Here is a 57671-nt window from a genome sequence, read left to right on the forward strand (position 1 = left end):
GCAAGCTGTAAAACTTTTGATTTCCCTTGGTCTAATAAAAGAAACTGATATTTCCGTGGCTTAGACTAAAGCTTCATTTTTGTAGGGCCTAAAAGACCTTTATTAAGTATGCCCTTTTTTACTTTGAGCTACTTTATTTTTCACGCTACTTCCTCCAATCCATTATTTTACGATGATAGCGCTTCGAATTATAATAATTTGGCAAATAAAAAGCCGCGAAGGCTATACAATGCACCATTAAAGTGATGCGTATAGCCTTCGTGGCTAATTTACGAGTTATTATATTAAATTTACCTTAATGAGACGATCTTGATAAAATTACCTTGATGAGAGCATAAATATCTTAGCCTTCATGGCCGTTATATACTAAGATAATACTAGATTAAAAGACGGTAGTCAACCGTGATTTTTTTTGAAAATAACATTTGGGATTTAGCCTATAAAGGGCATTGCTTGAGAATAATTCACAAATTTCTAATTGAATCAAAAATATTTGTCCAAAAATGATATATTTATACGGATACATGGTTAGAGCGTCAAAATTCAATAGTTGAGCAACCCTCCCCCATATGATGTTGTTTACGGCAAGTACGCAATACAGCATATGGGAGAGGGGGGGGTGCGAAACTTGATTTTGACACTCGAACGATCATAGACACAACACAAAGTGAGAGGTAAGAGATGAATGACGAAAGCATATATAAGCGTCTGCTGAGGCGTGATCAGCAAGCACTTGCAGATATACTTAATCAATACGGTGGATTGCTCAAATACATCATCGACAATACTGTGCACCTGACAACAGAAGAAATGGAAGAGTGTGTGAGTGATGTCCTCTTTTTAATTTGGCAAAGAATTGAAAAATTTGATGCCACTAAATCTTCATTAAAATCATGGATTATTCTCATAACAAGAAGTGCGGCAATTGATTATTATAGAAAAGTTAAGAAACATAGAAAAACAGTTTCTATTGAGGCAGTCTCGGCCACCCTAGATTTTCAAGAGACATTTGAAGTTTTAAGTATTGAAGAGATCATCGAATTGCTTCAACAGTTACCGCCACCAGATAACGCAATCTTCTATGATCGATTTATATTAGGTGAAGACATGGAATGTATTGCAGACAAATATGAAATTTCAAAGGACAATGCTTATAAACGCATTGCCAGAGGCCGTCTAAAACTGAAAGCAATTTTTGCAAAGGAGGAAATGTGATGGCGGATAAAAAATATTTTGATGTCTACTCAGAGCACCTTAGCGCTAAAATTGAGAAAAATCCAATAGATGCTGATGTTCAAGAAAAAATTCTAGAAAGAACGCTTCATAAAATTGAGACGCGTACAAAGGATCAGAAATACCAGAGTCACGAGAAGCAAGAAAGCTACGAAAACCGTGAGAACCAACTGAGATATCAAAGACAGTCCCCTAAGTGGATTAAATCCAAGAGAAAATCTCTTGTGGCAGCTTGTTTTATACTGCTTTTCTTATCGGGATTCGTTAACGCTACCCCGGTAAATGCACTGTATCGAAGTATTTTTCAGTTTATACCAGGTGTTGGCATTGTTAAAAGCGAAGAGAATATGGGCATTAGTAGAGCAACGTCACATGCCTATCGCGTAACCTCTAACGCTCAATTTATTGAAATTAAATATGCCTATGTTCAAAATAAAACTTTGGTTTTTTCAGCATTGACTAATATTGATCACAGTGCGCCAAAGGTGACGATGGACAGTAGTGGCAAGAAAACCGTCATATCAGGCAAATCAAAATTAGGGGTTTATCTGTGGTCGGAGGATCAAAAAATATATTTAACGGATTATACAGTGGCATCATCTAATGGAACAGACGTGAAAAAAATTGAAGGGACCTTTTATTTAGAGAAAGTATTAGAAGATTCAAAAGTGACATTGGGGATTGATGATTTTGATGCATCCATTGAACTTGAATTGGAGGAGATTAAAGCAGATGACGCACCTGATAAGCTGGGAAATAGTCTCTTTATAGGAGATTTGCTCATCTTTGCAGATTTAGAAAGAGATGGCGATGTGGCGACGCTTAATATGAGCTCTGTTTTACCTAGTGAATATCAAAATCTTAGATTCTACCTATTTGACGATGAGCAAAAAATCTATAATTCAAGTATTCAAATCATGGATGGTGATGGCAATCGGTATTATCCTGATGAAAAGAAGCGTGAAGCTAATAATGCCGATATCGATACTTTCTATTTTAATATTCCTGAGCACATAACGGGATTGAAGGTGATCGTGCCTCAAATGATTTTTGATACAAAAGTCATGGGAGAAATTAAAGTAAAAAGCCCTAAATGGGGTGAATATATTAAAGTCGATCAGCACTACAATATGGGTGAAATAGATCTTGAATTTAAAGGACTCACCTTAGTATCTAAAGAAAATGATGTAACTCTTAAAGCCATTGGCGAAGATGCCTTGCGCTTTGATTTTACGGCTGCTTACAAGGCGGGTTCCAAACAAAGCATATTCCAAGTACATCCAGATATTCAAGTCAAAAGAGGTTTCAAGTATGTGCGTACAAGTTCAATGGGCATTGCCCCCTACTGGATGCCAGAACAAACTGAAGGTCACTATTATTGCGTCTTGGATGAGCAGGAGGATGTCGCAAAACTGTCCGTGGAGATCAGGAGTTCGAATGTGCTCAAGGGACCTTATGAAATAAGAATTGAAAATAAAAAAATGGAACCATAAAAAATAGACCATAAAAAAAATAAACTACTAATTTTGGACACATAGCTCTATTTGTGCATTGTAATCCGCTTTTCAAAGGCGTAAACTAATAGTTGGAAAATAAGTAAAAAAGTAAAGTCTAAAGCGATTTTGTTGAAAGGTGGTTTTACAATGGAAAACATGTTTAATTTAGCTGGAAAAGTGGCTGTAGTAACAGGCGCCAGTTCTGGAATCGGAGCAGATACAGCATTTGCTTATGCGCAGTATGGAGCAGATGTGGCGCTATTGGCAAGACGTGCAGAGAAATTAAATGAAGTGAAGGCGAAAATTGAGGCAATTGGTCGAAGAGCCATTGCAGTGCAGTGTGATGTCACTGACGAGACAAGCGTCAAAGAAGCCATCCAGACGGTATTAGACACTTTTGGTCATATAGACATTTTACTCAATAATGCCGGTGTGGCTGTACGTGGTGGTGTGGACAGTATGTCTGTTGAGGATTGGGACAAGTCGTTTGATACAAATGTAAAAGGCATTTTTTTGGTGAGCAAGTATGTTGTCCCTCAAATGCAAGAACGAGGCTATGGTAAAATCGTCAACGTGGCATCTGTAAATGCAGTGGTGGCGGATAAATTTGATGTCTTTATCAGACATTCATACAATTCATCTAAAGCCGCAGTGGTGGGTTTGACCAAAGGAATGGCAGCTTCCTATGCAAAATACGGCATCACAGTGAATGCTATTGGCCCTGGGCTCTTTGAAAGCGAAATGACTAGTGAAACGTTGTTTAAATCAGAAGAATTCTTAGCAAAATACAATACATTGAACCCAGCAGAGCGGCCAGGTAGAAGAGGTGAACTCAGCGGCACCGTGATCTATCTCTCTTGCGATGCTTCCAGCTATGTTCAAGGACAGCTTATTATCGTAGATGGTGGTGGCTCCATCGTATAGGATGAATTTGGATTAGATGAATAGATTATATATAAATAAAATGATGTATAAATGCCTTGTTTTCCTTTGGTGGAAGATGAGGCATTTTGTGTTTGAGGTACAATTTATATTTTTTTACATAGGATCAGGGGATTTTTTTGTTTCATGCAACTAATCGTATGAAGTGACTTAACGGGTCTATGTTTTGAATAGTTAATGAAAAATGATAGGAGATTTATATGGATAGGGGTAAAATGAGTAAGAAAGCAACAATTATATTCTTGGTGATTACAATTATAGCGGCACTAGGTTTGGGATTTCTGCTGATAAATAAAGGGGATGGCCCTATTGCCGGCATGGTATTGGCAGATAGGGAGATCGATAGTATAGAAAACTATGTTGATGCCACTAAAGCACAAGGCAAGGGGATTTACAGTGTGGTGTCAAATGCTTTTAATAAATTTGAGGAAGATTATCATGTTGATATTCCAGAAGGGAAGGATCTTTATGTGATCATTCACTTTGTTGAGTGCCCTAAAGGGTCGAAATACACAGGAAAATGGATAAAGGATGGGGAGGAAATTCTAAAGTCTAATGGTATATTGTCTACGGGACCAGAGGGTGTCATCTCATATAAACTCGAAGGAAAAAGTGTTACTAAAGGGCAATACCTGTTCGAGTTATATGATGGCAACAGCAAGCTCATTGAAAAGGCATTTTCTTTAGAATAAATACTTGTATGTGGTCAAAAAAGGATAATAAGAAAACCTACTTTACTGAAATATACACTCAAAACTTTGAGTATATTTATGGTTATATATTTGCTAGGACAGCAGGTAATAGAGAGCTGACAGAGGAAATCGTACAAGAAACATTTGCGGCGGCATGGTCAGCCATTGATAGATTCAATGGGAAAAGTACTTATGCTACTTGGCTTTGCTCAATTGCAAAAAACAAACTTCGTGAAAGCTATAGAAAGACGATATATCGTGAAAAGCTTGAGTTATCAGATCGCGATAAGCTAGAAGAATATGCAGATCACTTTGATCTTGAAAAGATGGTGATCGATAATGAAACGCGGCTATATGTATTGGAAGTTTTAGAAAGCATGAATCCTTTGTACAGATATGCACTTATTATGAAATATATAGATGGTATGAGTGTAAAAGAAATATCAAAGGTATTGGGAAAGACTTCAAAGGCCATAGACGGTGTGCTTCAAAGGGCTAAAATCACTTTTGCAAAAGGCTATTTGAGTTTGGAGATGAAAAGAAATGATGAAAATAATGAGTGAGAGGGCATTGGAAGGCCTAATAAAAACAATAGAATCTGAAGTGAGGATACCAGAAGGTATAGAAGAGAAGATCCTCGTAAGAGTATTTGCCTCTGAATCAGAGCATGACCCATATTTGATGCCTTTTGAACGGTTTGTATATGAGAAGCCGTTAAGGATTGCAGCCTGCATTTCTGTCGCGATTTCTGGAATGCTCTGGTCTGTCATGGGGGGGAGCTTTGCAAACTGGTTAATTGGATTTATCAGATAGGGGGATTAAATGTATCTATTAAAGGTTTTATATAAATCAATTATTGCACCACTTGAAGTTTTCAGAAAGGATCATATTGAGGGCAGGCTTAGTGCTTCAATTGCCATAATTTTAATCACAGCGCTTCTGGGATCGATTATTGCTCCTGTAGTCCGTTTTTATATGAATAAAGGTCAGTATGAAATCCACTTACATTTAGACCGCATGTTTATTGCTTTTTTTGTGACCATTGGGACTTGGCTTATTGTGTGCATCTCGTTTTGGTTGTGGTCAAAAGCTTTTAACAAAGACCTTGAATTCAGGCAAGTTATCTCAATATGGGGGCTAAGCTATATGCCGAATTTAATATGTGTTATCTTATACAATCTACTCTCTATAGCGCCTGAGCTTGGTAGAGAAAGCAATATTTTAGCCTTTATATTGAGCTCATTATTCATCATGTTACTTGTTTGGAAGGCAATATACTACTTTGTGTTCATGAGATTTGTGATTAATACAACTCTGTTTGAGATTTCATTGATCACAATGGCGTCAACGGTGTTGTTTGTCATCTTAATGATGGTAGGCTTTAACGTAGGCATACAAGTACCAATGCTGTGAAAATATAAGTGCAATATAAATGCCTTGTTTTCCTTGAACCGCCCCCAAAAAGTTAGATTTTTGGTCTAACTTTTTGGGGGCGGTTCACCTATACTGGAAATGGAGGCATTTTTTTATGTTATGCTATAAAAAGCTTTAGAAAAAACTTTAACAAATTACATAAATAGATGAACCATACGCGATGTTGTTACCATATATAGATGAAGGGCAAAACCACATGTGGAGGAAATCGATTTGGAAATTAAGGACATAACGCAGCTCATTAATGATCATGGAAAAGATATATATAATTTCTGTAGACACTTGACAAAGGACAAGGAAGAAGCAGATGAACTCTATCAGGACACCTTTTTAAAGGCATTAGAACTCTGTGACAAAATAGATCAAGAAAATAATCCCAAAAGTTATCTTTTATCCATTGCAGCAAAACTGTGGCGTAATCGACGACGTAAGTTTGCTTGGCGCAAAAGAATTGTAAACATGGAGCATTATAGAGATGATGTGGATTTTGAGCCTAGTCTATCCGACTTAGTTTTAACACCGGAAGATCATTTAATGGAAAAAGAAAATTTAAAAATGGTGATTAGAGCAGTTAATCATTTAAAGGAAGAATATAGAGTGCCAATGTATCTTTGTTATGCTGCTGAAATACCGTTGAAAGAAATTAGCCGAATTTTAAAACTGCCTGAGGGAACTGTAAAGAGCAGACTTTATAAAGGTAGGCATGAGGTAAAGCAATATTTGGAGGTTAACGGATATGGAAGATAAAAATTTGGATCGATTACTAAAAAGTGCCCTTTCAAGCAATTATGAACCAGAATCTGAACTCAATACAAAAATAATTCAAAAAGTGAGGGCAAATAAAATGAGAAATGTTAAAAAAAATAAAATGTCTGTAATTCTAGTGGCTTGTTGTATTTTATTGTGTTTTTCAATCGTATCATTTGCAGCATGGCAGTATTTGACCCCAAAAGAAATTGCAGTTGGTCTAGGTAATGAAATGTTGGCATCTGCCTTTGAGAGCGATGATGCCATTTTTATGAATGAATCTCAGTCTTATGGCGACTATACAGTGACGCTATTAGGCGCAATATCTGGGCGCAATCTAACAGATTTTTGTGCAAATGGAGAAGTGGTTTCTGAACGTACTTATGCGGTTGTGGGCATCTCTAGAACGGATGGCGCACCAATGCCAAAGACTTCTGATGATAATTATGGAAAAGTACCCTTCTTTGTATCACCGCTTATACAAGGGCTTAATCCTTGGCAGTACAATATCGTGACTATGAATGGAGGCTATTCTGAAATCGTTACGGATGGCATTATGTATCGAATTATCGAATGTGATAATATAGAATTATTTGCAGATCGTGAACTCTACTTATGTGTCAGCAATACCGCTTTTTATGATCGTGCGGCGTATCTATATGACGAAAGAACGGGCATAATTTCCGTGAATGGCAGTTACGAAGGTATGAATTTATTGTTCCAATTGCCATTAGATGAGGGGAAATCTGATAAAGTCAAGGCAGATGAATACTTGAAGTCTTTTGAAGAATTGAATTTTCCAGAATCATATGACGAAGACCAAGACAAAATGAATTCAGAGACTAATCGTCAAGATTTTACTGAGCAGGATGGATCGACGAATGGACTCTTAGAGGGTACATCTGATATCAGTATGGGTGAGATTATTAAGGATTGGACATTGATTTCTGAGGAAAAAGTAGAATTGAATACAGCAGGAGAAATTCAATATCATTATGAAACTGTAATGGGTCCAGGGATTGCTACTATTGCAGAAGAGACGTTGTTTGAATTAGGAGAAGTGGGTTATTCAAAAGTTGTGCGTGTTTATGAAAAAAATGCCTCACTCTTTTATAGAGATGAAAAGGGTGTGATCACTGTCTTTGGTTATGAACGGACTGAGTAATGTCCACCCTCAAGCAACGTCAGCGAAAATCGTTTTGGGACATCGGAGATGACACAAATGTTGTTTAATTTCAAATTATATTTAAGTAAGGGGACAGACCAGAAGGGGCTGTCCCTTTGTTTAATTCAACAAAGTTTTGCTGAACAATATAATACTAAATAGATATCCTAATCATTGTAATTCATGGTAGAGTATACTATAATTTTAGTAGGTATGTATGGATAGGGATACTTTAAAGTGGACGACTAAAGGAGTTGCAAAACAATGTATAGTGTTTTTTTAGTTGAAGATGAGTTTGTTATAAGAGAAGGTATTAAGCAACTGGTGGATTGGGAAAGACATGGATTCGAGCTGGTGGGCGAAGCCGCTGACGGAGAATTGGCTTGGCCTGTGATTCAGAAAAAGAGACCTGATATTGTCATTACAGATATTAAAATGCCCTTTATCGATGGTCTCGAGTTGAGTCAAATGATTAGAAGGGAGTTGCCTGATACGAGTATTATTATACTGAGTGGCTATGATGACTTTGAATATGCGCGAGAAGCCATTAAAATAGGGGTTAATCGATACTTGCTAAAACCGCTGCCCAAGGATCAGTTCATCGATGTACTCAGGCAAGTCAAGAAACAAAAGGATGAGGAAGAAGCGACGAATCGATATAATAGCCAGTTTAGTGATGAAGTCCAAGAGTATTTATCATCTTCTCGAAGAGGGCTATTCGAAGCGATTACATCAGGTAAGACATCGACTTCTCAAATTCTAGAACGTGCCGGTAATTTAGGCATTGATTTAGTTGCTGAGCAATATAATGTCGTCTTGTTTTTCTTAGAAGAAAACATCGAAAGAGTGCAAAATACTTTTGATATTGCGGAAATTCAAGAGCGCATAAATAAAGAGTGCACCACTGACCCTCACAGACTTCTTTTCAGCATCGGATTAGAAGTTTTTATTATACTTATTAAAGCGGATCGTACAGAAATTGATATGGAATCTCATAAGTGCACAGAAGCATTGAAAAGACAATTTCAAACTCTGGGCAATAAAATACGATGGGTTATTTTGGTGGGGCAACCTGTCTCAAGGCTCAGTGGCATAGCAGATTGTTATCGAGAGGCTAGGCGTACTTTTTTCAGAAAAAAACACATGGTAGCGAATCAAATCTATTGGATTGAATCTGTTTCCAATGAAGAACCACTGGAGACCTCTCATATTATAGACTTTAATCTAAATGACCTTGATCCTGGAAAAGTAGATCAACGCATTATTTTAAAATTTTTAAACAATGGGATCCAAGAAGATGTCAGGGACTTTGTAGAAAGCTACTTTGAGGATATCGGAAGAGCGGGGATGAGTTCCACTTCATTTTGTCAGTACATGGTTTTGAGCATTCAATTTACAGTAAATGCTTTTCTTGAAAGAATTGGCTATGAGAGACCTGGTGACTTTTTAGGGGGAGAAATTAAGCTTGAAGAGGCAATTGCATCCAAAGCGGCTGTGAAAGCCTATATCATACAATTACTTTCTAAAGCCATTATGTTGCGTGATAAACTTGTGAAAAACCGACATTCTGAGATGTTGGAAAAGGCTTTAAAATATATGAAAGAAAATTTTCAGGACAGCACAATGGGCCTAAATACTGTGGCACAAATTGTCAATGTGAGCCCAACTTATTTTAGTTCAGTTTTTAGTCAGCAGACTGGGAAAACTTTTGTGGAGTCTTTAACTGAACTTCGCATGGAGAAGGCGCGAGAATTGCTGAGATGTACAAATGAAACGGGCAGTGAGATTGCTTCAAAAGTAGGATACAACGATTCACACTATTTTAGTTTTCTTTTCAAAAAAATCAACGGCTGTTCACCAAGAAACTACCGAAATGGAAAGAGGGAAAAAATTGATTCTAAAAAAGAGGAAAAGTAATCTCAACAAAAGTGTCACTTTGACACAGCAAATTCAAAAATTACTATTTACAGTAATTGTGCCCTTTGTGGTGGTCATCATTATATTATTTTATCTCATGATGAGCTTTAATCAAAAATACGCTGCATCTTTGCAAAACGCCAATACGGTTACCGAACTCAATTATGAATTTAAAAATAACATTGATCAAGATACCTATCAATTTATCATTCGTGCTAAACCCATAGAAGAATTACCTATGGAGGAAATTGATCGTGCAAAGCAAATTATTGAACGATTAGAGGTTTCCACGACTCATGGGGAAAATCAATGGCGTGTGGAAGTCATGTTGAATCTCATAGAAAAATTACGTCAAGCGATTATCGATATTGGCAATACATCAGGGTACGATGCTCGAATTGAAATGCTCAATGGCAATGTGCATTCCATTACCACTTTAATTCAATCTTATATGAACGATTATACTTATAGCGAAATGAAAGAACTTGCCGCCATACAAAAGCAAATTATAAATCGTGTCTCCATTATGATTTGGATTACAATTATTATTTCAGCGCCCTTCCTGATATCCATTCTGTTGTATTCATGGCGCTTGTCTTCAAGGCTTACAAAACCAATTCTTGAACTTTGTGAAAAGGCATCTGTACTTGGAAGCGGTAATTTTGATGTAAAACCCATCCAGAGTTACAGTTCAGAAATTCAAACATTGGACCATCAATTCAATGAAATGGCCAATCGCATTGACGAACTTTTGGCTTGTGTCAAGGCAGATCAAAATGCGCTTCATAAAGCCGAACTCGAATTGTTACAGTCACAAATTAATCCTCACTTTCTATACAATACCTTTGATTCTGTGATTTGGCTTGCAGAGGCAAAGCAAAATGATAAGGTAATTCGGATGGTAACGAGTTTGTCGTCTTTTTTTAGAAATTCACTGAGTAAAGGACAAGATTTCATCACCCTTGAAGTAGAAATTCACCAAGTGACCAGCTATCTTGAGATTCAGCAAATTAGATATTTTGATATATTGGAGTATGAGATTGATATTCCAAAACACCTTAAAACGACCTCTATTCCCAAGTTGACACTTCAACCGATTGTGGAAAACGCCATTTATCATGGCATAAAAAACAAGCGGCAAAAGGGGAAAATAAAAATTTCTGCAAGTGAATTGGAAAATGATTTGATGATTCAGATTCAAGATAATGGTGCAGGTATGCATCCCGAGAGGCTTCAAGCACTTAAAAAAGGATTGAATCAACATCAGCATATGGGGTTAGGGCTAGAAAATGTTTGTAAAAGACTTAATCTCTATTTTGGTCCGCCTTACGGACTTGATTTTGAAAGTGTCTATGGTGAAGGCATGACCGTTACAATTCGCATTCCAAAGTAGGATATATGAAAATCGTAAAAAAACACACTTTTCTCAAAAAAAAATAAAAATATGTAAAATAAAAGTAAAATTTACGTAAAATATTCTATGGATAAAGTGATAAATGAAAGCTAAACTTGAAATAGGTAATACGGAGTGAGTTCAGAATAATGGGAGGAAAAAAATGAAGAAGTTTTTAACGTTCTTACTTTTGGCAGTGCTTACACTGAGCTTAGCGGCTTGTGGACAAACTGCCCCAAAGGATTCTAACAACAACACAGCTGCCGGGGGAGGCAGTGAAAACAAATTGATTGTAGTAGGATTTTCGCAAGTGGGCGCAGAGTCAGACTGGCGTACTGCGAATTCGCAATCCATGAAGGATACCTTCACTGAGGCAAATGGATACAAACTCATATTTGATGATGCTCAAGGTAAGCAAGACAATCAAATTACAGCAATTCGTAATTTTATACAACAAGAGGTAGACTATATTGTGGTGGCACCTATTGGTGAAACCGGATGGGATACAGTATTACAAGAAGCTAAAGATGCTGGCATTCCAGTGATTATCGTTGACCGTATGATCGATGTTGCAAAAGATGATTTATTCTACTGCTGGGTAGGTTCAGATTTCAGAAAAGAGGGCGATGTTGCCGTTGCATGGATGGATAAAGAACTTGCTGGCAAAGATGAAGTCAAAATCGTTCACTTACAAGGAACGATTGGATCGTCTGCTCAAATAGGAAGAACTGAGGGCCTAGAAGCTGGCGAGAAAGCACATTCAAATTGGGAGATTGTAGCTCAACAAACTGGGGAATTTACCCAAGCAAAAGGTCAAGAAGTTATGGAAAGTATTCTAAAACAAACCACAGACATTGATGTCGTTTATTGTGAAAATGACAATATGGCATTTGGTGCAATTGATGCAATTGAAGCAGCTGGTATGAAAGCTGGTGTGGGTGGTGATATCGTCGTGGTTTCATTTGATGCGACAAATGCAGGATTGACCATGACACTTGATCAAAAAATCAACTACAACGTCGAATGTAATCCATTACATGGACCACGCGTTGCAAAATTGATTGAACAAATCGAAGCAGGTCAAATACCTGAAAAACTTGCATATGTTGAAGAAAAAGCATTTGATGCCAGAGAGATGACAAAAGAAATCTTAGATGCACGCTCATATTAATGGAATCCAATAAGTAAACTGTACAAGCAATTTTGCGTGGTGCGGAGAACCCAGATATGTCTCTGGGTCTGTACCACGCTATTTTTATCTCGATTTTTCAAACGATTTTAAGGTGGTGAAGTAAGTGTCGGAAAAGGTTATATTAAAAATGAGAGGCATCGAAAAAATGTTTCCAGGTGTTGTCGCTTTAGATCATGTTGATTTTACACTGCGTCAAGGAGAGATACACGCACTTATGGGTGAAAATGGTGCTGGTAAATCAACTTTGATCAAAGTGTTAACCGGTGTATATGAACTGGATGGTGGTGAAATTTTTATAGGAGACCATGCCAAACCCGTGGTGATGGATTCGCCTCAAAGAGCGAAAGCAATGGGCATTAGCGCAGTTTATCAAGAAATTAGTTTATGCCCGAATTTGACGGTTGCGGAAAATCTGTTTATCGGTAGAGAACCCAGAAAACATGGGTTTATTGATTGGAAAGCCATTCACGAGCGATCACAGGTTATTTTAAAAGCATTGGATATTCCAGTTGATTATTCAAAGCCGTTGGATGAGTGTTCCATAGCGATTCAACAGATGGTAGCAATTGCAAGAGCAGTGGATATGAAATGTCAAGTTTTAATATTGGATGAACCCACATCTTCTCTGGATGACAGTGAAGTTGAAAAATTGTTTGAGTTGATGACACAACTTAAGAATCAAGGCGTTGGTATCGTCTTTGTCACTCATTTTTTGGAACAGGTTTATGCAATATGTGATAAGATTACAGTTCTTAGAAATGGTGAGCTGGTGGGCGAATACGCTGTGGATGCACTGCCAAGAATTCAGCTTGTTGCCAAAATGATGGGCAAGGACTTTGACGATTTGAAAAAAATAAAAAATGATGCAGATCGTAGAGTCAATTACCAACAGATGGAGCCGTTAATTGAAGCCGAAGGCCTTGGGAGGAAAAATCACATAAAACCTTTTGATTTAAGTGTGTATAGCGGTGAAGTCGTGGGATTTACAGGCCTTTTGGGATCGGGTAGAAGTGAGTTGGTTCGAAGTCTTTATGGTGCAGATAAACCGGATTGTGGCAAACTTAAAATGCATAATCAAGAAATTAGATTTAGAACGCCAAAAGATGCCATCAACAAAGGACTTGCCTACTTGCCAGAGGATCGCAAAAGGGATGGTATCATCGACGATTTGTCCGTCAGAGAAAATATCATCATTGCATTACAAGCAAAGCGCGGTCTTTTTAAGCCCATGGGGCGAAAAGAAATGGAGGAATTTGCAGATCAATATATCGAATTGCTTCAAATTAAAACAGCCAGTCGAGAAACCCCCATCAAAAACTTATCAGGTGGAAATCAACAAAAGGTCATTATAGGGCGTTGGCTTTTGACCAATCCTGAATATTTAATTTTGGATGAACCCACACGAGGCATTGATATAGGGACTAAAACTGAGATTCAAAAGTTGATTTTAAAACTGGCAAAAGAGGGCATGGGGATTGCCTTCATATCCTCAGAAATTGATGAAATGCTCAGAACTTGTTCAAGAATGATTGTCATGCGTGATCATGAGAAAGTAGGGGAACTCAATGGCAATGCATTGACGCAAGAACATATTATGAATACAATCGCAGGAGGTGTAAAAACAGATGAAAAAGGATCAACCGCAGAGCTTATCAAACAGTAAGGATAAACTCATCACAAGAATCATTCATCATCACTTATTTATGCCTATTGCGGGGCTGATGGTGGTATTGCTTTCCAATCTGATAACGAAACCAGATTTTTTTATGATTTCTATGAATCACGGTGTTTTGTACGGCAATCTCATTGATGTTTTCAATCGTGGCTCGGAACTTGTGATTTTGGCCATAGGCATGACGTTGGTCACAGCAGCTTCTGGTGGTCAAGACATCAGTGTGGGTGCAGTAATGGCAGTATCTGCAGCAGTTTGTTGTTCGCTACTTTCAGGCGGGGCAGCATCGACGAATGTCTTACAGATGCCGATTCTAGTAGCGGCAATTGCAGGTATTGCCGTATCTGGCCTCTGTGGGGCATTTAACGGTATACTGGTTGCAAAATTTAAAATTCAACCGATGGTGGCAACATTAATTCTTTTCACAGCAGGACGTGGAATTGCACAACTCTTTACCAAAGGCCAAAATGTATATGTAAGGGTAGATAGTTTTAAAATATTTGGCAATTTTATGCCGGGAATTCCGGTGCCAACACCGATTATTATATCAGTCGTGACAGTTATAGTCATGGCCATAATCTTGAAAACAACAACACTGGGACTCTATGTTCAAAGTGTTGGCATTAATAGCAATGCCTCTCGATTGGTTGGGCTAAATGCAACTCGAATCAAATTTATAACCTATGTCATCTGTGGACTTCTTGCTGGACTTGCGGGGTTTATATCTGCCAGTCGGATTTACTCTGCGGATTCAAATAACATAGGGCTTTATTTAGAAATGGACGCTATTCTAGCAGTTGCGCTTGGCGGTAATTTACTCAGTGGCGGTAAATTTAGTTTTGCAGGTTCCATAATCGGTGCCTTTACAATTCAAGGCTTGACCACAACACTTTATGCAATGAATGTATCCGCAGACCAACTGCCAGTCTATAAGGCAGTGGTGGTGGTAATCATCGTCGTTCTCCAAAGTCCAATTGTTCAGAAACGACTCAGACGTATTCAAATGAGGCGCAAGTCTGTAAAAGTAATGGAAGAGGGAGGTGCTTCAGCATGAATCAAATGAATAAATGGGTTAAGACAATTGCTGAAAAGCGGAAAATGATCAACGATACTACTTTTCTAATTCTCGTTACAGTGACGCTTTTTATTGTGATGTACATTGCCGGGATGATCATCTTCCATGATCAAGGATTTGCCAAGCCACAAATGTTTTTAAATTTATTGATTTCTAATGCAGGTCTTATCGTCATTGCTTCTGGATTAACTTTGGTCATGATCACAGGTGGTATCGATATTTCTGTAGGTTCTGTGACAGCACTAGTGTGCATGGCTTCAGCCTACTCTATGGAAGTGATGGGCACCAGCGCCTATACTGCAATCCTTATTTCGCTTGCCATTGGTCTTTCATTTGGAATCGTTCAAGGCTATTTGGTATCGTATTTAAATATCCAACCCTTTATTGTTACTTTGGCTGGGATGTTCTTTGGGCGCGGTATGACGGCCATAATCAGTAAAGAAATGCTTACCATAAGAAATGAGACTTTTCGTTCTTGGGCGGAATTTAAAATATATTTGCCATTTGGCACAGTCAATAAGGCAGGGATTTATCAACCTTCCTATATCTACCCCACAGTTATTATTGCACTTATAATTGTTGCTTTGATTGTTTTTATGCTTAAAAAGACCAAATTTGGACGCAGTCTCTATGCGGTGGGTGGCAATCAACAGAGTGCGCTGATGATGGGACTCAATGTGAAACGTTCTAAAATGATGGCATATGTGCTCAGTGGACTCCTTGCAGGTATCGGTGGTTTTCTATTTTGTCTTAACACGGGTGCTGGATTTGTAGAGCAAGCACGAGGTCTTGAAATGGATGCGATTTCTTCTTCAGTTATTGGGGGAACGCTACTTTCAGGCGGCGTGGGCAATCCGATTGGCACACTTTTTGGTGTTCTGATTAAAGGGACCATAGGCAGTTTGATTACAACACAGGGTACACTCTCCAGCTGGTGGGTAAGAATTGTGCTTTCAGCATTGCTCTGTTTCTTCATTGTTTTACAGAGCGTTATAACTTCACGTAAGCGTCAAGCAGAATAATTCAATAGGTGATTGCATCTGTGCACTAATACCGCTAAAAACAATGTCAACAACCCCCTTTTGTATATATAGAAAAAGAAGCTTTATTAAGATCGTTCTGGCAGGCTCGATTTTTAAGGCTTCTTTTTCATTTTTAAAGCTTAATTCAGATGATCAAACGACATTATGAATTTTGGACTACTTTACAAAATTATGGAGTATAATTAGAGCTTTATCTCCCTTGAATGTTAATCTGAGAAATCATATAATGATAACAATAGAATTTAGAATAAAAACAAACTAAACAGAATTAAAATAAAATATACAAAATGAAACAAGACAATAGGGAAAAAATACAAATTGGGGTGCAACCATGTTGAGTTATGAGTTTGTGGAAAATATGAAGCAAAAAAAATCTATGAAAATGAATCGACCACTGATAAAACTCTTTGTGTTGACTATTATCTTGAGTATTGTGTTGACGTGTTCGTTTTGTTTTGGGAGATATCATATAGGCGTCTTAGATCTATTTAAAATTTTATTCAGTCGTGTGATCCATATGGATAAGACTTGGACAGATCAAATGGAGGCAGTTGTTTTTAATATCAGGCTCCCGAGAATTATTCTATCCTGTATGGTTGGTTCGTGTCTTGCGGTTGCAGGCGTTTCATATCAAGGTGTATTTCAAAATCCAATGGCATCGCCAGATTTTTTGGGGGCCACATCAGGAGCTGCTTTTGGAGCAGCGCTTGCCATTTTGCTTGGATTATCCAGTGCAATGATTTCGGCGTACGCTTTTTTATTTAGCATTATTACAGTTGGACTGGTCTATTTAATTGGCAGATACTCACCAGGAAATCCAGTGATCAATTTAATTCTCGCAGGGATTATGGTAAGTTCATTGTTCACAGCGGGAACGTCGTTTATAAAACTGGTGGCAGATCCAATGAACGAATTGCCATCGATTACTTATTGGCTTATGGGCAGTTTTTCAGGTGCAAAGCGACATGAAATTACTTTTGTTGCAATTCCAATGCTTCTGGGGATGATACCCCTGATGGGCGTGAGATGGCGGCTCAATCTTTTAGCTATGGGTGATGAAGCTTGTGAAAGCATGGGCGTTAATGCAAATCAGATGCGGTTAGTTGTAATTCTGGCATCGACTATTATTACCGCAGCCAGTGTTTCTGTTAGCGGCATGATTGGCTGGGTCGGATTGGTGATCCCACATTTGTGTCGTAAAGTGATTGGAAATGACTATAAATATTTGATGCCGACTTGCATGGTTACAGGGGCAATTTTTATGCTTGGTGTGGATAATATTTCTCGAAATCTACTTGAAACAGAAATTCCAATAGGTATTTTGACTGCTTTTATAGGTGCCCCTTTTTTTATTTACCTTATTTTTAGAAAGGAGAGTCGCTTATCGTGATCGAAGTAAATCAATTATCCTTTTCTTATGGCAATCATGCGGTGTTAAAGAACTTAAGTTTCTCTGTTGAAGCGGGTAAGCTCATATCTGTACTTGGACCAAATGGCGTTGGAAAGAGTACTCTATTTCGATGTCTGTTGGGACTAAACAAAACTTACAAGGGCACCATTCAAATTAACGGTGCTGATATCAAAACCCTTACAACGCGGAAGATGGCTGAAACAATGGCTTATATTCCACAATCACATGTATCCACTTTTAACTATTCAGTTGTGGAAATGGTGGTCATGGGAACTGCACACAGGGTCTCCAAGTTTTCCACACCGAGTGTTCAAGATTATGAGAAGGCATATGATGCCTTAGAGCAGATGAGTATGCGGGATTATGCTCAGAGGTATTTTAACATGCTCAGTGGTGGCGAACAACAGATGGTTTTAATTGCCAGAGCGTTGGCACAGCAAGCGAAGATTCTCTTAATGGATGAGCCCACGTCTAATCTCGACTTTGGAAATCAGTTGAGGGTGATGGAAAAAATTAAGATGTTGGCTGAAAGAGGCTACACCGTCATTCAGTCTAGCCACAATCCACAACAGGCTATGATGTTCTCTGATGAAGTTATGGCAATGTATGCAGGTGAAATTACAGCTAAGGGGGCTCCAAATGAAGTCGTCACAAAGCGTTTGCTAGAAACACTCTACCAAACGCATGTGGAAATTTTAGAGGTAAAGGGCGAACAATTGATTCTACCATTGTGGGGAAGGCGGCGTGTATGATGTTTTTGTGGAAACCAAAGATGATTGATTATATGAAGGATGCTTATGAATTTCATGCGGCACACGATAGACTTGCAGAAAAGCTACAACATCATCTGCCGAAAAATGCACATGTATGTGATGCAGGGTGCGGGCTGGGATACTTTAGCTTGGCGCTTTCAACGCGGTGTGAGCATGTTACTGCCATAGATATTGCACCTTCACCACTGGCAATACTCAGGCAGAATATAGCTGATTTAGGCTATGATAATATCGAGATTATTGAGGGTGATATTTTAAAGAAGCCACCTCGAAAGCCTTATGATGTCATGGTATTTAGCTTTTTCGGTACGGTGCATGAAACTCTTAAAATAGCGAAAAAACAGTGTGACGGCACTGTGATTATGCTCAAAAAAAACAGTGCTTTTCATCGGTTCTCTTTGACAAAGCAGGTGGTTGGAAGTCACACTTACAAAAATGCGAGACAACAGCTAGAACACTACGGATTGCCCTTTAGCTATGAATCATTTTCTGTAGAAATGGGACAACCTTTTAAGTCCATAGAGAATGCCGTGGATTTCTTTAGATTATATTGTCGCGACGGACATCCCGAAGCGATTGGTGAAGCAGAGATCGCGGATAAGTTGATCAGATCTACTTCCGAAGTATTCCCATATTATTTACCCATGGCAAGAGAAGTGGGGATGGTCGTTTTAAAAACAGGGGATATACCGGATGATATAGATTAAATAGGATATATTGTGAGGGGGATTTATATGAAAAGAGCATTATCATTTTTATTATCAAGTGTATTGGTGTTATCTTTGATGTCTGGCTGTACTGCGCAAGCGTCTCAAACGGCTTCTTCGGCATCGGCGCAATCCAATCCATCATCCAATCAAGAGGCAGAGGTGGTAAGTGCTGAGCCAGAGCGTACTGAGTCGGTAAGCAGTGAACCCATAAGTGACGAAACGACAAATGACACGGAGACTGTGGCAGATTCATCGACGGTAGTCTTTACAGATTCTGTTGGGCGAGAAGTTGAAGTGCCAGCTCAAATAACCAAGATAGCCATTTCTGGGCCATTAGCTCAAATAGCGGTTTTTTCATTGGCTCCAGACAAAATGATTGGCATTGCAACACCGTGGAGTGATGTCACTGAAAGCATTATGAAACCAGAGTATTATAACTTGCCTATATTAGGACAACTCTATGGCGGTAAAGGAGAACTCAACCTTGAAACGCTTTTGGCAAGTGGGGCTCAAGTCGTTATCGATGTAGGCGAGCCAAAAGGTTCTATTGTAAGCGATCTGGATCAACTTCAAGAACAAACCGGGATTCCATTTGTTCATATTACAGCAAATCTCGACAATATGGGGAATGCCTATAGATTGCTTGGCACACTGCTTGATATGAAGGATGAAGCTGAAATCAGAGCGGTTTATTGTGAGGAAACTTATCTGCGCACACAAACCATTGCCAATAATGTGGAGAAGGCAAATCTTTTATATTGTTTAGGAGATAAGGGACAGAATGTCATTGCAAAGGGATCTTATCATGCAGAACTCATCGATCTTTTAAGCAACAACTTGGCAGTTGTAGAAAAGCCGGTATCCAAAGGAACGGGTAATGAAGTGGATATGGAGCAGATTTTAAACTGGAATCCAGATGTCATTTTATTTGCATCTGGTAGCATTTATGACACTGTGGGTAATGATCCTGCTTGGCAAGACATCACAGCAATAAAAAAGGGGACATATTATGAGGTGCCTAACGGTCCTTATAACTGGCTGGGATTTCCACCTTCAGTTCAACGTTATTTAGGGATGCTTTGGATGTCTCAACTGCTCTATCCAGAAGAGGCAAACTATGATCTTTATAGGGAAGTTGCCAATTATTTTGAGCTGTTTTATCATGCGGATTTAACAGAATCTCAGTATCAAGAATTGGTTTCTAAGTCAATGCTTAAATAAAAGGTTAAGGAGTGTTCGATGAAAAAATTATTTACTTTGATTAAGAATACCCTTGAAAAGGGCGAAGCACTTGTGCTCTGTAGTATCATAGCGAGTTCAGGATCAACGCCTCGAGGGAAGGGCGCAAAAATGGTCGTTTTCAAGGATGGCAGCATTGCAGGTACAATTGGTGGTGGCACTGTGGAATTTGAAAGCATCAAACTGGCTCAAAAGGCATTTGAGGCAAAATCAGCTTTCAAGCAGAGCTATAATTTAACTGCAAACGAAACTGCTGATATTGGCATGGTTTGCGGAGGACAAGTTGTTGTCTATTTTCAGTATTATTCAGGTGATGATGAGAATGCAATGAAGTTATTTCGTTATATGGAGAGCGTCTTTAATCGGACTTGTGACACTTGGCTCATCAACCATATCACCGAAGGCAGCATGAAACAAATCGGTATTTATGAAGAAGGTAAAGGTATGGTTTTTGGAGAGGATATTTGCGTTGAAGAGATCCGACCACTTCTCAAGAGCAAGGGCGTATTGAAGCGGGGAGAACCCACCTATTATGTGGAGCCATTGACACAATCTGCAACAGTTTATGTTTTTGGTGGCGGTCATGTCTCTCAAGAGCTTGTCCCCATGATTGCACATGTTGGCTTTAGAGTTGTCGTCTACGAAGATCGGGCTTCCTTTGCAGATGTCAAATTATTTCCACAAGAGGTGAGGACAATTGTTGGCCCTTTCAATGACATTTTCAGCAAGATCACTTTGACAGAGAATGATTATGTGGTGATTATGACTCGTGGTCATCAAGCGGATTATGAAGTGTTAGAACAAGTTATGCGAGCAGATGTGGCTTATGTGGGCCTTATAGGAAGTGCAAGTAAAAAAGCCAGTACTTTCAAGCGTTTGATTGAAGCGGGTATTTCAGAAAATGACCTCGATCAGATTCATACACCGATAGGCATCCCCATTAAGGGAGAAACACCAGCAGAAATTGCTGTGAGTATCGCAGCTGAAATGATTCTCTTTAGAGCGGAAATTAATGAGGGCAAACAATGAATAAGCCATTACATTTATTGATTACAGGAGAAATAGGTGCAGGCAAGACTTTTTTAGTTCAGAGGTTGCTTAAGCACAACCAAAGATATATTAAGGGATTTATTACCAAATGGATGTTTACCGAAAAAAGAGTCAAATCGGGGATGTACCTGTTTCCGGCAATTGCTGAGACGTATTCTTGCACCAGTGAAAATTGTGCTGCAACTTGTGATAGGCCTGGGTTTAACATCATACATCCAGAGGTATTCGAGCATTATGGCGTTGAACTTCTGAGCATGCCAGATACCTCAAATAAAAGTTTGATTGTGATGGATGAGTTGGGATTTATGGAGTCTGATTCACCACTGTTCTGTCAAACCGTGTTAAATGCATTTGATGGCGATACACCTGTTTTAGCGGTTGTAAAAAAGAAAGAAACGTTATTTTTAAATGAAATTAGAGCCCATAAAAATACGGAACTATACTGTGTAACCCCGGATAATCGAGATGCCTTATATCGTGATTTGATATGTAAGATAGAATCGTGGAATGACTATTAAATTTAATGCTCTAAGAGCCTTTTGTGAGGCTCTTTTTTTTATAGTTTTATAGATCCGGCATGGAGATGTAAATATTCGATTTTGAAATGTGAACATACCGGAGGTGTTTTACTTTAAATTTTAATTCAATTATGTTTAAATAGATTGAGAGGCGAGTAAAAATATATAATTTATATGATTTTTAGGTTGTTATATGATTTTTAGGTTGAATTAAGTGTTTTAATATTTTTTATAAAAGGAGGGCACATGATATCCGCTATTACTGAAATCACACAAATATCTGATGAAATCGAAAATGAAGTTATTGGTCTTCGCAGGAGAATACATGCTTATCCAGAGCTTTCATTTCAGGAATTTAAGACGGCAGAAACAGTGCTGGAAATTTTGAAAACCCTTGATGTGAAAGTGAAAACAGGCATAGCTGGAACTGGAATTATTGCGGATATGGAGGGCAATGGAAAAGGTAAAAGCCTATTGCTTAGAGCAGATATGGATGCTCTGCCGCTTCAAGAATTCAATCAGTTGCCCTTCAAATCATCTGTTGAAGGGGTCATGCATGCCTGTGGTCATGATGCCCATACTGCGAACTTACTTGGGGTTGCTATGATCATGAATCGCATGAGATCGAAGTGGTCCGGGCGCATTAGATTTGTATTCCAGCCAGCCGAAGAAAGAGGTGGTGGCGGTAAAAAAATGATCGACGAAGGGATTTTAGATGATGTGTCATTCGATGCAGCACTTGCCCTGCACACAAGTGCGACGATGTCACCAGGTAGTATCCAAGTGGGATGGGAAAATATTACGGCATATTCAGATAAATTTAATATACAAGTGAAAGGGAAAAAAACGCACTCATCGAATCCATCTAAGGGTATCGATGCCATTAATATAGCTGCACATATTATTGTAACTCTCAATAGTATTTTGGCAAAAAATATGGATCCCATGGCAACCGGGACTTTCTCTATTGGCATAATTCGTGGCGGTAGTGCACCTAATATTGTGGCTGATGAAGTAATGCTTGAAGGCATGATGCGCAATGTTACGCCAGAAACGCGTCAGATTATGATCCAAAAAATAGAATCCATTGCAAAGCATGTGGCTGAAGGCATGGGTGGACAAGCTGATTTTATTTTTACTGAAGGTTATCCTTCTGTTTATAATAATGTTGAATTCACAAATTTTGTATATAAACAAATGACGGATTACTTTGAAGACTGGCAAAGTGAAATCGCTTTAAGCGATACACTGAATCCATCGCAAATAATTAGACAGGAAAAACCTTTGCTAGGTGCTGAGGATTTCGGATTTTATTCTCAAAGAATACCTTCATGCTTTTATTGGGTGGGGACGGGCAATTTAGCTCCAGCACATAGTGGTGATTTTATGATTGAAGAGAAATATATCAAATTGTGTCTGCGATCAATGGCAACAATTGCTTTTGAATATTTGAGATTTTTATAACGCGTACATTTTTTGTAAAGTTGTTAGAGATATGCTTTGGTATGAAGCGTAATAAAGCGACAGGCTAAAATTTTCTAATCTAAAATGCCATATGCTATATACTATATAAATAAGGTTAAAAACAAGGAGGTCTATTAATGCAACATTTTGAAAGCGATTACTTAGAGGGGGCTCATCCTCTAATTTTAAAAAGACTCATGGAAACCAATATGGAAAAAACACCAGGGTATGGGTGCGATGCTTATTGTGAAAGTGCTAAATCTAAAATTCGAGAAGCCTGTAATTGTGAACATGCAGAGATACATTTTTTAGTGGGTGGGACTCAAACCAATGCAACTGTCATAAAAGCTCTTTTGCGTCCGTATGAAGGCGTCTTGGCAGCAGATACGGGACATATCAGTACGCATGAAGCCGGTGCAATTGAGGCTGGAGGACACAAGGTACTGACATTGCCACAGACGCTTGGGAAGATAAATGCTGAAGCAGCAGAACGCTATATAGAGCTTTTTTTTAAAGATGCCAATCACGATCACATGGTTAGGCCAGGGATGATCTATATTTCTCATCCAACAGAATATGGCACCTTGTATACTAAAAATGAGCTTGAACGTTTGAATCAAGTCTGTAAAAAATATAAAATCCCTTTGTTTTTAGACGGTGCACGTTTGGGATATGGCCTGATGGCGAAGCAAACTGATGTAACCCTTGAGGTTATTGCAAAGAACTGTGATGTCTTTTATATTGGTGGGACTAAAGTAGGGGCATTATTTGGTGAAGCTGTTGTGATCACAAAGCCTGATCTAACGAATCATTTCTTCACAATGATTAAACAACAGGGGGCATTACTTGCCAAAGGTAGACTTTTAGGCATTCAATTTGACACGCTTTTTACAGATCAGCTGTATTTTGATATTTCAAGACATGCCATTGAAATGGCAGAAAAGCTGAAGCAAGGTTTTGCTCTAAAAGGTTATGAATTCTATTTTGAATCTCCAACCAATCAACAATTCATCGTTTTAAACAATGCTAAAATGGCTCAATTATCTGAAAAAGTCTCTTTTGGATTTTGGGAAACTTTAGATGATGAACATACAGTGGTACGCTTTGCCACGAGCTGGGCCACAAAGGCAACCGATATTGATGCGCTCTTTGAATTAATTTAGTGTGGCAAGAATAAGGCTTTTTAAAGTTAAATACCATGAATCAGTAATTCAGATTCATGGTATTTTTTTTAAACAACAAGATTTGTGCCGAAAGCTGTGATGAGGGATGTTCAACCTCAAGCAGTGTCAGCGAAAATCGTTTTGAGGCATCGGGAGATGGCTCAAATGTTGTTGATGTTCAATGTATTTATTGCCCCATGCTTCAAGGCTGTCTAAGACAGCTGAAAAATCGTTTCCCAGAGCGCTTAATTCATATTCTACCTTGGGTGGTATTTGTGGATAAACCGTTCTTGTGATCATGCCATAGGCCTCTAAAGTACGCAATTGTTTGGTAAGCGTCGTCTGAGTAATATCAGGTAAAGCCTTTTGCAATTCATTAAAACGATACTTGTGATCTCTTAAATGAAATAGAATAATTAGAGCCCATTTTCCAGATAATATTTTTTGTGAAGTTGCATAGGGACATTTTCCGAATAGTTCTTCTTGTGTTAACATAAAACCTCCTTAAAAATTGAGTATAAAAAATAGGGTATAAAACCTACGAGATAAAACCTATGAGATAAAAACCACGAAATGAAAATGAGATGAGATATAAAAAAGTCATGGGTATTTAAAATCTATAGTATCCAAAAAGATACTTAGTACTAAAAAAGACCGTACTTGTATAAAATATTCATACACAATATAATGAGTGTATAATCTATTGTATCATTTGAACGTGTGATATACAAATAAAAAATAAGGAGGCATCATATATGAAAATGTTAGTTACAGGAGCAACTGGAAAATTAGGAACAAAAGTCGTACAGCATTTACTTAAAACGGTGGCGCCAAATGATCTTGCAGTCAGTGTGCGCAATCCCGAAAAAGCTAAACATTTAGAGGCGCGTGGCATAGAGGTTAGACAGGGAGACTTTGACAAGCCAGAGACATTGGAGACTGCTTTTTCAGGTGTAGACCGATTGTTGATCATATCAGCTGATGGTGATAATGAAACGAGAATACGTCAACACACCAACGCTGTTAAAGCAGCTCAAAACGCAGGTGTTAAGTTTATTGCATATACCAGCCTTGGCAATGCAAGTGAAAGTACATTGTTTCTAGCGCCAGTGCATCAGGCCACAGAAGCAGCTATTTTAAAAACCGGTATTCCGTATGCTTTTCTCAGAAATAATTGGTATCTTGAAAACGAAATAGGGAGCATTCAAGGTGTGTTGGCAGGTGCGCCTTGGGTCACTTCAGCCGGTAGCGGAAAAGTGGGGTGGGCACTTCAAAATGATTATGCAGAAGCAGCCGCTAAAGTGCTTTCTGGCACTGGACATGAGTGTATGACTTATGAACTCTCTGGAAAGCTGAGAACTCAAGAAGAACTGGTTGCTGCACTTGAAGTCGTATTAGGGCGGTCTGTGCAAGTTCAACAAGTGGATGATGCCACTTATGGCAATATAATGAAAGCAGCGGGTATACCAGATTTTGTTGTTCCAATGCTCATCGATATTCAATCAGATATCAGAAAAGGTGCCTTAGAAATTCAAAACAGTGATTTTGAAAAGGTATTGGGGCATCCAGTGACTCCAATTGAAGATGCATTAGCTCAGATTGTAAGTGCCGTTTCAAATGGATAATTCTTTTAATAAGACAATATAAGTGGACCGACTTTTTTAGGCATTGTGGTTGAATAAAACTTATTCAGCTTCTATAGCATAATAAAGTCGGTCTCTTTCGTTCAATAAGTGGCATATGCCGAATTGCTTGATATTCAGATTAAACTATATTATAATATCGTAGGAACATATAAAATAAGAAAAATCAAGGATGGCATAGGATGAAAAGAAATGTATTAGTTATAATGATAGTGGCTTTTGCTGTGATGCTTATGGCTTGTGGCAGCGGTAATAGTAGTGTAGCTGAAGAGCCTGCGAATTCATCGGCAAACAGTTCGGCAGAAGCCTCAAATGAACCAAAGGATGCAGTAGAATCAACTGGTGAAACTCAATCAACCGATACAACTCAGGTTGAAGATGATTTAAAAGGATGGCATTCTGAATTTTATAATGCAGAGAAAATGAACGGCGTAGTGCTCAATATGTATGGCGTTACGGACTCGATTATTCCTGTACTCGATCAATTTACAGCGGATACAGGGATTGTTGTTGAAAACTTGACCATGAAAAACGGTGAAATATTACAGAGACTGATCAATGAAAAAGATTCTGGCACTGTGATTGCCGACATATGGTTCACAGGAGGTGCAGATACTTTTATCAGCGCGTCGCAGCAAGGTCTATTGCACGCTTATCATTCGCCAGAAGGTGAAATTTTAAGTGATATTATGAAAGATAAAGATGGTTTTTGGTATGGCACTTCATTGACCCTAGTGAACTGGGTGGTGAATACAGACCTGATTGCAGAAAAAGGTCTTAAAATGCCTGAGACATGGGATGATTTACTTCAAGAAGGTTTAAAGGGAGAGGTCTCTATGTCAAATCCAGCATCGTCAGGAACGGCCTATAACACTGTAAGTGCCATTCTTCAAGTGCGCGGAGAAGAAGCGGGTTGGACATACCTTGATCAGTTAATTGGCCAGGTGCCATTTTTCACTGCTAGAGGAAGTGATCCTGCACAGAACGTTGTTTCAGGTGAAGCCATTGTCGGAATCAATGCAAGTAATGGAGATCGTGAACTTGAAGAAAATAATGCGCATATTAAGCTCGTGTATCCGAAAGATGGTACTGGCTGGTGGCCGCAACCCGTTGCAATTGTAGAGGGTTCTGAAAAACTGGATGAAGCAAAAGTGTTTGTGGATTGGTTGATCTCTAAAAGAGGGATGGAGACCATTGCAGAAGTTAGAAATGCAGCAGTTGCAAGAAATGATGTGGCAATTCCAGAGGGCATTGTGGACATTAACGATATTGAGCTTCTGCCAGTGGATTTTCAAGCAAATGCCATTGATAGAGATGCTATTTTAGTAGAATGGGAAAAACATGTAGAAAAATAGGATGTAGAGGGACCGATGAAACACAATAGAAGTGTGATCTTGACAATCTCATATGGATTAATCATTGCTTTTTTACTCTATTTTGTGGCGTTACCCATCGTCAGTGTTGTGATGTATGGATTTGGTGCTGAAAATAGTATGTGGCGCAATTTAAAAGGCATAGAAAGAAGTTTAGGTTACCTGAAAAACAGCTTGGTCGTATCCCTGTCGGTCACAGTTATTGCAACGGTCATTGGTTTGATCATGTCCTTTACTCTGAATAGAGTGACCTTTGTTGGAAGAAGAATCATGAAAATCTTGGTTCTTCTTCCTTTTGTCAATCCGCCTTTTGTAGGGAGTATATCGTACATTATGCTCTTTGGCAAACGCGGCTTGATTACACATCAATTGCTTGGACTCACCATATCCCCTTTTGGACTTCAAGGCATATTAATTATTCAAATTTTGAGTTTGAGTTCACATGCATATCTTTTGATTTCAAGTTCCATAAGAAAGATTGATGTCACTTTGGAAGATGCGGCCAGAAATCTAGGGGCCACAGAAGCCAATGTTTTCAGAACAGTAACGGTGCCGATGATGCGCCCTGAAATTTTAGGGACTGCGCTTTTAATCTTCTTGGAATCCATGGCAGATTTCAGTACACCGCTTGTAATCGGTGGCAGTTATCAGACGTTGGCGTCTGATTTGTACATACAGATAACCGGGTTATATGATATGACCTCTGCAACGGTCTCCGGTATTATTTTGCTAATGCCCTGTATAGGCATTTTTATCTTGCACAAGTATTATTTTTCAAAGCATAGTTATTTTTCAGAAGACAGCATATCCATAGATATTGAGTACAAGCATATTGGTAAGAAGACCAAACTATTCCTAGTTGCGTTTTGCGGCATATTTATAAGCTTTGTGCTTGCAAAATATCTCTTTATTGTCATTGGTGCTTTGACTAAGTCATGGGGGCATGACTATACATTTACGCTTGAACATATAAAAGCGCTTGGCAATAGACAGTATAAACCTTTTGTCAATGCTTTCAAGTTGGCAACAATAAGCGGTTTAATAGCGTCTGCCACAGGCGTTACTCTGGCTTATCTCATCCAAGTCAAACAACTTAAATTTTCTGGAATGGCAGATTTTTTGGCGACAGTGCCTGCAGCTATACCAGGGATACTCTTTGGCATAAGTTATCTGGTGACCTTTAAATATCCTCTCTTTGGTATTGGCAGACTGTGGCTTACGGATCTTAAGGGCATTGTGCTCATGGGATCGGGTATCATCATCTATTTGATATGTATCGCTCGATTCATGAATACGGGTTTAAGGTCGGGTTATGCGCTTTTTGAACACATTCATCCAGATATTGAAAAAGCCTCATATAATCTCGGGGCCAGTGTTGCTCAGACTTTCGTAAAAATTACAGTACCTTTGATGAAAGATGCTTTTTCGGCTTCTTTTTTGAAGAATTTTTCTTCGGGAATGGTGACTTTAGGGGCGATTATTCTCTTGTTAATTCCATCGAACAAGGTAGCTGTTCAACAGGTGTTTCAAATTATTACAAGCAGTGATACAGGAAATGCAGCTGCCATGTCGCTAATGCTGTCTCTGATGACTTTTGTTTTTATGAGCGGTTACTATACGCTGTTCAATATGAAAGAGTTGATGGAACGCGCAATTGAAATAGGAAGGCGGAAATAGCATGAGTTTGAGAATCGAAGGTGTATCTAAAACATTTAATGGCTTTCAAGCACTAAAAAAAGTAAACTTAGAAGTCAAAGAAGGTGAAATCTTAGCTCTGCTGGGATCATCCGGTTGTGGCAAAACCACTTTGCTTCGCATTATAGCTGGCCTTATTGAGCAGACAGAAGGCAAAGTATGGATTAATGAAACGGATATATCGGGGTGGCCAGCACAGAAGCGCAATACGGCCATGGTTTTTCAAAATTATGCTCTGTTTCCCCATATGAACCTTGAAGAAAATATTGCCTATGGCTTGACACTGAAAAAAATGAGACGCAATGCAATTAGAAGTCAAGTCAATGAGGTGTTAAAGCAAGTACAGCTTGATGGGCTGAATAAGCGAAAAATCCAAGAGCTAAGCGGTGGGCAGAAACAAAGGGCTGCACTTGCAAGAGCGCTTATTACGAAGCCAGATATTTTGCTCTTTGATGAACCGCTGAGTAACTTAGATGAAAAGCTTAGAGTCAGCATGCGTGAGGAAATCAGTAGAATTCAGCGCGAGACAGGCATTACATCTATTTATGTGACGCATGATCAAAAGGAAGCCATGGCAATTGCGCATAAAATTGCGGTGATGAGTCACGGCGAGGTCGTCCAGTGGGGAGAACCAGAAGATATTTTTTATAGGCCGGTCAATGCTTTTACTGCTGATTTTATGGGACGTGTCAATGTCTTTGAATGTCAGAAAAACAGTCAAGGTATATTTACATTTTTGGGAAAAACTATTGAGACATCTTCTAATTCAAAGGCGATTCAATTGCTCTTACCGCCTGAAGAAGTGGACATATATGAGACCGATAAAGGGCAGTTGATTCAGGGAACTGTCGTGGCAATAGAACTGTCAGGTGCTTTGATTCACTATCGTATCGCGGTTAAAAACCTGCACCTGTATGCTTATCGATTGCGCAGAGTCAAAGAACGGATTTATAGTGAAAATCAGACGGTATGGATTGACTTTGATATCAAAACCATACACATTTTTGAAGAGAGGTAAACATAGATGATTATTGATTTACATTTTCATACAAAACAGTATTCTTCCTGTAGTCGGATCGATATGGAAGAGGGGATCGAACAGGCTAAAGCGATGGGCCTAGAAGGGGTTTGTATCACTGATCACGATGTTTTTGCCTGCAGAGAAAAAGCCCAAAGATTACAAGAGAAATATGGCATTCTTGTGATTGTCGGTACAGAGATTTACACTAAAGAAGGGGATTTATTATGCTTTGGACTTGATGAAATCCCTTCAAATCAACCTTTTGCACAGGATCTGATTGATCACATCAATCAAGTGAGGGGTGCCTGTATAGCGGCGCACCCTTTTAGAAATAACAATAGAGGCATGGGGGAAACGCTTCGGCAATTAAAAGGCATACATGCGATTGAGAGCTTAAATGGAAACACGAGTAAAGCAAATAATGAGAGGGCAAAACAAATGGCTCATGCGCTGGGGGTGCCCTGTACAGGCGGTAGTGATGCACATTCATTAGATCGAATCGGGAGTTATGCCACACGCTTTTTAGAGAACATAAAAAATGAGAGCGATTTAATATGTGCAATACGTCGTGGACAAGTGATGCCTTGGGGAAAATGCTGAGGGTTTGGGGCGCATATTGGAATAGAAACGAACGATAAATATGTGCAAAGCGAACTATCCAAATAGAGCATTATGATTTATAATAGAGATGACAATGGGTTTTATTGAAAGGAGTTGAAGGGTTATTGACTTTATAAAGTTTAGGAACTTAATTTTAAGCAGTGAAGTCACTCTTATGGGAAAAATACTCGTGTATGCAAAAGAAAGGGACTATGCTAAATATACTTCAACTCTTGCAGAAGCATGGCGTCTTTCAATTTCAGGCCTATCGGAAGCCTTGATTCAGGCAAGTTATCGATCAGAATCCATTCCTGAGATAGGTCCAGATGAGGATTTTTCAAAAAATAAAATTGCAGAATTTGGTGTCATGGAAGCAAAGAGACATCGCTCAAGAGGCATTACACTTGAGATGTTCTTGGGGTTGATGAAATACTATCATCAGTCCTATATCGACTTAATTGCGGAAAGTGATTTTTCAACTGAGGAAAAGGTGTTCTTTTCTCAGTATATTAAAAGGTATTTTGATCATGTGGAACTGGGGTTTATTACAGAGTGGACCACATTATCTGAGAGCACAAAAGTACAGAACCTTCAAGCCCAAAATCGTGATATAACCAATGAAAAAAACAAATATCTCACCGTATTTGAAAGCATATATGATCCCATAGTTTTAGTGGATCAGGACAATCGTATTGAAAATTTTAATCATCAAGCGGCTGTTGCTTTCGCCGATACAAATGTCTCAGGTAAGAAGTACTATAGCGATACTGACATGGAAAACACATTTACATGGCTTAAAAATGAGATTGATCAGTTTATGAAGCTAAAAAAAGAGGAGATCTCCATAGAGCAAACACTCTCCACAAAATTGGGACAGAAAACGTATGTCATCAAGTTAAAAAAGATGATGGATATTACTGAAAGATATGCAGGTACAGTTGTGACCTTTAGCGATATTACAGATCGATTAGAGTTTGAAAGACAATTAAAAGCACAAAATGAAAAATTAGAATATTATGCCTACACAGATCACATGACAGGTGTATTAAATCGCAGAACGGGGTTATTTACTCTTGAAAAAGAACTTGCTTCAATAAAGAGTAAATCGCTATCTGTGTGCTTTATGGACATTGATGGGTTAAAATATGTCAATGATAAATATGGACACACTGAAGGCGATAATCTGATTAATTTTATCGTTACGACGATAAAAGAAAAGATAAGTTTAAAGGATTCAATCAGCCGATTTGGAGGAGACGAATTTTTAATCATCTTTCCAGAGTGCAGTTATTCTGAGGCGGAAGTTGTTATTCGCAGTATTATTGAAGCGTTAACAGATCATGACAATAAGGGAATAGACGCGTATAAACATGTCTTTAGCTATGGTATTGTGGAAGTGCTAAGAGCCAGTGATTATGACTTAGATGACATCATTAAGCTGGCTGATCAAAGGATGTATCAAAATAAATCCAATAAGAAAAAACGTATAGATAAAAGGACATAAGATTTTCAAAATTTGCTTTAGAGTTGATTTGGATGTTTGGGAACAGACGTCTTAAATGAACTCTTTTTATATACGTCAGTATAAATGTAATTGTGACCTCATCAAATTCTAATTTTATTCTATATAAAATTCAAATAAAATCTTGTTAATATAATAAGAAAAAGAGCAGAAAGGTATATATTAACAATGAAGATGATTAAAACAATTACGATGATGATGGGTTTGATTTTAATTGGACTCTGGGGAAGTGTATTATTTATAGGGGGACGTATTGGAGCTTATGCTTGGTGGGGGGTAATCGGTTATTCTGTCATAGGTGGCATAATGCTTATGGGGATGTTTGTAAACGTATTAATCCGATTAGTGAAAAAGAAAAAGATTCATGCGATTCAAATTATAGTAATTGGCATCTCTCTTTTAACGGCTTATCCTCTGACTTGGTTTTTATTGCGAAAGCCAATAGCTTATCCTTCAGATGTAAATAAAGCTTCACCTGCTGTAGTTGTGGATTCACCACTCAAAGGCAAAATACTAGTAGCGTGGGGAGGAGACGATATCCAACATAACTATCATGCATGGCTCTCGTGTGAGCGTTGGGCTTATGATTTAGTGATGGCACCGACTCTGATAGATAGTGATGATCTAGATGCTTATGGCATTTATGGACAAGCACTTTATGCACCTGTAGACGGCGTTGTTGTAGGTGTTTATGATCAAGAACAAGACATTGTGCCCCATGCAACAGAATTTTTATCTGCACTGGGCAATTATATTTTTATACAAATAGATGAAACAGGTACTTACTTGGTGATGTCGCATTTAAAGCCAAATTCTGCACTGGTAAATGTGGGGCAGAGCGTAAAAACAGGTGAACAAATTGGGCTTATAGGGAACACAGGGTCCACCACAGAACCTCATCTTCATATACATCATCAACGAGAAAATCCCAATGAAATATTGTTATTTGCAGAAGGATTGCCACTTTATTTTAGAGATTATTCAAGTGAGAAAATGCCCTTAGGTGGTCTTGAGACAAATAAAGAGGGTAAGGATATCTTGGTGGGAGACCATTTCTTTGGAAACTAAATTTATAATAGAACTAAATTTTTCTAAAGTGTTTAGTTGGATTTAAACTTGCTTTAAAGGGACTTGGGGGGATTATGAAAAAAATAGTATTAATTGCATTAAAGAAGCTTACAAAAGAACATTATTTAGAAAAGCTTAACGATTTTTTAGGCAATTATGTTGAAATTGAAGGCTATAGTGTGGAAGAGGGCATCGAAAACATCTATTCAGCGGATTTGGTTATTATAACAGGTATGGGTGTTGCAGAACCCTTTAAAAAACACATTATTACGGATGCAGAAATCATATATTTAAGACGAACATACACCAAAAAAGGACTGAAAAAAATGTTGGATTTGCCCAGTGGTATTACAGCAATGTTTGTCTGCAATGAGATGGTTTCCGCGATTGAAAGCATCTCCATATTAAATACCATTGGGATCAAACATATCAATTTTATCCCTGTATATCCTGGAATGGCAGAAATTCCGGATTTAAAATATGCAATCACACCGGCACAACTGGAGTATGTGCCGAAGGGTGTAGAGCATGTAACCGATATAGGATGGCGTGTTATTGATACGACGACGATGCTGGATATTGTGACAAAGCTTGGGATCATGAATAAGGCCATTAACAATGCCATTGCAATGCGTCAAAATGAAATCATATCGCTCAATCTTGGATTACAGTATATGTTTGAAAATTCAAACATGGTTCTAGAAATGACCAATGAAGGTGTTATTTATACCGATGATCATTTGAATATAAAAGATTATAATGGTTCAATGATCAAAATAATTCAGATGTCAAAATATATAGGTCAAAATATTATAGGCACAATCATCCCTGAAACATTTGCCGAGATCTTTACTCAAAAGGAAGAAGTGGAAAAGTATTCGTTAAAGCATCCTTTGTTTAACAAGACTTTTGAAGTTTCAAAAAAGGCTTTTATTGTGAATGGCAAAAGTTATGGTTATATTTTTTTAATAGAGGATGAAACGGAAGTTAAGTCTTTAGAATTTAGGTTAAAGGGTCAATCCATTTCAAGTGGCTATGTGACCAAATATGCTTTTGATGATATTTTAGGCAAGAGTGATGTGATCATGAAGTGTAAGGAAAAAGCCCTAAAAATGGCGACTTCTGATAATGTCGTCTTACTAATAGGTGAAAGTGGTACGGGTAAAGAATTGTTTGCACAATCCATACACAATGCTTCCCAAAGAAGCAAGATGCCTTTTTTGGCGATAAATTGTTCAGCTCTATATCCTCAGCTATTGGAAAGTGAGTTGTTCGGATATGAAGAAGGTGCCTTTTCGGGTGCAAAAAAAGGTGGCAAAAAAGGGTTGTTTGAACTCGCGGATAAAGGGACTCTTTTTTTGGATGAAATTGGTGAGTTGCCCATGAGTGTACAAGCTAAATTCTTGCGCATATTGCAAGAAAAAGAGTTGATCAAAGTAGGTGGATCAGAAATTATTTCAGTAGATGTTCGAGTGATTGCTGCCACTAATAAAAAGCTCACTAAACTGATTGAAGAAAAGAAATTTAGAAAAGATTTATACTATCGGCTCAGTATTTTTCCGCTGTTAATACCACCACTAAAAGAAAGAAAAGAAGATATCTTATTTCTGGTGGACCGTTTTGTAAAGGATTTAAATGCAGCAGATAAAACGATGAGTCCTGAGTTAATTCATTTTTTAACGACTTATTCATGGCCAGGCAATATTAGAGAACTTAAAAATTGTATTGAATACATGACTTTCATGGGGGAGCAACGATTAAATATTAGTGATCTGCCACCATCTATCACCAGTGATATGGAAAGCACATTGCCCCTTAAGAATCGTAATTTTAAAGATTTATCTTCCACAGAAGATCAAATTGCGTCGTTTATTTTGACCTTTATAGAGGGCAAAGCCGCTGGAAGAAGGGCCATTTGTGATGAAGCTGTAAAATTGGGTTTGACGACTTCGGAATATAGAGTTAGACAAACGATGATGTATTTAAGAAAAAAGGGTTATATTGTTTATGAAACCGGTAAAAAAGGCGCAACAATATCTGAAAAGGGCCGAAAGAGGTTAAGAGAAATCAACCCCTAAGATACATGTAGAGGGACCAGCCAAAGGTCGCAATTTTATAATTGCATCTTTTGGATGATCCCTCTATTTTTTTAGCGATAACTTATAGAATATAATTTATAAGATGTAAGTTTAAAAATGGTTACAAGTTACCAAAATGAACACGTTTAAAGTGATTCTCAGCGAGCCATTTTTTCAATTCAGGTTTGCAAAGTGTATCCAAATCTTGACATCTTCCAAGCGTAAGGCTGGAATGATCCAAAATGTATTGGTCAATATAGCCAGGATGAAAATGCAACTCAACAATTGCGTTTTCAGGAGCTTTTAACAGACCAATTCGATCTTCATAGAAATCTTCCAGTTTCACACCTCTATTGAGCATTGACATGTACTCGGGTGATATGACTGAGTGGACGGGCTTATAACCTTCAAGAGGTGGTAAATCAACAAATTGATTCATTGGCGAAATGTGTACATTATGAGCTATTGCGACATCATAAAGTGCGCGCTCCACAGCTTCACCACCGACTGCATGACCTTCAATATGCTTTGGATAAGCACCTGTAAGTGCTTTGTAACGTTCCATTTGAGCTAAAATTTCAATTTTAACGGCTTCGTATTCAAATGTCTTTGAACCATTGCGGTAGTGAGCTGAGCCATAGAATTTACCTTGCTCATCTAAAAGTGATGGAATCAATGCTGGATCTGCGCAGGGTTTCCCAAGGACGAGATTGACATGAAGGCCAATAAATAAATCTGGATAATGATTTGCCAATTCCAAAGCGTGCACGGCAGTTGGAAGATTGATCATGATAGAGGTGCTGCTCACAACGCCATCGGCATAGGCTTTAATAACACCGTGATTAAAAGCTTCTGACATGCCGAAGTCATCTGCATTGATAATAACGCTTTTCATAAGTGACCTCCTTAAAATATACCTAAGAATGCGCCGAAAATACCGAACAAAATAATGCCTAAAAGTAGAGTGGAGATTTTGATTTTCTTGCGAATGAGATAGAAAATGGTCAACATCACTGTAAGTGGCAATATGCTTGGCATGATGTTGTCTAATATCGTTTGGAGCACAAGGGTTTCACCACTGCCCATAGCAATGGAGATTACCGTTTTAATCCCTACAAATTGTGCGGTCATGGCACCGATCATAATCATACCAATCATAGAAGCATAGTAGGTTATGTTTTCAAATGCCCCGGATTTAAAAGCGGTTGTTAAAAATTGTTCCCCAGTTGTATAACCTACGTAAAGCAGTTTGTACCGCGTATAGGCAGATGGCAGATGATAAATTAATAGGAATAAAATTGGGCCAAGAATATTGCCTGTCATGGCAAGTGGAATACCAATACTTGCGGCGATCAGTCTAACGGTTCCCCAAAATATGGAGTCTCCTATACCGGAAAGTGGGCCCATGAGTGATGCTTTCACTGCATTGATTGAGTCAGAATCAAAGTCACTGTGCTCGCTTCTTGCTTTTTCAAGTGAGGCGTTAATCCCCATGATAAAGGGCGCAGTCTCATAGGTGCAATTGAAAAAACTTGCAGAACGTACAAGGGCATTTTTTTTCTCCTCAGGACCTTTATGAAAGGTTTCGATTGCTGGAATCATGGCTTGTGCATAACCATAACCTTGCATCTTTGCCATGTTGAATGAACCGAATAATCGCCACGATTGTATATACATTTTTTTGAGCATTTTGACTTCATCTTGAGACAAATTGACCTTAGATTTACTCATTGAAAAACGCCTCCTCTTCATTTTGAACAGTTGCAGTTGCAAAGTTATTTGCAAATTGAATTTTTAATTGTTCGCTTCTATAGTATTGAGTAATTGCAAATACGGTTGCAATAATGGCAATAGCCAAACTTGGTAGATGAAGATAGATCACCATAACAAAACCTAAGAAGAAGAAAGCAAAAACCTTTTTATCGAAGAGCATATTGAGCAATAATGCAAACCCAACTGCTGGGAGCATTGCACCTGCGGCCTGAAATCCGCCGGTCACAAACGATGGAATCTGGTCTAAAAAGGCACCAATACTATTTGAACCAAGCCAAATTGCGAGGAAGATTGCAATGGCAGTTAAGAGAGGAAATAAAAGAGTCATGAGAAAATGCCATTTCTTGAGTCCTGCTACGTCTCCCTTTTCTGCCGTTTTATCCATTACTGGGATGAACAAAGGCACCAGAATACTCGTGGTAACTTGTCCGAGGACAACCCCAAGCATGGAGACGGGCACTGCAATGGCAAGTGCTGAATTGGCATCAACGCCGACAATAATAGCAATGGCTGTACCGACGATTGTGCCAACAGTGGCATCTGCAGGGACAGAGCCTCCAATGGCAATAACACCGAGGAAAACAGATTCGAAAGTAGCACCTAAGATAATGCCTGTGGTGAGATCGCCAAGAAGAAGTCCCACAAGAGGACCAACGACGATAGGACGGTTAAAATGGAAAAGGCCCATCCCTATACTTGTAAAAATGGATACATAATAAACCAATGCGACTAAAAATGCTTTTAAAATCATACGCTTAATCTCCTTTCAAGATTTTGTTTATGTTCTTTTTATTTGCATCAGGCGTCAATTGGGCTTCAATTTTAAAGCCAAGGGCATCTATTGATTTGAGTATTTGAAATTCATCTTCAGTGACTTTAACACATGTGGCCAGTTCCGTTTTAGGGTGGCCGTCTTTAGATGGGAAAAGACCGTAATTTCCGAGATTAACAAGTTTTATGGCTTTAACGTTTTTTGAAATTTCCAGTGCATCTGATGGATTGGAAACGACCACAAGCAATCTAATGGATTCAGTTCGTGGATCATTTAAGAGGTTTATCCCTGAGGGAACATCTTTAATTAAAAATTTCACATTATTTGGAACGGCCATTTTGAGCGTCATTTTCTGCATTTCATTTTGAACCACTTCATTGTTAATTAAGATAATATGTGTGATGTTCAAAACTTTTGTCCAAGAGACGGCAACTTGCCCATGAATTAAGCGCTCATCAACGCGCAACATTTCAATCATTTAATCACCTCGCTTTTAAAAAAATCATCTGAGTTGGTTTCCTCTGTAACTTCAATTGGTTTTACAAGTTGTAGGTGTTGTCTGCTGTTTTCAATAAGATCGCTTAGAATTTTATTGGATAGCGGTGAAGGTTGATATAAAACTTCAAGAATGATGGAGATGTTGAAGCCGGATATCAGAAAAACATTGGGTGAATCGATGTATTGCATGAGTTTTTGATTGACACTGCCACCATAGAGATCACTGAAAATGACGATTTCATCATCTTGATGAGTGGTTTTAAAAAAAGAGCTGAGTTGGTCTGAATAGGGTGTGTCGTCAACATAAGCATTGATATAAGTGATCTTGGCTTGATTGTCGCCAATTATAGAGAGAAGACTCTTCACGCCGTCTGCCAAATAGCCATGTGTTGCAATTAAAATGCTTCTCATTTTTAGGCCTCCTTATACTTGTATTGTCACTGATAGAATAATGCAAAATTGATGCCATGTTTTTTTAAAGCTCTGAAGCGTTGATTTCAGAATAAAGTAGACAGATTCTTCAACACTAATCAGTTTCTTTCAACACAAAAAAGCCATGTCAACAATAGTGTTGAAGACATAGCTTAAACAACAAGATTTGAGCCGAAAGCTGTGATGAGGCATGTTCAACCTCAAACAGCGTCAGCGAAAATCGTTTTGAGACATCGAGAGATGGCTCAAATGTTGTTTGTGTGCAAGATTTGAGCCGAAAGCTGTGATGAGGCATGTTCAACCTCAAACAGCGTCAGCGAAAATCGTTTTGAGACATCGAGAGATGGCTCAAATGTTGTTGTGTGCAAGATTTGAGCCGAAAGCTGTGATGAGGAATGCCCAACCTCAAACAGCGTCAGCGAAAATCGTTTTGAGACATCGAGAGATGGCTCAAATGTTGTTGTATGCAAGATTTGAGCCGATAATGATTTTTAAAAAAGACATTTATTTAATTGGCATAGGTCAAACTATCCTCAAGAATTTCAAAAATCAACAACAGTTCAGATTTGGGTACCGTAAAATGATACTTTTTTTCAATGGTATTGAAGGCGCGCTTGCTCAAATGGACAAATTTATTTTGAGCGGAGGATGGCTTGTAATCGTCTTCAATGTCTTTGAGTTCATGGAGAATTAAGCGTTCGACCATGATCGAAATATGCATCAAAAGGTTTAAGCGAATATGATGCTCAAAGGAAACCTGATAGTAGTCTTCATATTTTTTAATCACTTCGGATACTTCGCTGATGATCACATTGGGATTTAGAAAGCTTAAATGGTCTTTAATGCCTTCAATGGAAAAAAGCTTGATGATGTTCTCAGTGATTTGATCGAGCTGTGCTGCGGATAGAATTTGTTTAAGTGCAACTCTAAATATGTTTACTTCTGACATGTTGAGGATGTTTTCAATATTTACAGAGGGTATTGGATGCGTTGAAATAGGCGTTGTTGTAATGATCAATTGGGTATGATTAAGTTGTGTTTTTGAACTGCTTTGAATCAAACGCTTGAGTTCTTGATATTCTATTGTGAGAATATCCAGTTGATTGGGGAGGAGGACGCCATCAAAAATGGATTTGATTTTTTGGGCAATGCCAATGCCAGAGATACAAGATATGATGACATTGTTACCCAATGTCAAACCTTCATAAAATTTAGTCTCAGAGATATAAGCATTTTGCGTGGTCTCTATGATTTGCTGAAAAGGTATATGTGTCTGTATTTTAAGGCCGATATCTATAGCCATTAAAGTGGATAGATTGTTGACGATTAATAATTCGCCATTGAGATGATTTTTTATGGGTTCATAGAGAGTTTGCAATGACCCCATATCCACCAGAAGGATTACACCTTTTCGAGTGTCAATATTTTTTAAATAGGCATTTACTTGTTTAATAATTTCGGCATTTGAAATGTTAATAGGCATGTCAAAGGGTTCAAAAATATAGTCTTTACAGAGGACATTTGCCACTGAAGCAATACTGGTTGCTGTGCTTTCGCCATGTGCGATGATGATGCCTTCGATGGTATTGACACTGAAATTTTGGGGTTCAAGTATATAATAGATCAGTGCAAATAGTGTATTTGAATCTACAGATGTATTCTCTAAAATAGAGGCAGAAATTTTTTCGGAAATTCTAAACTGTGTGTTATTGGCATAAACGATTTTTGCCAAGAGACTTTCACTAAAAGTCAACTGACCATCATGCGAGATGATATAGATGCAAATTTTTTTTAACAGCTCAATGATACTGGTGTGCAGTTCAATCCCGTATGTTGTTTGGACCAAGTGGATACAGGTGTCTATTTTACTTAAAAGCTTTTGCTCATTAAGTTTTAGATAATTTTTATCCACTTCCTGGGTATAGAAACTGAAATTTGTCATAAAACGATCAATTTCATCTATGATCTGTTTGATCATTGCTATTGGATCTGCCTCAAAAAAGTCCGTATGATTGGCGATGGTCCATATTTTATCTTTGAATTCATGGTAGAGTTGTGTGCTTATCTGTTTTTCTGTATGAGATCGAAAGGCTATTCCAAAAAAATGTGTAGGCGTTTGAATGAGTTCTGAACTTTTAATTTCGTTGGTTTCGTACACAAGGTGTTCTTTGGTTAAGATAAGTTGTTCGGTTGTAGATTGATTATTATAGGCGTTGGCAATACTGATTTTTATGGCATTATTCAATGTGCCGATATTTCCAGTAGCCTCCATAGAAAGAAGCTTGTTGATGAGTTGTTCGTGTACGAGTAAATTTTTCTGAATTTGAATCGCTTCGTTTTGATAAAGAGATTCGATCAGATCAAGTTTTTCCATGATTGGTCTGCTTTTGTAGTTCAGCAAATGAATTCGAATTGGAATTCTGCGTAAAAAAGTGCCGATCAGATGTGTGTTTGTGTCTTCTGTTGTGGCGAATATAAATCTCACGTGACTGGAATGCCAATGATCGTTTTCACCAAGACGCCTGAATTTACCTTTATCCATAAAGAGAAATAGTTTTTCTTGGTTCTCTGAGGAGAGACGATGAATTTCATCTAAAAATAGATAACCGCCGTTTGCGGCATCGAGCAGCCCTTTTTTATTTTTAGTGGCACCCGTAAATGCGCCCTCAGTATGTCCAAAGAGCATAGAAGATAAAAGTTCAGGATTGTTTGCGTAATCCGCACAATTGAGTTCTACATAGGGGGCTTCAGGGGGAATAACTTCTTTTGAAAGTGCATATTCGTATATGAGTGAAGCCAAATAGCTTTTGCCGACACCACTATCTCCGGTAATGATAATTGGGAGGCCATCAGGTGGGTACATGACTGCAGATTTACACTGAGATATTTGATTCAAGTGACTGCCTGAATAGCCAATGAAGCGTTTAAAAACGTCTTTGGATGGAATAAACTGTATTCTGTTAAAACGCACTGGGCGCATTAAAGTTTTCTGTAGACGTCCTTGTTCGCACAGTTGATTGAGATAAAGGCTGACAACACTTCGCTTAAGGGATACGTGTTCCGCTAATTCACTTGCGGTAATGCCGCCCAAATGATTATATTGATCTAAAAGAGATAGCAGTTTCTGGTATAATTCTTCCTGAGCTTTCATAAAGTATCTATCACTCCTTATAAAAAAGTTTATGGTACTCGTAAGTAAATTGTAAGTTTAAAATTAAAAAGTGTCAAAGTGAAATCATATAAAAATTTTTTAGGTTGAAATTAAGAATTCATCGGGACATTACCGGGAAAACGCCTGAAAAGATGGATCGAATTGTAAATGAAATATTGATAAAGCCTATCTTTTAGCGCTTTAAACAATGAATCCTATTTGATTTTAATGAGGTTCTAAATGGCCTATTTAAATCGTTTAAGATTATTTTTTTGTAATATTTAGAGTGATTTTGTTATCTTGGCGATTGTAATCCCGATTTTGGCATATAAATTGCTTTATATCATGGATGTGCAGAAAAATATTAAAAAATAATATGAGGAGGTGAAAGTATGGAGGCATTATATGTTGTAAAAACCTATAAACAGCTTCATTCAATACCTGAAAAAGCACTCAATGAAATTGAAACATCAAAATACATTGCGTCAGAACTCAAGCGTTTCAATTATGTGGTCAAAGAAAATTTTGCTGGAACAGCCGTCATTGCAGAATTGGATAGTGGCAAACCAGGACCCGTTTTTGCTGTGAGAGCAGATATGGATGCCTTGGAGTTTGGACTCGGAGATGAAACGGAGCTAATTCATGCTTGTGGACATGATGCCAATTCATCAATGGTTTTGGGTGCAGCTAAGAGGATTGCGGAAGAGGGTATTGACAAAGGTAAGCTTTTATTTGTCTTTCAACCTGCGGAGGAAACAGGGGAAGGCGCTATTATGATCTGTAATAGTGGCTTGATAGACAACGTTGAAGAAATGGTAGGGATACATCTTAGACCTTGCCAAGAGGCGAAATTAGGTGAAGCGACACCGGCATTATGGCATGGCGCATCCAAGATGATGGCTTTCAAAATTAAAGGATTGGCGGCTCATGGTGCTAGGCAACATTTAGGGGTAAACGCCATAGATGCAGCGGCAATTGCAATTAATGCAGTAAATGCAGTACGTGTGGATTCTAGGGTATCCCATTCAGCAAAAGTGACTCATATTCATTCCGAAGGTACAGCAACCAATATTATTCCTGAGACTGTGCATATAAAATTGGATTTAAGAGCACAGACGAATGCCATTATGGATGAATTGACAGAAAAGATTGAGCACGCAATTATGACAAGTGTCAATTCAATTGGTGCTAAAGCTGAGAAGACCTATAGTCGTGGCTTGCCAGCAGCTGATTATGACGAAGAGATGGTGGCGATTGCAAGAGAGGTCATCGTTGAAACATTGGGCGAATCTATGCCACCTATTGTAACACCAGGTGGAGAAGATTTTCATAACTATATGCAAATGCTCAATATTAAAACGGCATATGTTGGAATTGGTGCTGATTTAACACCGGGGCTTCACAGACAAGATATGGCTTTTAATTTAAAAGCACTTGAGTATGGAGAAGAAATACTCACAAAAATAATTCAGAAAAAAATGAAATAAATTCAATGGGGGAAACATGAAAACAGCGAAAAAAAAATTTAAAATGCCTAATGCTTATACACTGATCATTATGTTTATAATTGTTTCAGCGATAGCGACATTTATCGTACCAGCAGGGGTTTATGACACTTATTTAGATGACGTTACAGGTAAAAAATTGGTGGATTCTACAACATATCATCAAGTGGAGAGAACACCTGTGGGTATAAGTGGATTCTTATTATCTATTCCGCAGGGCATGATGGGTGCGGCAAGCATGATTTTTCTTGTATTCTTGATCGGTGGTTTTTTCCAAATCATCAATGATACAGGGGCCATAGATGCAGCTATTAATGTTCTGGTTGAGAAATTGCAGGATAAATCATTTTTAGTAATTCCAATTGTCATGGCAATTATGTCTGTACTAGGAGCTCTAGGAATAATTGTAAATGCCGTTATTGCATTTATTCCGATAGGGATTGCACTGGCTAAGAAATTGAAAATAGATCCTGTGGCTGGGATGGCAATTATGTACTTAGGTGCTTTTACAGGGACGACAACAACACCGATGGGGTATTATAACACCATGTTGGCACAGACGATTTCTGGTCTGGAACCTCTATCTGGGTTTGCGTTTAGATCTGTTGTTTGGTTTATTGTATTCGTAGTAACAGTAATCTATGTCTTACGCTATTCTAAGAAAGTAAAATCAGATGTCAATAACAGTGTGCTCGAGGATTATCAACACAGTGATCACTCAGAGTTTGATGTGGAATCTCCTAAGTTTAACTGGAGACACGGAATTGTTTTAGTGGCACTTGTTGCAGGTTTTTCAATTTACTCTTATGGTTCCTTCAAACTGAAATGGGGCATTGATTATTTAAGTGCTACCATGCTAGCAGTTGCCTTAATCAGTGGTATTGTGACTAAAATGCATCCAGATGATATGTCTATATCTTTTATTGAAGGCTGTAAGAGCATGGTATTCGGTGCGCTTGTCATTGGATTTGCGAAATCAATTACCATTGTACTTACAGATGGTCAAATCATTCACTCAATTATCCATTACATGTCTATACCACTTCAACAATTGCCATCAGCATTATCGGCAGTGTGTATGTTCTATGTGAATTTGATCTTTAATTTCTTTGTGCCTTCTGGATCAGGGCAAGCTATGATTGTTATGCCACTTCAAGCACCGTTAGCAGACGTCGTTCATGTGAGTAGACAAGTAGCGGTTTCAGCTTATCTCTATGGTGATGGTTTTTCTAATACGATTATACCAACATCAGGCGTTTTAATGGGCGCACTGGGCGTTGCTAAGATTCCATGGGATAAATGGTTAAAATTCCAGTTGCCATTATTCGGTATGTGGACTCTAATCGGAACAGTGGCAATTGCAGTGGGCGTTCTCATTGGCTGGGCATAATGAGCAATTGCAAAATCATCCTTACGTGATTTTTTTATTTATTTAAATAATCAAAATTTATATGCACTTTAAACGGAAGTCACCCGCAATGGGTGGCTTTTTTTTCGTGTTGTTATCGCAATAAATCTGAGCAAGTCAGACAGTTTCTGGGTATATACGGAGAAAAATGAGCACATAGTGACACAATTATCAGAAAATTGTCAATCCTGTATTGACTTTACGATAATACAGAGTATACTAAAAAGAAAAAAAGTTGTTGAACAAGTTGTGAACTTGGTGAACAACTTATAAATTTGATGAATAAAAAACAAATAAATTACGAAGGGAGTATCTTATGGCTAGGCAAAAAATTAGTGGCAATAATAGTGAAAAGATTCCTTCATACGTGACTATTTACAACAAAATATATTCAGACATTATGAATGATATCTATAAAAATGGTGATTATCTACCCAGTGAATCCATTTTGACAAAACAGTATGGTGTCAGCAGAAATACGCTGAGACAAGCGCTGGCCATCATTCATGAAGATGGTCTCATCAGAAAACAGCAGGGGAAAGGTTCCATCATCACTAAAAACAAAAAGAAATACGATCGATTGCAAAAGGCATTTTTTAATCCCATGATTGAGTATGCTATTGATGAAGTGGATTCTATTGAAATTAACTATAATTTTGGGCCGCCAACTGAAATTGCAAGAACAAAGTTAGCCGTAGATAAAAATGAGATGCTTTTAGCCAGCAATAATATTTACTATTCTGCGGGTAAAGTCATTGGACATTCATTTGTGCAGATTCCATTGAGACACATAGAGGCCCTACAAGTTGATCTCAATAGAACGGAAGCTGTTTCTGAACTGCTCAATAAGACGATCTTTCAAATGTCCTATAGCGCCAATGTTTCCATAAGACTGGTTTTCGCAGAGGATCACATCACCCACTTTTTAAAGGTAAAAGAAAAAGAACCCGTCTTATATTTAGAGGAGATCTTATACAACGCGGATAATGAGAAGATTGGAAGATGTAAATTCTATTTTATCCCCAGTGCATATGAATTGGATTTATGGATTTAGCAATGATTAGTTTAATAGTTCAAAATCTGATCTTGAAATGAGATGGATATCTATTAGCTATTAAAAAATATAAAAGAGGAGGTAATAATGAAAGATTATTTTAAGATTACAACGAAAACGATTGTCGCAACAGGATTGGGTGCCGCTATTTTCACTTTATTATTTATGTATGTAAAAATCCCTTCACCTGTACCAGAAACAAGTTTTCAAACCGCATATGGACTCAGTGCATTCTTTGCTACTCTCTTTGGGCCTATTGCTGGCGGACTTATAGCTTTTATTGGTCATGCTCTCAGTGATTCCATTCAATACGGTTCTCCATGGTGGAGCTGGGTTATTGCAAGTGGTATGGCTTCTTTTATCTTCGGCTTCGCTTATAAGAGAACTTCTGTTGAAGAGGGAGAATTTAAAACGAAGAGCATCATCACTTTTAATGCAATTCAAATCCTTGGGAATGCAGTTGCGTGGTTGATTGTAGCCCCAGTCTTAGATATTGCAATATATAGTGAACCTGCGAATTTAGTATTTGCACAAGGTGCCATTGCAGCGGTGATGAACTCGATCAGTGCTGGTGTATTGGGGACGTTGCTGCTCATTGCGTATTCAGCAACTAAAGCTAAAAAGGGCAGCTTAAGCAAAAAATAATCAATGGATGGAGATGAAATATGAATGATAAACTAATCATTGAATTTAAAAATTTCTCGTTTCAATATTACAGTCAATCAGAGCCAACGCTTCACGATATCAATCTTAAAATTTACGAGGGTGAGAAAATTCTCATTGTTGGGCCAAGCGGCAGTGGCAAAAGTACTTTAGGCCACTGTCTAAATGGTTTGATCCCCTTTTCATATAGAGGCGTTACAGAGGGCTCTTTAAAAGTAAAGGGCAAAGAGACCAATGAACAGGATATTTTTAAATTGTCCAAGATTGTAGGGACTGTTCTTCAAGATTCCGATGGTCAATTCGTCGGGCTTACTGTGGGGGAGGACATCGCATTCGTAATGGAGAATGACAATACGCCCATAGATGAGATGAAAGAGCGCGTTTTAAAAGTATCTAAAATGGTGGATATGGACAAATGGCTGAGCTCATCACCTTATGAACTGTCTGGAGGGCAGAAACAGAGAACAGCACTTGCAGGCGTCATGATTGACGATGTAGATGTTCTTTTGTTCGATGAACCTTTGGCAAACTTGGACCCGGCAACAGGGAAGACAGCCATTGAAATTATTGACGATATACATCAAAAAACGAATAAAACGATTATCATCATTGAGCATAGGCTCGAAGATGTTCTTCACAAGGATATAGATCGAATTATTGTTGTAAATGAGGGCCGAATTATAGCGGATATGAATGCGCATGAATTGGTATCTTCTTCAATTCTAATAGAAAATGGGATAAGAGAACCGCTTTACGTGACGGCACTTAAATATGCTGGCGTAGCCGTGACACCAGAGATGAAACCGGGGCATATTTATACATTGGATACTTCTGCTGTGAACCAAGTCGTCAAGAATTGGCATTTATCTGTGGTGAAAGAGGCAAAGAGAACGTTAGATGAACCCATTCTCAAGATGGATGAGGTCACCTTTTCGTATGATGGTCGCAAAAAGATCCTTGAAAATATTAACATGGAGATTAGAAGGGGTGAAATGGTATCCGTAGTGGGTAGAAATGGCGCTGGTAAATCCACCCTTTCGAAATTGCTCTGTGGTTTTGAAAAAGAAGATCAAGGCACAATTTACTATTTAAAAGAGGATATCAAAGATAAAACTATAAAGGAAAGGGCAGAGCTCATCGGTGTTGTCATGCAAAATCCAAATCAAATGATCTCTAAGCCCATGATCTTTGATGAGGTGGCTCTGGGGTTAAAACTGAGAAATGTTGACCCTTCTGAGATAGAGGCAAGAGTGGAAAAAGTGTTGAAAATATGCGGTCTTGCGCCTTTTATAGACTGGCCGATTTCGGCACTGAGCTACGGACAAAAGAAAAGGGTTACCATTGCTTCCATATTGGTACTCAACCCGAGTATATTGATTCTGGATGAACCCACAGCAGGCCAAGATTATAAGCACTATAGCGAGATCATGTCTTTTTTGCAGGAGATCAATCAAACTGGCGTTACTGTGATCATGATCACACATGATATGCATCTGATGCTTGAATATACACCAAGGGCAATTGTGATCTCTGATGGTCAAAAAATCGCAGATACAGCTTCATCAGTGGTTTTAACAGATCGAAAAGTTATTGAAGATGCCAATTTAAAAGAAACATCCCTATACAACCTCGCACAAATGGTGGGGATTGAAGATGAAACGCGGTTCGTTCAAAATTTTATTGACTACGAAAGACAGGTGAGATAGATGAAGATGAAGCTATTTTCATATAATTTTGAGAACACTTTTGTGCACAATCTGTCTGGTCTGACAAAACTAATCTGTTTTCTATTTTTAACTTTTGCAGTGATGTTTTCTTATGATATAAGAGTGATTTTAAGTATATTGTTATTTTCTCTAGTGGTCTTTAGAATCTCTAAAATCAAGTTTAAACAAGTAAAACTCATGGTCATTTATGTTGCTATATTTATTTTTACAAATGCCATTATTTCTTTTTTCTTTGCGCCTGAGTATGGTGTGAAAATTTATGGGACTAAGCATGAAATCATAGCGATTACAAAATCGATATCATTGACATATGAGCAACTTTTTTTTCAAGTGACTAAGCTGTTCAAATATGCATCCGTTATCCCTTTTGGCATTATATTTTTACTCACTACTAATCCGAGTGAACTCGCTTCTGCCTTATCAGGTGTAGGCGTCAACTATAAGGCAGCATATGCAGTTGCACTAACGCTGAGGTATTTTCCGGATATACAGAGAGAATACTCGGATATAAGCCAAGCACAGCAGGCAAGAGGGCTTGACTTATCTCATAAAGCGAAATTTAAAGATCGATTTAAAAATGCACTTTTAATCATGGTACCACTTATTTTTTCCACGCTTTCAAGGATAGAACTGATCAGTAACGCCATGGATTTGCGTGGGTTTGGCAAAGGCAAGAAGAGAACTTGGTACAATATGAGAAATTTGAATAAAAATGATTACTTGGCGCTAGGCGTGTCAGTTTTTATATTTATCGTTTCACTCGGCGTATCGTTTTTTATCAACCATAGTAGATTTTATAATCCGTTTATTTAAGCGGTTAGAGATTAACAAGACTAGGGCGTGACGACGAGCAATAATCGTTGTTTAGAGGTGTTTTGCAATTATACAATGTCAAAAATCAACATATATAACAAAAGGAGGATGAGATGAAACCGATTTTAGTTTTTCAAACGGATTTTACTTACAAAGAAGGTGCAGTGAGTTCTATGTACGGTGTCGTCAAAACGGTGGATAGAGGCCTTGAAATCATAGATGGGACCCATGAGATACCACAGTATGACACTTGGAGCGCTTCGTATAGATTATATCAAACCATGAAATTTTGGCCTGAAGGAACAATCTTTGTATCCGTTGTGGATCCTGGTGTGGGCACTGGGCGTAGAGCTTCTGTTGCAAAGACGGCGAACGGGTACTATGTAGTGACTCCGGATAATGGTTCTTTAACACATTTAAAACACTTGGTTGGCATTACTGAAATAAGAGAGATTGACGAGACGGTTAACCGTTTAAGAGGTAAGAATACAGAAGGTGTTGGGATTTTCCACGGTAGAGATCTATTTGCATATTGTGCAGCGAAGTTTGCCAGTGGCATTATTGATTTTGAGGGGGTTGGACCAGCTTATCCAGTAGAAGAAATCGTTTCACATGAAATTCAAATGCCTAAACTCGAAGCTGGCGTGGTAAAGGGCATCTTTGAAATTGATGATCCTAACTTTGGGAATGTATGGACGAATATTCCACTGGAACTCTTCACAGAAGCGGGGTTTAAGTATGGGGATACCCTATGTTTAACCGTTGAAAATAAGGACGAAGTTGTTTTTAACCAAGCGGTGTTGTTCCAATATTCTTTTGGATTTGCTTCTAAGGGTGAACCGATTATATATAATAATGAACTTATGAAAATTGGCCTCGCTGTGAATCAAGGCAGTTTTTCGGAGCTATATAAGATTGGAACAGGTAAAGATTGGGTTGTCAAATTTGAGAAGTCTAAGGATTGCCTATGATCGTTAAAGCCCAAGAAACCGATAGAAAGGCAATTTTAGAATACTGTATGGATGAACCCAGTATCAATCTTTTTATCATTGGGGATATTGAACTCTATGGTTTTGATTCAGAGTTTCAGGAAGTATGGATACAGGAAACATCAGGAGTTATCCAAGGCATTATCTTAAGATATCACAACAATTTCATCTTATACAGCAAAGCTAAAATGAATTTCATTGAAATTTTAGAGTTGTTTAAAGCGTATAAAGTGGATCTTATCAGCGGCAAAGCCTCAGTTTTAAATAGTTTATATCCACTGGTGAGTGATCAGTATAATTTTAAAGAAATGAATTTTGCAGAGCTCTCGACAGATGCATTGCTTGTGAAAGCAACTTCAAATGTAACCATTGCAAAAGCTGAAGATGCCCCCGATATTGCTATGGCATATGGCCATATTCATGAATTTGAAAATCTTTATCCGGGTGGCTTTGAAGGTCGTCATAAGCAAATCTTAAATCGAATTGTTTCAAATGAAGGTGTGCACATGTTCATTAAAGAAAATGGTCAGATTGTAAGTCATGGCAATACAGCAGCAGAGACCAGTCAAAGTGCCATGATTGGCGGCGTAATGACTTTGCCAGATCAAAGGCGAAAGGGTTATGCCAAAACAGTCGTTTCGGCCATTTGTCAAAAGGTAATAAATGATGGGAAGAGAGCTTGTTTGTTTTATAATGGTGAAGCAGCGCAAAAGTTATTTGCTGCCTTGGGATTTAAGGACATTGATCAATGGGTTGTATTAGGAGGTAAAGATGAGTAAACTACTTGTATTACAAAGTGATTTTGGTTTATCAGATGGTGCTGTGGCGGCAATGATCGGCGTTGCACATGAAGTGGATGTTGATATAAAGATTAACAACTTAACGCATGATATAACGCCTTATAATGTTTGGGAAGCTTCTTACCGCTTGTTTCAAACGGCTGAATATTGGCCAGAAGAAACGGTCTTCGTATCGGTTGTGGACCCAGGTGTTGGCTCAAATCGAAAGAGTGTTGTCGTCAAGACAAAAAACAATCAATATATTGTAACTCCAGACAATGGGACTTTGACTCACATTAAAAAATATATTGGCATTGTCGCTGTAAGAGAAATTGAAGAAGCCCTTCACAGACGTAAAAATTCAGAGCATTCACATACTTTTCATGGAAGAGATGTTTACGCTTACACAGGTGCGAAACTTGCATCTGGCAAAATTGGTTTCGAAGAAGTAGGCCAAGAAATTGCAATAGATGACATTATTGAGGCAGAAATTGGCGAAGTGATCAGCACAGAGAAGAGTATTAAGGGCTGCATTGATATCTTAGATGTTAGATTTGGAAGCTTATGGACCAATATTCCAAGTGAAGCCTTCTTAAAACTTGGTTTTGAACGCGGTGAAAGAGTGGAAGTGCTCATTAAAGACAGAGAAAAAGTTATTTACAACAATCGAATTATCTATGGTAAATCCTTTGATGATGTCTATATTGGAGAGCAAATCGTCTATATGAACTCACTCTATAGAGTTGCTGTTGCCATCAACCAAGGCAATTTTGCAAGGGCATATAGTATTGGAACAGGTATCCACTGGACGATTGAGTTTAAAAAAATTTGATAATGATAGAGTTTAAAAGCATCATAAAGTGATTACAACGGTATTTGAAAAGACATCCCTCAAGCGAAAAGGCAGGATGTCTTTTTTATATCTCTAGAGATTTTTTTTGGATTTATCGAGTTCTGATCTATTGGGTTGTGATCTACTAATCGTTTTTATGGTGCCTCGAATTGCCAAATGAACAGGGAGTGAAATATGAGTTTGTTCTAAGGGTTCATCGTTTATTATTTTCATAAGCGTTTCAATTGTAATCTTTGCTTTTAGGCTGACATCTTGGTGAACACTACTGAGCTGTGGGGATAATAATTGAGCATATAAGTTGTCATCAAAACCAGCGATGGATAGATCATTTGGAATTGAAACGCCATGATCTATAAAATATCGCATGCCCTCAACAGCGAGTAAGTCCGAGAGAAAGAACATTGCATAATTTTTTTTGGTATATTTTAATAGATCATTAAACTTGCTTGCTCTTTTTTGAGGATCATTGCCCAATCGTATATAATATTTTTCATTATAAGGAATATCATATTCTTTAAGTGCTCTTTGATAGCCTATAAATCGGTGATGATCCACCCCAATATCTTGAGAAGCTAAAAGTAATATCTTCTCAAAGCCATTCTCAATGAGGTACCGTGTCATTTGGTATCCCCCACCTTCATCATCTAACCCCACATTGATATAATCATCATCCGATTCGTTGTATAAATCAATGGCGACAATTGGTTTTTCAGTTAGAGAGCGAATCTTTTGGTAATTGTTATACGTGAAAGTAATTGCCACCAAGCCATCTACATTCCAAGCCGCAGCCATTTTGAAAATATCATTCAGATCTTTAGAAGTGTACAGCATCATATAATAGCCAGCTTCTCGGATGTAAGTCTCCAGATAACCAACGATTTGGCCATAGAAAGGGTCCGAAAGGATTGTATTTTCATATTCTTTTGTAATATGAATGACGACGCCTATAATATGTGACTGTTTATTTGTAAGTGAACTCAAACCCATTCTTGGAATATACTTTTTTTCTCTTATCACTTTTTGTATGCGTTCAATATTATCACTAGATACTTTTTTTGTCTTTCCGTGAATGACATTCGAGACTGTTGTGGTGCTAACGCCAACGATATCTGCTATTTCTTTAATGGTGATCATAAGTGTGTTCCTACCTTTATAGTATTCGTACTGGTTTATGGCTAATCTTTATTCTACCCATTTTTATCCGTCATTTTAACCCAATTATAGCACTTAAGGTGTTTATACACAAGGATGATCACAGTTTGAAAAACGGAAAAACAGAAAAATAAATCTAGTTAATTCAATAGGTTATGTACATAACCTATTGAATGGTTTATTGTGATGTGATAGAATTTACCTGTAATTTGTAGGTTATATACATAACCTGTAAATAAAAGTGCATTAATGGGAATAAAGAGGAGGCTGTTATGAGAAGAATTTTAAGTTTAATACTGTGTGGGATGTTGATGATGAGTCTACTGTCAGGGTGTGGCCAATCTTCAACAAATGCAAAAAATGAAGGGGCATCAGATTTAGAAAGTGTGACTGTTGATATTTTTCAAAACAAATCAGAAGTGGCTCAGCAGCTAGAAGCCGCTGCAAAAACCTATATGGAGGCAAACCCAGGTGTCGTTATCAACATAGAAACAGTTCAAGGCAATGATTATAACACGGCATTGAAGGCAAAAATGTTAGTAAATGATGCGGTGGATATCATGGCACTGGGGGCGAATGATATTGTCAATAATTATAAGGACTATTTAGAAGATTTGTCAGATCAACCATGGCTTGCAAATGTATCTGATGGTCTGTTAGAAGATGCAAAGCTTGAAGGCAAGGTCGTTGGATTACCTGTTAATATAGAAGGTTATGGTATTGCATACAATAAGGCAATTTTTAGTGCAGCAGGTATTGATGCATCAAAACTGACTTCTTATGATGCCATTGATCAAGCTTTCAGTGATCTACAACAAAAGATTGATTCCGGGGCACTCAAGGCTGAATTTCCACAGCTTGAATCTGTTTTTGAATATGCTGCAAAGGAAAGTTGGGTAATGGGGCTTCATACGTTGAATATCCCAATGGCAAATGAATTAGGCAGTGCGAAAGCGGCACTGGAAGCAGATGAGATTGAATTAAAATACTCAAATGAGTTCAAAGATTTATTGACGCTTCTAACGCAATATACTTCTTCTAAAGAAGATTTAAAATTACTATTGGCAGTTGATTATTCAACCCAAATTGGTGGCGGACTTGCCATAGAGAGAGTAGCCGCAGTACAACAGGGGAACTGGATTGGACCTGAGGTAAAAAGTATTTCTCCAGAAGTGTATGAAAATCTTGATTTTTTACCATTACCTTTGAAAGGCGTTAAAGAAGATAGCATTGCAGTAGGGGTACCGGCTTATTGGTGTGTCAATAAGAATGCTGATGAAGCTACCAAAAAAGCAGCTAAAGATTTTATGAACTGGCTTTATCAATCAGATGAAGGCAAATCAATTGTTGTAAATCAACTCGGCTATATTCCAGCATTTAAAAATTATGATGGCGTTGAAATTACGGATCCATTGTCAGCTTCTATACAAAGATATGTTCGTGAAGGTAAAACGATGCCTTGGGTGTTTGGTGGATTTCCATCAGGCTATGAAGGTCAATCTGCTTCTGATATACAGGCCTATATTGGTGGTGAGACCACATGGGATGAATGTATTCAAGCTCTAAAAGACGACTGGAAAGCACTTAAAAAATAATACAAGGAAGAGAGGGCTGATCATGAAAAAATCCAACTGGGGATTCTGGGGTTTTATTGCACCAAGCTTATTGGCGTTTATCCTCGTACAATTGATTCCCACAATTACGGGTATCTATTATTCCTTTACGGATTGGGATGGCATTGGAAAATCCAAGACCTTCATTGGACTACGTAATTATAGTGAAGCTTTCACAACGGATTCTAAATTTCTACATGCTTTTATTTTCACATTTGCATTTACTCTATGTGCAGTAATTCTAGTCAATTTGATCGGATTTTTATTGGCATTACTGGTTACTATGAAATTTAAAGGCTCAAATCTATTAAGAGGCATATTCTTTATGCCTAACTTAATAGGTGGGATATTGCTGGGCTTCACGTGGCAATTTATATTTGTACAGATTTTTAGTGCCTTAGGTAAAAAATTAGGTATATCTTGGCTTTTAGGATGGCTATCAAATACTGAAACAGGTTTTGTGGGGCTTTTAATTGTGGTAACTTGGCAGCTTTCAGGTTATATGATGCTGATCTATATTGCACAGCTGCAAAATATTCCGAATTCTATTTTAGAAGCGGCGCAAATAGATGGTGCCAATGTATTTCATAGATTAAGACATATTATATTGCCTTTAGTGGCACCCGCTTTTACCATTGGCGTTTTTCTTACCATTTCAAATGCCTTTAAACTATTCGATCAAAATGTGGCTTTAACAAATGGGGGACCCGCTAATGGGACTCAGATGCTTGCACTCAATATTTACAATACTGCTTTTTTTGAGAGTCGATTTGGATATGCACAGTCAAAGGCAGTGATCTTCATGGTAGTCGTTGCAGGCATCTCACTGTTTCAATTAAAAATTGGGAAGAGCAAGGAGGTCGAACTTTAATGAAATATAAGGATCGCATTAAAGGTCTTATGATTTTAATGGGCGTTATTGTCGCCATTGCTTGGGTTGCGCCTGTGTTCATTCTTCTAAACAGTTCTTTTAAAAGCTTGAAAGAAATTTACATCAGCATTTTAGCTTTTCCTAAGGAAATTGTATTTTCAAACTATACTCAAGCATTTGAAAAGCTTGATTTTGTTCAATCATTCACAAATTCTATAATGATAACCGTGATATCGACTTTGATTATTATTTTGTTTTCTTCTATGACTGCGTGGGTATTAGTTCGAAATAAAAGCAAAAAAAGCACAATAATATTTATGCTGTTTGCATCTGCACTTTTGGTGCCCTTTCAATGTGTGATGTTACCACTTGTGGATTTGATGAGTCATTTGAATTTAATGAATCGCTTTGGGATTGTAATCATGTATTTAGGATTTGGGAGTAGCATGTCTGTGGTTTTATTCCACGGATTTATCAAAAACATTCCGCTTGAACTAGAAGAAGCTGCAATGATTGACGGTTGTAACATTTTTCAGACTTATTTTCACATCGTGCTGCCTTTGCTGAAACCCATTATGGTTACAGTGTCGATTATCAATGCCATGTGGATATGGAATGATTTTTTATTGCCTCAGCTTGTGATTAACAAAACAGGGTGGCAGACATTGCCTCTTAAAACATATCTCTTCTTTGGACAATTTGCAAAACGTTGGGATCTTGGAACTGCTGCTCTGATCATTGGCATGATCCCTATAATTGTATTCTATATAGCAAGTCAGAAGTATGTGGTTAAAGGTGTCACGGATGGCGCGATTAAATAGAATAATGAGATAAAGGAGTTAGATATGAAAAAGAAATGGTGGCAAGAGAGTGTCATTTATCAAATTTATCCCAGAAGTTTTATGGATAGCAATGGAGATGGCATTGGCGATTTAAAAGGTGTTACTCAAAAATTAGATTATTTAAAAGACCTTGGAATAGATGTAATCTGGTTATCTCCAGTTTATAAGTCTCCAAATGATGATAATGGTTACGACATAAGTGATTATCAAGAGATCATGACTGAATTTGGATCTATGGCAGATTTTGATTGTTTATTGGAAGAAGCTCATAAGCGTGGGCTGAAAATAATTATGGATTTGGTTGTGAACCACACTTCGGATGAGCATCAGTGGTTTAAAGAGAGTTGTAAATCGAAAGACAATCCATATAGAGATTTTTATATTTGGAAAGAGGGCAACGGAGATATGCCGCCTAATTCATGGGCTTCTTTCTTTGAAGGCTCTGCATGGGCGCATCATGAAGAGACAGATATGTACTATCTTCACTTGTTTTCTAAGAAGCAACCCGATTTAAATTGGGATAATAGAGTGGTTAGACAAAAAATATATGAGATGATGCAGTGGTGGTTGGATAAGGGAATCGATGGTTTCAGAATGGATGTGATCAATTTTATATCCAAAACACCTGGTTTTCCAAACGGTAAAAAGATTGAGGGAACACCCTATACTGAGAAAGAACCTTTTATTGTATGTGGCCCTCATTTTCATGAATACCTGAAAGAGATGAATCGTGAAGTGTTGTCTAAATACGATATTATGACAGTGGGTGAAACCCCTTCTATTTCAGTTGAAGAAGCTCAAAAAACAACAGATGTAAATGCCAATGAATTGAACATGGTATTTCAATTTGAGCATATGGATATTGAAAATGAAGGCAATTCTAAATGGAGTGATCGAAGATTTGAACTTATCGAGTTAAAGCATATTTTATCAAAATGGCAATATGGCTTAAATGACGTGGGTTGGAACAGTTTGTATTGGAATAATCATGATCATCCACGCGTCGTATCTCGTTTTGGTGATGATAAACAGTATTGGAAAGCATCTGCACAAATGCTGGCGACATGTCTTCATATGCTCAAAGGTACGCCTTATATCTATCAGGGTGAAGAGATCGGAATGACCAATGTCACGTTAGATCATATTGATGCCTATAAAGATATTGAAACCTTAAACGCCTATAAGAGATATACAGAAGAATTGGGATTCACTAATGAAAAAATGATGCGCTGTATTTACAATAGAAGTCGCGATAATGCGAGGACACCTATGCAGTGGAATGCACAGCCAAATGCAGGATTTTCAACTGGAAGCCCTTGGTTTGATGTGAATAAGAACTATAAAGAGATCAATGTTGAAAGTCAGCTTGAAGACAAAAAGTCTATTTTTCACTATTATAAAAAACTAATACAGCTCAGAAAATCGAATGAAGTCATCGTGTACGGAG

General features: G+C 38.0%; 52 protein-coding genes (1 of these 52 running past the window's edge). 44 read left to right on the top strand and 8 right to left on the bottom strand.

What is annotated here, in order from left to right:
- The first annotated feature begins 681 nt into the window (after positions 1 to 681).
- The 23 genes from ISU02_RS05135 (at position 682) to ISU02_RS05245 (ending at position 24329) form a co-directional block, all read left to right on the top strand.
- A complete protein-coding gene (locus ISU02_RS05135; RefSeq protein WP_194700734.1) occupies positions 682 to 1215 on the top strand; it encodes a sigma-70 family RNA polymerase sigma factor in 534 nt (177 codons plus the stop codon).
- Complete coding sequence (locus ISU02_RS05140) at positions 1215 to 2726, top strand: hypothetical protein (protein ID WP_194700735.1); 1512 nt, start codon at positions 1215 to 1217, stop codon at positions 2724 to 2726. The genes ISU02_RS05135 and ISU02_RS05140 overlap by 1 nt, the downstream gene beginning before the upstream one ends.
- 159 nt (positions 2727 to 2885) lie before the next feature.
- Positions 2886 to 3653 carry an SDR family NAD(P)-dependent oxidoreductase gene (locus ISU02_RS05145; protein ID WP_407646416.1) on the top strand — a complete coding sequence of 256 codons (768 nt, stop codon included), beginning with the start codon at positions 2886 to 2888 and terminating at the stop codon, positions 3651 to 3653.
- A 218-nt stretch (positions 3654 to 3871) separates the two neighbouring features.
- Entirely contained in the window at positions 3872 to 4363 is a 492-nt protein-coding gene (locus ISU02_RS05150; RefSeq protein ID WP_194700737.1) for a hypothetical protein, read from the top strand.
- 8 nt (positions 4364 to 4371) lie between these two features.
- The gene (locus ISU02_RS05155; RefSeq protein WP_194700738.1) at positions 4372 to 4926 is read left to right on the top strand and encodes an RNA polymerase sigma factor; all 555 of its coding nucleotides are present in this window, start codon (positions 4372 to 4374) and stop codon (positions 4924 to 4926) included.
- Positions 4907 to 5176, top strand: coding sequence for a hypothetical protein (locus ISU02_RS05160; RefSeq protein WP_194700739.1), 270 nt, complete (start codon positions 4907 to 4909; stop codon positions 5174 to 5176). The genes ISU02_RS05155 and ISU02_RS05160 overlap by 20 nt, the downstream gene beginning before the upstream one ends.
- 9 nt (positions 5177 to 5185) lie before the next feature.
- The gene (locus ISU02_RS05165) at positions 5186 to 5776 is read left to right on the top strand and encodes a YIP1 family protein (protein WP_194700740.1); all 591 of its coding nucleotides are present in this window, start codon (positions 5186 to 5188) and stop codon (positions 5774 to 5776) included.
- A 234-nt stretch (positions 5777 to 6010) separates the two neighbouring features.
- Positions 6011 to 6544, top strand: a complete 534-nt coding sequence (locus ISU02_RS05170) for an RNA polymerase sigma factor (protein ID WP_194700741.1) — start codon at positions 6011 to 6013, stop codon at positions 6542 to 6544.
- A complete protein-coding gene (locus ISU02_RS05175; protein ID WP_194700742.1) occupies positions 6534 to 7709 on the top strand; it encodes a hypothetical protein in 1176 nt (391 codons plus the stop codon). The genes ISU02_RS05170 and ISU02_RS05175 overlap by 11 nt, the downstream gene beginning before the upstream one ends.
- Positions 7710 to 7973: 264 nt before the next feature.
- The gene (locus ISU02_RS05180) at positions 7974 to 9626 is read left to right on the top strand and encodes a response regulator (protein WP_194700743.1); all 1653 of its coding nucleotides are present in this window, start codon (positions 7974 to 7976) and stop codon (positions 9624 to 9626) included.
- Positions 9601 to 11019, top strand: coding sequence for a sensor histidine kinase (locus ISU02_RS05185; protein WP_194700744.1), 1419 nt, complete (start codon positions 9601 to 9603; stop codon positions 11017 to 11019). The genes ISU02_RS05180 and ISU02_RS05185 overlap by 26 nt, the downstream gene beginning before the upstream one ends.
- 163 nt (positions 11020 to 11182) lie before the next feature.
- Entirely contained in the window at positions 11183 to 12190 is a 1008-nt protein-coding gene (locus ISU02_RS05190) for an ABC transporter substrate-binding protein (RefSeq protein ID WP_194700745.1), read from the top strand.
- 124 nt (positions 12191 to 12314) lie between these two features.
- Entirely contained in the window at positions 12315 to 13874 is a 1560-nt protein-coding gene (locus tag ISU02_RS05195; RefSeq protein WP_194700746.1) for a sugar ABC transporter ATP-binding protein, read from the top strand.
- Positions 13837 to 14937 (top strand): ABC transporter permease, encoded by a 1101-nt coding sequence (locus ISU02_RS05200; protein ID WP_194700747.1) that lies wholly within the window; start codon positions 13837 to 13839, stop codon positions 14935 to 14937. Before ISU02_RS05195 ends, ISU02_RS05200 begins: the two co-directional genes overlap by 38 nt.
- Positions 14938 to 14942: 5 nt before the next feature.
- On the top strand, positions 14943 to 15980 hold the full coding sequence (locus ISU02_RS05205) for an ABC transporter permease subunit (RefSeq protein ID WP_194701087.1): 1038 nt from the start codon (positions 14943 to 14945) through the stop codon (positions 15978 to 15980).
- Between the two features lie 352 nt (positions 15981 to 16332).
- Positions 16333 to 17391 carry a FecCD family ABC transporter permease gene (locus ISU02_RS05210; protein ID WP_323985013.1) on the top strand — a complete coding sequence of 353 codons (1059 nt, stop codon included), beginning with the start codon at positions 16333 to 16335 and terminating at the stop codon, positions 17389 to 17391.
- Positions 17388 to 18164 (top strand): ABC transporter ATP-binding protein, encoded by a 777-nt coding sequence (locus tag ISU02_RS05215; RefSeq protein WP_323985014.1) that lies wholly within the window; start codon positions 17388 to 17390, stop codon positions 18162 to 18164. Before ISU02_RS05210 ends, ISU02_RS05215 begins: the two co-directional genes overlap by 4 nt.
- Positions 18161 to 18892 carry a class I SAM-dependent methyltransferase gene (locus ISU02_RS05220; protein WP_207736194.1) on the top strand — a complete coding sequence of 244 codons (732 nt, stop codon included), beginning with the start codon at positions 18161 to 18163 and terminating at the stop codon, positions 18890 to 18892. Before ISU02_RS05215 ends, ISU02_RS05220 begins: the two co-directional genes overlap by 4 nt.
- A gap of 27 nt (positions 18893 to 18919) precedes the next feature.
- Positions 18920 to 20116 carry an ABC transporter substrate-binding protein gene (locus tag ISU02_RS05225; RefSeq protein ID WP_194700750.1) on the top strand — a complete coding sequence of 399 codons (1197 nt, stop codon included), beginning with the start codon at positions 18920 to 18922 and terminating at the stop codon, positions 20114 to 20116.
- 18 nt (positions 20117 to 20134) lie between these two features.
- On the top strand, positions 20135 to 21163 hold the full coding sequence (xdhC, locus tag ISU02_RS05230) for a xanthine dehydrogenase accessory protein XdhC (RefSeq protein ID WP_194700751.1): 1029 nt from the start codon (positions 20135 to 20137) through the stop codon (positions 21161 to 21163).
- A complete protein-coding gene (locus ISU02_RS05235) occupies positions 21160 to 21702 on the top strand; it encodes a nucleoside-triphosphatase (RefSeq protein ID WP_194700752.1) in 543 nt (180 codons plus the stop codon). Before xdhC ends, ISU02_RS05235 begins: the two co-directional genes overlap by 4 nt.
- Before the next feature lie 246 nt (positions 21703 to 21948).
- Positions 21949 to 23166 carry a M20 metallopeptidase family protein gene (locus ISU02_RS05240; protein ID WP_194700753.1) on the top strand — a complete coding sequence of 406 codons (1218 nt, stop codon included), beginning with the start codon at positions 21949 to 21951 and terminating at the stop codon, positions 23164 to 23166.
- Between the two features lie 137 nt (positions 23167 to 23303).
- Complete coding sequence (locus tag ISU02_RS05245) at positions 23304 to 24329, top strand: threonine aldolase family protein (RefSeq protein WP_194700754.1); 1026 nt, start codon at positions 23304 to 23306, stop codon at positions 24327 to 24329.
- A gap of 126 nt (positions 24330 to 24455) precedes the next feature.
- Here ISU02_RS05245 and ISU02_RS05250 read toward each other — a convergent pair whose 3' ends face one another.
- The gene (locus ISU02_RS05250; RefSeq protein ID WP_194700755.1) at positions 24456 to 24824 is read right to left on the bottom strand and encodes a winged helix-turn-helix transcriptional regulator; all 369 of its coding nucleotides are present in this window, start codon (positions 24822 to 24824) and stop codon (positions 24456 to 24458) included.
- 260 nt (positions 24825 to 25084) lie between these two features.
- Here ISU02_RS05250 and ISU02_RS05255 point away from each other — a divergent pair, with 260 nt between their 5' ends.
- The 8 genes from ISU02_RS05255 (at position 25085) to ISU02_RS05290 (ending at position 35329) form a co-directional block, all read left to right on the top strand.
- Positions 25085 to 25954 (top strand): SDR family oxidoreductase, encoded by an 870-nt coding sequence (locus ISU02_RS05255; RefSeq protein WP_194700756.1) that lies wholly within the window; start codon positions 25085 to 25087, stop codon positions 25952 to 25954.
- 200 nt (positions 25955 to 26154) lie between these two features.
- Positions 26155 to 27327 carry an ABC transporter substrate-binding protein gene (locus tag ISU02_RS05260; RefSeq protein WP_194700757.1) on the top strand — a complete coding sequence of 391 codons (1173 nt, stop codon included), beginning with the start codon at positions 26155 to 26157 and terminating at the stop codon, positions 27325 to 27327.
- 15 nt (positions 27328 to 27342) lie between these two features.
- Positions 27343 to 29022, top strand: coding sequence for an ABC transporter permease (locus ISU02_RS05265; protein WP_194700758.1), 1680 nt, complete (start codon positions 27343 to 27345; stop codon positions 29020 to 29022).
- Between the two features lies 1 nt (position 29023).
- A complete protein-coding gene (locus ISU02_RS05270) occupies positions 29024 to 30058 on the top strand; it encodes an ABC transporter ATP-binding protein (RefSeq protein WP_194700759.1) in 1035 nt (344 codons plus the stop codon).
- A 6-nt stretch (positions 30059 to 30064) separates the two neighbouring features.
- A complete protein-coding gene (locus ISU02_RS05275; protein ID WP_194700760.1) occupies positions 30065 to 30661 on the top strand; it encodes a PHP domain-containing protein in 597 nt (198 codons plus the stop codon).
- A 175-nt stretch (positions 30662 to 30836) separates the two neighbouring features.
- Positions 30837 to 32165 carry a sensor domain-containing diguanylate cyclase gene (locus tag ISU02_RS05280; protein WP_207736195.1) on the top strand — a complete coding sequence of 443 codons (1329 nt, stop codon included), beginning with the start codon at positions 30837 to 30839 and terminating at the stop codon, positions 32163 to 32165.
- Positions 32166 to 32351: 186 nt separating this feature from the next.
- On the top strand, positions 32352 to 33251 hold the full coding sequence (locus ISU02_RS05285; protein ID WP_207736196.1) for a M23 family metallopeptidase: 900 nt from the start codon (positions 32352 to 32354) through the stop codon (positions 33249 to 33251).
- 74 nt (positions 33252 to 33325) lie between these two features.
- Positions 33326 to 35329: a sigma-54 interaction domain-containing protein gene (locus ISU02_RS05290; protein ID WP_194700762.1), complete on the top strand. Its 2004-nt coding sequence runs from the start codon at positions 33326 to 33328 to the stop codon at positions 35327 to 35329.
- 121 nt (positions 35330 to 35450) lie between these two features.
- Here the strand turns inward: ISU02_RS05290 and ISU02_RS05295 are convergent, their stop codons facing one another.
- From ISU02_RS05295 to ISU02_RS05320, 6 genes are all read right to left on the bottom strand, one after another.
- Positions 35451 to 36224: a ChbG/HpnK family deacetylase gene (locus ISU02_RS05295; protein WP_194700763.1), complete on the bottom strand. Its 774-nt coding sequence runs from the start codon at positions 36222 to 36224 to the stop codon at positions 35451 to 35453.
- A gap of 11 nt (positions 36225 to 36235) precedes the next feature.
- Positions 36236 to 37060, bottom strand: a complete 825-nt coding sequence (locus ISU02_RS05300; protein ID WP_207736197.1) for a PTS system mannose/fructose/sorbose family transporter subunit IID — start codon at positions 37058 to 37060, stop codon at positions 36236 to 36238.
- A complete protein-coding gene (locus ISU02_RS05305) occupies positions 37053 to 37853 on the bottom strand; it encodes a PTS mannose/fructose/sorbose/N-acetylgalactosamine transporter subunit IIC (protein ID WP_194700765.1) in 801 nt (266 codons plus the stop codon). The genes ISU02_RS05300 and ISU02_RS05305 overlap by 8 nt, the downstream gene beginning before the upstream one ends.
- Positions 37854 to 37857: 4 nt before the next feature.
- Entirely contained in the window at positions 37858 to 38352 is a 495-nt protein-coding gene (locus ISU02_RS05310) for a PTS system mannose/fructose/N-acetylgalactosamine-transporter subunit IIB (protein WP_194700766.1), read from the bottom strand.
- A complete protein-coding gene (locus ISU02_RS05315) occupies positions 38349 to 38783 on the bottom strand; it encodes a PTS sugar transporter subunit IIA (protein ID WP_194700767.1) in 435 nt (144 codons plus the stop codon). Before ISU02_RS05315 ends, ISU02_RS05310 begins: the two co-directional genes overlap by 4 nt.
- A 529-nt stretch (positions 38784 to 39312) precedes the next feature.
- Positions 39313 to 41955, bottom strand: a complete 2643-nt coding sequence (locus tag ISU02_RS05320) for a sigma 54-interacting transcriptional regulator (protein WP_194700768.1) — start codon at positions 41953 to 41955, stop codon at positions 39313 to 39315.
- 392 nt (positions 41956 to 42347) lie between these two features.
- Between ISU02_RS05320 and ISU02_RS05325 the strand changes: the two genes are divergently transcribed.
- The 9 genes from ISU02_RS05325 to ISU02_RS05365 all read left to right on the top strand — a co-directional run bounded on the left by ISU02_RS05325 (position 42348) and on the right by ISU02_RS05365 (position 51725).
- The gene (locus ISU02_RS05325) at positions 42348 to 43442 is read left to right on the top strand and encodes an amidohydrolase (RefSeq protein ID WP_194700769.1); all 1095 of its coding nucleotides are present in this window, start codon (positions 42348 to 42350) and stop codon (positions 43440 to 43442) included.
- A gap of 16 nt (positions 43443 to 43458) precedes the next feature.
- Complete coding sequence (locus ISU02_RS05330) at positions 43459 to 44850, top strand: YfcC family protein (RefSeq protein ID WP_194700770.1); 1392 nt, start codon at positions 43459 to 43461, stop codon at positions 44848 to 44850.
- Positions 44851 to 45184: 334 nt separating this feature from the next.
- Positions 45185 to 45922, top strand: coding sequence for a GntR family transcriptional regulator (locus tag ISU02_RS05335; RefSeq protein ID WP_194700771.1), 738 nt, complete (start codon positions 45185 to 45187; stop codon positions 45920 to 45922).
- Positions 45923 to 46009: 87 nt separating this feature from the next.
- Positions 46010 to 46567, top strand: coding sequence for an ECF-type riboflavin transporter substrate-binding protein (locus ISU02_RS05340; RefSeq protein ID WP_194700772.1), 558 nt, complete (start codon positions 46010 to 46012; stop codon positions 46565 to 46567).
- A gap of 20 nt (positions 46568 to 46587) precedes the next feature.
- Complete coding sequence (locus tag ISU02_RS05345; protein ID WP_194700773.1) at positions 46588 to 48291, top strand: ABC transporter ATP-binding protein; 1704 nt, start codon at positions 46588 to 46590, stop codon at positions 48289 to 48291.
- Positions 48292 to 49125 carry an energy-coupling factor transporter transmembrane component T family protein gene (locus ISU02_RS05350; RefSeq protein WP_194700774.1) on the top strand — a complete coding sequence of 278 codons (834 nt, stop codon included), beginning with the start codon at positions 48292 to 48294 and terminating at the stop codon, positions 49123 to 49125.
- Between the two features lie 113 nt (positions 49126 to 49238).
- A complete protein-coding gene (locus ISU02_RS05355) occupies positions 49239 to 50096 on the top strand; it encodes an SAM hydrolase/SAM-dependent halogenase family protein (RefSeq protein ID WP_194700775.1) in 858 nt (285 codons plus the stop codon).
- Complete coding sequence (locus ISU02_RS05360) at positions 50093 to 50893, top strand: GNAT family N-acetyltransferase (RefSeq protein ID WP_194700776.1); 801 nt, start codon at positions 50093 to 50095, stop codon at positions 50891 to 50893. The genes ISU02_RS05355 and ISU02_RS05360 overlap by 4 nt, the downstream gene beginning before the upstream one ends.
- Positions 50886 to 51725, top strand: a complete 840-nt coding sequence (locus tag ISU02_RS05365; RefSeq protein ID WP_194700777.1) for an SAM hydrolase/SAM-dependent halogenase family protein — start codon at positions 50886 to 50888, stop codon at positions 51723 to 51725. The genes ISU02_RS05360 and ISU02_RS05365 overlap by 8 nt, the downstream gene beginning before the upstream one ends.
- A 93-nt stretch (positions 51726 to 51818) precedes the next feature.
- Here the strand turns inward: ISU02_RS05365 and ISU02_RS05370 are convergent, their stop codons facing one another.
- Positions 51819 to 52880 (bottom strand): LacI family DNA-binding transcriptional regulator, encoded by a 1062-nt coding sequence (locus ISU02_RS05370; protein ID WP_194700778.1) that lies wholly within the window; start codon positions 52878 to 52880, stop codon positions 51819 to 51821.
- Between the two features lie 290 nt (positions 52881 to 53170).
- On the opposite strand from ISU02_RS05370, the gene ISU02_RS05375 reads away from it, so the two are divergent.
- The 4 genes in view from ISU02_RS05375 to ISU02_RS05390 are tightly spaced (at most 24 nt apart) and all read left to right on the top strand, a layout consistent with a single transcriptional unit that may run on beyond the window.
- Positions 53171 to 54493 carry an ABC transporter substrate-binding protein gene (locus ISU02_RS05375; protein ID WP_194700779.1) on the top strand — a complete coding sequence of 441 codons (1323 nt, stop codon included), beginning with the start codon at positions 53171 to 53173 and terminating at the stop codon, positions 54491 to 54493.
- A 22-nt stretch (positions 54494 to 54515) separates the two neighbouring features.
- Positions 54516 to 55382: a carbohydrate ABC transporter permease gene (locus ISU02_RS05380; protein WP_194700780.1), complete on the top strand. Its 867-nt coding sequence runs from the start codon at positions 54516 to 54518 to the stop codon at positions 55380 to 55382.
- Positions 55382 to 56203 carry a carbohydrate ABC transporter permease gene (locus ISU02_RS05385; RefSeq protein WP_194700781.1) on the top strand — a complete coding sequence of 274 codons (822 nt, stop codon included), beginning with the start codon at positions 55382 to 55384 and terminating at the stop codon, positions 56201 to 56203. Before ISU02_RS05380 ends, ISU02_RS05385 begins: the two co-directional genes overlap by 1 nt.
- Positions 56204 to 56227: 24 nt before the next feature.
- Positions 56228 to 57671, top strand: the 5' portion of a protein-coding gene (locus tag ISU02_RS05390; RefSeq protein WP_194700782.1) for a glycoside hydrolase family 13 protein. The gene runs 251 nt beyond the window's last position; the window shows 1444 of its 1695 coding nt (coding positions 1-1444); its start codon is at positions 56228 to 56230; the stop codon falls past the right edge of the window.

Origin of the sequence: Fusibacter ferrireducens, from assembly GCF_015352425.1 — a bacterium.
GTDB lineage: Bacteria > Bacillota > Clostridia > Peptostreptococcales > Acidaminobacteraceae > Fusibacter_A > Fusibacter_A ferrireducens.

Coding starts and splice junctions, on each gene's coding strand:
- ISU02_RS05150 (WP_194700737.1), top strand. CDS start 3,872: ATGGATAGGGGTAAAATGAGTAAGAAAGCAACAATTATATTCTTGGTG.
- ISU02_RS05315 (WP_194700767.1), bottom strand. CDS start 38,783: ATGAGAAGCATTTTAATTGCAACACATGGCTATTTGGCAGACGGCGTG.
- ISU02_RS05295 (WP_194700763.1), bottom strand. CDS start 36,224: ATGAAAAGCGTTATTATCAATGCAGATGACTTCGGCATGTCAGAAGCT.
- ISU02_RS05260 (WP_194700757.1), top strand. CDS start 26,155: ATGAAAAGAAATGTATTAGTTATAATGATAGTGGCTTTTGCTGTGATG.
- ISU02_RS05275 (WP_194700760.1), top strand. CDS start 30,065: ATGATTATTGATTTACATTTTCATACAAAACAGTATTCTTCCTGTAGT.
- ISU02_RS05385 (WP_194700781.1), top strand. CDS start 55,382: ATGAAATATAAGGATCGCATTAAAGGTCTTATGATTTTAATGGGCGTT.
- ISU02_RS05340 (WP_194700772.1), top strand. CDS start 46,010: ATGAAAGATTATTTTAAGATTACAACGAAAACGATTGTCGCAACAGGA.
- ISU02_RS05270 (WP_194700759.1), top strand. CDS start 29,024: ATGAGTTTGAGAATCGAAGGTGTATCTAAAACATTTAATGGCTTTCAA.
- ISU02_RS05325 (WP_194700769.1), top strand. CDS start 42,348: ATGGAGGCATTATATGTTGTAAAAACCTATAAACAGCTTCATTCAATA.
- ISU02_RS05360 (WP_194700776.1), top strand. CDS start 50,093: ATGATCGTTAAAGCCCAAGAAACCGATAGAAAGGCAATTTTAGAATAC.
- ISU02_RS05175 (WP_194700742.1), top strand. CDS start 6,534: ATGGAAGATAAAAATTTGGATCGATTACTAAAAAGTGCCCTTTCAAGC.
- ISU02_RS05160 (WP_194700739.1), top strand. CDS start 4,907: ATGATGAAAATAATGAGTGAGAGGGCATTGGAAGGCCTAATAAAAACA.
- ISU02_RS05180 (WP_194700743.1), top strand. CDS start 7,974: ATGTATAGTGTTTTTTTAGTTGAAGATGAGTTTGTTATAAGAGAAGGT.
- ISU02_RS05210 (WP_323985013.1), top strand. CDS start 16,333: ATGTTGAGTTATGAGTTTGTGGAAAATATGAAGCAAAAAAAATCTATG.
- ISU02_RS05305 (WP_194700765.1), bottom strand. CDS start 37,853: ATGATTTTAAAAGCATTTTTAGTCGCATTGGTTTATTATGTATCCATT.
- ISU02_RS05300 (WP_207736197.1), bottom strand. CDS start 37,060: ATGAGTAAATCTAAGGTCAATTTGTCTCAAGATGAAGTCAAAATGCTC.
- ISU02_RS05375 (WP_194700779.1), top strand. CDS start 53,171: ATGAGAAGAATTTTAAGTTTAATACTGTGTGGGATGTTGATGATGAGT.
- ISU02_RS05310 (WP_194700766.1), bottom strand. CDS start 38,352: ATGATTGAAATGTTGCGCGTTGATGAGCGCTTAATTCATGGGCAAGTT.
- ISU02_RS05200 (WP_194700747.1), top strand. CDS start 13,837: ATGAAAAAGGATCAACCGCAGAGCTTATCAAACAGTAAGGATAAACTC.
- ISU02_RS05220 (WP_207736194.1), top strand. CDS start 18,161: ATGATGTTTTTGTGGAAACCAAAGATGATTGATTATATGAAGGATGCT.
- ISU02_RS05365 (WP_194700777.1), top strand. CDS start 50,886: ATGAGTAAACTACTTGTATTACAAAGTGATTTTGGTTTATCAGATGGT.
- ISU02_RS05135 (WP_194700734.1), top strand. CDS start 682: ATGAATGACGAAAGCATATATAAGCGTCTGCTGAGGCGTGATCAGCAA.
- ISU02_RS05240 (WP_194700753.1), top strand. CDS start 21,949: ATGATATCCGCTATTACTGAAATCACACAAATATCTGATGAAATCGAA.
- ISU02_RS05140 (WP_194700735.1), top strand. CDS start 1,215: ATGGCGGATAAAAAATATTTTGATGTCTACTCAGAGCACCTTAGCGCT.
- ISU02_RS05280 (WP_207736195.1), top strand. CDS start 30,837: ATGGGAAAAATACTCGTGTATGCAAAAGAAAGGGACTATGCTAAATAT.
- xdhC (WP_194700751.1), top strand. CDS start 20,135: ATGAAAAAATTATTTACTTTGATTAAGAATACCCTTGAAAAGGGCGAA.
- ISU02_RS05345 (WP_194700773.1), top strand. CDS start 46,588: ATGAATGATAAACTAATCATTGAATTTAAAAATTTCTCGTTTCAATAT.
- ISU02_RS05245 (WP_194700754.1), top strand. CDS start 23,304: ATGCAACATTTTGAAAGCGATTACTTAGAGGGGGCTCATCCTCTAATT.
- ISU02_RS05355 (WP_194700775.1), top strand. CDS start 49,239: ATGAAACCGATTTTAGTTTTTCAAACGGATTTTACTTACAAAGAAGGT.
- ISU02_RS05335 (WP_194700771.1), top strand. CDS start 45,185: ATGGCTAGGCAAAAAATTAGTGGCAATAATAGTGAAAAGATTCCTTCA.
- ISU02_RS05330 (WP_194700770.1), top strand. CDS start 43,459: ATGAAAACAGCGAAAAAAAAATTTAAAATGCCTAATGCTTATACACTG.
- ISU02_RS05285 (WP_207736196.1), top strand. CDS start 32,352: ATGAAGATGATTAAAACAATTACGATGATGATGGGTTTGATTTTAATT.
- ISU02_RS05290 (WP_194700762.1), top strand. CDS start 33,326: ATGAAAAAAATAGTATTAATTGCATTAAAGAAGCTTACAAAAGAACAT.
- ISU02_RS05145 (WP_407646416.1), top strand. CDS start 2,886: ATGTTTAATTTAGCTGGAAAAGTGGCTGTAGTAACAGGCGCCAGTTCT.
- ISU02_RS05255 (WP_194700756.1), top strand. CDS start 25,085: ATGAAAATGTTAGTTACAGGAGCAACTGGAAAATTAGGAACAAAAGTC.
- ISU02_RS05155 (WP_194700738.1), top strand. CDS start 4,372: ATGTGGTCAAAAAAGGATAATAAGAAAACCTACTTTACTGAAATATAC.
- ISU02_RS05370 (WP_194700778.1), bottom strand. CDS start 52,880: ATGATCACCATTAAAGAAATAGCAGATATCGTTGGCGTTAGCACCACA.
- ISU02_RS05225 (WP_194700750.1), top strand. CDS start 18,920: ATGAAAAGAGCATTATCATTTTTATTATCAAGTGTATTGGTGTTATCT.
- ISU02_RS05235 (WP_194700752.1), top strand. CDS start 21,160: ATGAATAAGCCATTACATTTATTGATTACAGGAGAAATAGGTGCAGGC.
- ISU02_RS05190 (WP_194700745.1), top strand. CDS start 11,183: ATGAAGAAGTTTTTAACGTTCTTACTTTTGGCAGTGCTTACACTGAGC.
- ISU02_RS05165 (WP_194700740.1), top strand. CDS start 5,186: ATGTATCTATTAAAGGTTTTATATAAATCAATTATTGCACCACTTGAA.
- ISU02_RS05265 (WP_194700758.1), top strand. CDS start 27,343: ATGAAACACAATAGAAGTGTGATCTTGACAATCTCATATGGATTAATC.
- ISU02_RS05350 (WP_194700774.1), top strand. CDS start 48,292: ATGAAGATGAAGCTATTTTCATATAATTTTGAGAACACTTTTGTGCAC.
- ISU02_RS05205 (WP_194701087.1), top strand. CDS start 14,943: ATGAATAAATGGGTTAAGACAATTGCTGAAAAGCGGAAAATGATCAAC.
- ISU02_RS05380 (WP_194700780.1), top strand. CDS start 54,516: ATGAAAAAATCCAACTGGGGATTCTGGGGTTTTATTGCACCAAGCTTA.
- ISU02_RS05320 (WP_194700768.1), bottom strand. CDS start 41,955: ATGAAAGCTCAGGAAGAATTATACCAGAAACTGCTATCTCTTTTAGAT.
- ISU02_RS05250 (WP_194700755.1), bottom strand. CDS start 24,824: ATGTTAACACAAGAAGAACTATTCGGAAAATGTCCCTATGCAACTTCA.